At 39.9% G+C, this 55,716-nt stretch carries 71 protein-coding genes and 2 other annotated features (2 of these 73 only partly in view); of the genes, 69 read left to right on the forward strand and 2 right to left on the reverse strand.

Features of this window, described 5'->3' with window-relative positions; translation table 11 throughout:
• The 68 genes from NST66_RS26260 to NST66_RS26595 all read left to right on the forward strand — a co-directional run.
• Positions 1-1,012: the 3' portion of a protein arginine kinase gene (locus tag NST66_RS26260; protein WP_340843747.1), read on the forward strand. Its footprint begins 62 nt before the window's first position; 1,012 of the gene's 1,074 nt are visible here — the last part of the coding sequence; the start codon falls outside the window, past its left edge; the stop codon is at positions 1,010-1,012.
• A 20-nt stretch (positions 1,013-1,032) separates the two neighbouring features.
• Complete coding sequence (clpC, locus tag NST66_RS26265; RefSeq protein ID WP_014462041.1) at positions 1,033-3,474, forward strand: ATP-dependent protease ATP-binding subunit ClpC; 2,442 nt, start codon at positions 1,033-1,035, stop codon at positions 3,472-3,474.
• Positions 3,475-3,597: 123 nt separating this feature from the next.
• On the forward strand, positions 3,598-4,974 hold the full coding sequence (gene radA, locus NST66_RS26270) for a DNA repair protein RadA (RefSeq protein ID WP_013054899.1): 1,377 nt from the start codon (positions 3,598-3,600) through the stop codon (positions 4,972-4,974).
• Positions 4,975-4,977: 3 nt separating this feature from the next.
• The gene (disA, locus tag NST66_RS26275) at positions 4,978-6,057 is read left to right on the forward strand and encodes a DNA integrity scanning diadenylate cyclase DisA (RefSeq protein WP_013054900.1); all 1,080 of its coding nucleotides are present in this window, start codon (positions 4,978-4,980) and stop codon (positions 6,055-6,057) included.
• A 147-nt stretch (positions 6,058-6,204) separates the two neighbouring features.
• Positions 6,205-7,302, forward strand: coding sequence for a PIN/TRAM domain-containing protein (locus NST66_RS26280; RefSeq protein WP_014462040.1), 1,098 nt, complete (start codon positions 6,205-6,207; stop codon positions 7,300-7,302).
• 25 nt (positions 7,303-7,327) lie between these two features.
• Positions 7,328-8,029, forward strand: a complete 702-nt coding sequence (gene ispD, locus NST66_RS26285; RefSeq protein WP_028412657.1) for a 2-C-methyl-D-erythritol 4-phosphate cytidylyltransferase — start codon at positions 7,328-7,330, stop codon at positions 8,027-8,029.
• Positions 8,026-8,505 carry a 2-C-methyl-D-erythritol 2,4-cyclodiphosphate synthase gene (gene ispF, locus NST66_RS26290; protein WP_013054903.1) on the forward strand — a complete coding sequence of 160 codons (480 nt, stop codon included), beginning with the start codon at positions 8,026-8,028 and terminating at the stop codon, positions 8,503-8,505. The genes ispD and ispF overlap by 4 nt, the downstream gene beginning before the upstream one ends.
• A gap of 105 nt (positions 8,506-8,610) precedes the next feature.
• Positions 8,611-10,068 carry a glutamate--tRNA ligase gene (gene gltX / locus NST66_RS26295; protein WP_028412658.1) on the forward strand — a complete coding sequence of 486 codons (1,458 nt, stop codon included), beginning with the start codon at positions 8,611-8,613 and terminating at the stop codon, positions 10,066-10,068.
• A 39-nt stretch (positions 10,069-10,107) separates the two neighbouring features.
• Positions 10,108-10,331 (forward strand) — a binding site (T-box leader).
• A 72-nt stretch (positions 10,332-10,403) separates the two neighbouring features.
• Entirely contained in the window at positions 10,404-11,060 is a 657-nt protein-coding gene (gene cysE / locus NST66_RS26300; RefSeq protein WP_025753192.1) for a serine O-acetyltransferase, read from the forward strand.
• A complete protein-coding gene (cysS, locus tag NST66_RS26305; RefSeq protein ID WP_033580789.1) occupies positions 11,050-12,447 on the forward strand; it encodes a cysteine--tRNA ligase in 1,398 nt (465 codons plus the stop codon). The genes cysE and cysS overlap by 11 nt, the downstream gene beginning before the upstream one ends.
• 7 nt (positions 12,448-12,454) lie before the next feature.
• Positions 12,455-12,880, forward strand: a complete 426-nt coding sequence (locus NST66_RS26310) for a Mini-ribonuclease 3 (protein ID WP_013054907.1) — start codon at positions 12,455-12,457, stop codon at positions 12,878-12,880.
• Positions 12,870-13,613, forward strand: coding sequence for a 23S rRNA (guanosine(2251)-2'-O)-methyltransferase RlmB (gene rlmB, locus NST66_RS26315; RefSeq protein WP_014462034.1), 744 nt, complete (start codon positions 12,870-12,872; stop codon positions 13,611-13,613). Before NST66_RS26310 ends, rlmB begins: the two co-directional genes overlap by 11 nt.
• 2 nt (positions 13,614-13,615) lie before the next feature.
• A complete protein-coding gene (locus tag NST66_RS26320) occupies positions 13,616-14,125 on the forward strand; it encodes an NYN domain-containing protein (RefSeq protein ID WP_013081364.1) in 510 nt (169 codons plus the stop codon).
• Between the two features lie 68 nt (positions 14,126-14,193).
• Entirely contained in the window at positions 14,194-14,844 is a 651-nt protein-coding gene (gene sigH, locus NST66_RS26325) for an RNA polymerase sporulation sigma factor SigH (protein WP_028412660.1), read from the forward strand.
• An 81-nt stretch (positions 14,845-14,925) separates the two neighbouring features.
• Entirely contained in the window at positions 14,926-15,075 is a 150-nt protein-coding gene (gene rpmG / locus NST66_RS26330) for a 50S ribosomal protein L33 (protein ID WP_013081365.1), read from the forward strand.
• Positions 15,076-15,128: 53 nt separating this feature from the next.
• Positions 15,129-15,308 (forward strand): preprotein translocase subunit SecE, encoded by a 180-nt coding sequence (gene secE, locus NST66_RS26335; RefSeq protein ID WP_013054912.1) that lies wholly within the window; start codon positions 15,129-15,131, stop codon positions 15,306-15,308.
• A 195-nt stretch (positions 15,309-15,503) separates the two neighbouring features.
• Entirely contained in the window at positions 15,504-16,037 is a 534-nt protein-coding gene (nusG, locus tag NST66_RS26340; protein WP_014462032.1) for a transcription termination/antitermination protein NusG, read from the forward strand.
• Positions 16,038-16,202: 165 nt separating this feature from the next.
• Positions 16,203-16,628, forward strand: a complete 426-nt coding sequence (rplK, locus tag NST66_RS26345; RefSeq protein ID WP_013054914.1) for a 50S ribosomal protein L11 — start codon at positions 16,203-16,205, stop codon at positions 16,626-16,628.
• Positions 16,629-16,738: 110 nt separating this feature from the next.
• Complete coding sequence (rplA, locus tag NST66_RS26350) at positions 16,739-17,434, forward strand: 50S ribosomal protein L1 (protein ID WP_013054915.1); 696 nt, start codon at positions 16,739-16,741, stop codon at positions 17,432-17,434.
• Positions 17,435-17,499: 65 nt separating this feature from the next.
• Positions 17,500-17,643: a sequence feature (ribosomal protein L10 leader region), on the forward strand.
• A 40-nt stretch (positions 17,644-17,683) separates the two neighbouring features.
• Complete coding sequence (gene rplJ, locus NST66_RS26355) at positions 17,684-18,184, forward strand: 50S ribosomal protein L10 (protein WP_013054916.1); 501 nt, start codon at positions 17,684-17,686, stop codon at positions 18,182-18,184.
• 44 nt (positions 18,185-18,228) lie between these two features.
• Complete coding sequence (gene rplL, locus NST66_RS26360) at positions 18,229-18,591, forward strand: 50S ribosomal protein L7/L12 (RefSeq protein WP_013054917.1); 363 nt, start codon at positions 18,229-18,231, stop codon at positions 18,589-18,591.
• Positions 18,592-18,703: 112 nt separating this feature from the next.
• Complete coding sequence (locus tag NST66_RS26365; protein ID WP_034263652.1) at positions 18,704-19,306, forward strand: class I SAM-dependent methyltransferase; 603 nt, start codon at positions 18,704-18,706, stop codon at positions 19,304-19,306.
• Between the two features lie 245 nt (positions 19,307-19,551).
• Positions 19,552-23,115, forward strand: coding sequence for a DNA-directed RNA polymerase subunit beta (gene rpoB, locus NST66_RS26370; RefSeq protein WP_028412662.1), 3,564 nt, complete (start codon positions 19,552-19,554; stop codon positions 23,113-23,115).
• Between the two features lie 62 nt (positions 23,116-23,177).
• On the forward strand, positions 23,178-26,771 hold the full coding sequence (gene rpoC / locus NST66_RS26375) for a DNA-directed RNA polymerase subunit beta' (protein ID WP_013081369.1): 3,594 nt from the start codon (positions 23,178-23,180) through the stop codon (positions 26,769-26,771).
• A 131-nt stretch (positions 26,772-26,902) separates the two neighbouring features.
• Positions 26,903-27,151, forward strand: a complete 249-nt coding sequence (locus NST66_RS26380) for a 50S ribosomal protein L7ae-like protein (RefSeq protein WP_013054921.1) — start codon at positions 26,903-26,905, stop codon at positions 27,149-27,151.
• 99 nt (positions 27,152-27,250) lie between these two features.
• Positions 27,251-27,673: a 30S ribosomal protein S12 gene (rpsL, locus tag NST66_RS26385; protein ID WP_013054922.1), complete on the forward strand. Its 423-nt coding sequence runs from the start codon at positions 27,251-27,253 to the stop codon at positions 27,671-27,673.
• 50 nt (positions 27,674-27,723) lie between these two features.
• Positions 27,724-28,194 carry a 30S ribosomal protein S7 gene (rpsG, locus tag NST66_RS26390; RefSeq protein ID WP_013054923.1) on the forward strand — a complete coding sequence of 157 codons (471 nt, stop codon included), beginning with the start codon at positions 27,724-27,726 and terminating at the stop codon, positions 28,192-28,194.
• Between the two features lie 57 nt (positions 28,195-28,251).
• Complete coding sequence (gene fusA, locus NST66_RS26395; RefSeq protein ID WP_028412663.1) at positions 28,252-30,330, forward strand: elongation factor G; 2,079 nt, start codon at positions 28,252-28,254, stop codon at positions 30,328-30,330.
• A gap of 116 nt (positions 30,331-30,446) precedes the next feature.
• Positions 30,447-31,637, forward strand: coding sequence for an elongation factor Tu (gene tuf, locus NST66_RS26400; protein WP_013081371.1), 1,191 nt, complete (start codon positions 30,447-30,449; stop codon positions 31,635-31,637).
• A gap of 315 nt (positions 31,638-31,952) precedes the next feature.
• Positions 31,953-32,261 (forward strand): 30S ribosomal protein S10, encoded by a 309-nt coding sequence (gene rpsJ, locus NST66_RS26405; protein WP_013054926.1) that lies wholly within the window; start codon positions 31,953-31,955, stop codon positions 32,259-32,261.
• 41 nt (positions 32,262-32,302) lie between these two features.
• Positions 32,303-32,932 (forward strand): 50S ribosomal protein L3, encoded by a 630-nt coding sequence (gene rplC / locus NST66_RS26410; protein ID WP_013054927.1) that lies wholly within the window; start codon positions 32,303-32,305, stop codon positions 32,930-32,932.
• Positions 32,933-32,960: 28 nt separating this feature from the next.
• On the forward strand, positions 32,961-33,584 hold the full coding sequence (rplD, locus tag NST66_RS26415) for a 50S ribosomal protein L4 (RefSeq protein ID WP_013081372.1): 624 nt from the start codon (positions 32,961-32,963) through the stop codon (positions 33,582-33,584).
• A complete protein-coding gene (gene rplW / locus NST66_RS26420; RefSeq protein WP_028412664.1) occupies positions 33,584-33,871 on the forward strand; it encodes a 50S ribosomal protein L23 in 288 nt (95 codons plus the stop codon). The genes rplD and rplW overlap by 1 nt, the downstream gene beginning before the upstream one ends.
• 27 nt (positions 33,872-33,898) lie before the next feature.
• On the forward strand, positions 33,899-34,729 hold the full coding sequence (gene rplB, locus NST66_RS26425; protein ID WP_013081374.1) for a 50S ribosomal protein L2: 831 nt from the start codon (positions 33,899-33,901) through the stop codon (positions 34,727-34,729).
• A gap of 57 nt (positions 34,730-34,786) precedes the next feature.
• Positions 34,787-35,065: a 30S ribosomal protein S19 gene (gene rpsS, locus NST66_RS26430; protein WP_013054931.1), complete on the forward strand. Its 279-nt coding sequence runs from the start codon at positions 34,787-34,789 to the stop codon at positions 35,063-35,065.
• A 19-nt stretch (positions 35,066-35,084) separates the two neighbouring features.
• Positions 35,085-35,426, forward strand: coding sequence for a 50S ribosomal protein L22 (gene rplV, locus NST66_RS26435; protein ID WP_013054932.1), 342 nt, complete (start codon positions 35,085-35,087; stop codon positions 35,424-35,426).
• Between the two features lie 3 nt (positions 35,427-35,429).
• Entirely contained in the window at positions 35,430-36,086 is a 657-nt protein-coding gene (gene rpsC, locus NST66_RS26440) for a 30S ribosomal protein S3 (RefSeq protein ID WP_013054933.1), read from the forward strand.
• Positions 36,087-36,088: 2 nt separating this feature from the next.
• Positions 36,089-36,523 (forward strand): 50S ribosomal protein L16, encoded by a 435-nt coding sequence (gene rplP / locus NST66_RS26445; RefSeq protein WP_013054934.1) that lies wholly within the window; start codon positions 36,089-36,091, stop codon positions 36,521-36,523.
• Positions 36,513-36,713 (forward strand): 50S ribosomal protein L29, encoded by a 201-nt coding sequence (gene rpmC, locus NST66_RS26450; RefSeq protein WP_013054935.1) that lies wholly within the window; start codon positions 36,513-36,515, stop codon positions 36,711-36,713. The genes rplP and rpmC overlap by 11 nt, the downstream gene beginning before the upstream one ends.
• A 25-nt stretch (positions 36,714-36,738) precedes the next feature.
• The gene (gene rpsQ / locus NST66_RS26455; RefSeq protein WP_013054936.1) at positions 36,739-37,002 is read left to right on the forward strand and encodes a 30S ribosomal protein S17; all 264 of its coding nucleotides are present in this window, start codon (positions 36,739-36,741) and stop codon (positions 37,000-37,002) included.
• A gap of 51 nt (positions 37,003-37,053) precedes the next feature.
• Positions 37,054-37,422 (forward strand): 50S ribosomal protein L14, encoded by a 369-nt coding sequence (gene rplN / locus NST66_RS26460; RefSeq protein WP_013054937.1) that lies wholly within the window; start codon positions 37,054-37,056, stop codon positions 37,420-37,422.
• A gap of 49 nt (positions 37,423-37,471) precedes the next feature.
• Complete coding sequence (rplX, locus tag NST66_RS26465) at positions 37,472-37,783, forward strand: 50S ribosomal protein L24 (protein WP_013054938.1); 312 nt, start codon at positions 37,472-37,474, stop codon at positions 37,781-37,783.
• A 31-nt stretch (positions 37,784-37,814) separates the two neighbouring features.
• Entirely contained in the window at positions 37,815-38,354 is a 540-nt protein-coding gene (gene rplE, locus NST66_RS26470) for a 50S ribosomal protein L5 (protein WP_013054939.1), read from the forward strand.
• Positions 38,355-38,387: 33 nt separating this feature from the next.
• Complete coding sequence (locus NST66_RS26475; protein ID WP_013054940.1) at positions 38,388-38,573, forward strand: type Z 30S ribosomal protein S14; 186 nt, start codon at positions 38,388-38,390, stop codon at positions 38,571-38,573.
• A 30-nt stretch (positions 38,574-38,603) separates the two neighbouring features.
• Positions 38,604-39,002 carry a 30S ribosomal protein S8 gene (gene rpsH, locus NST66_RS26480; RefSeq protein WP_013054941.1) on the forward strand — a complete coding sequence of 133 codons (399 nt, stop codon included), beginning with the start codon at positions 38,604-38,606 and terminating at the stop codon, positions 39,000-39,002.
• A gap of 30 nt (positions 39,003-39,032) precedes the next feature.
• Positions 39,033-39,572 (forward strand): 50S ribosomal protein L6, encoded by a 540-nt coding sequence (rplF, locus tag NST66_RS26485; RefSeq protein ID WP_013054942.1) that lies wholly within the window; start codon positions 39,033-39,035, stop codon positions 39,570-39,572.
• A gap of 32 nt (positions 39,573-39,604) precedes the next feature.
• Positions 39,605-39,967, forward strand: a complete 363-nt coding sequence (gene rplR / locus NST66_RS26490; RefSeq protein WP_013054943.1) for a 50S ribosomal protein L18 — start codon at positions 39,605-39,607, stop codon at positions 39,965-39,967.
• Positions 39,968-39,987: 20 nt separating this feature from the next.
• The gene (gene rpsE, locus NST66_RS26495) at positions 39,988-40,488 is read left to right on the forward strand and encodes a 30S ribosomal protein S5 (RefSeq protein ID WP_013054944.1); all 501 of its coding nucleotides are present in this window, start codon (positions 39,988-39,990) and stop codon (positions 40,486-40,488) included.
• Positions 40,489-40,502: 14 nt separating this feature from the next.
• Positions 40,503-40,685, forward strand: coding sequence for a 50S ribosomal protein L30 (gene rpmD, locus NST66_RS26500; protein WP_013054945.1), 183 nt, complete (start codon positions 40,503-40,505; stop codon positions 40,683-40,685).
• 33 nt (positions 40,686-40,718) lie between these two features.
• Entirely contained in the window at positions 40,719-41,159 is a 441-nt protein-coding gene (rplO, locus tag NST66_RS26505; RefSeq protein ID WP_013054946.1) for a 50S ribosomal protein L15, read from the forward strand.
• Positions 41,159-42,451: a preprotein translocase subunit SecY gene (gene secY, locus NST66_RS26510; protein ID WP_013054947.1), complete on the forward strand. Its 1,293-nt coding sequence runs from the start codon at positions 41,159-41,161 to the stop codon at positions 42,449-42,451. Before rplO ends, secY begins: the two co-directional genes overlap by 1 nt.
• Before the next feature lie 66 nt (positions 42,452-42,517).
• On the forward strand, positions 42,518-43,171 hold the full coding sequence (locus tag NST66_RS26515) for an adenylate kinase (RefSeq protein ID WP_013054948.1): 654 nt from the start codon (positions 42,518-42,520) through the stop codon (positions 43,169-43,171).
• Positions 43,168-43,914 carry a type I methionyl aminopeptidase gene (gene map, locus NST66_RS26520; RefSeq protein ID WP_028412665.1) on the forward strand — a complete coding sequence of 249 codons (747 nt, stop codon included), beginning with the start codon at positions 43,168-43,170 and terminating at the stop codon, positions 43,912-43,914. Before NST66_RS26515 ends, map begins: the two co-directional genes overlap by 4 nt.
• A 235-nt stretch (positions 43,915-44,149) precedes the next feature.
• A complete protein-coding gene (gene infA, locus NST66_RS26525) occupies positions 44,150-44,368 on the forward strand; it encodes a translation initiation factor IF-1 (protein WP_010285101.1) in 219 nt (72 codons plus the stop codon).
• Positions 44,369-44,405: 37 nt separating this feature from the next.
• Positions 44,406-44,519, forward strand: coding sequence for a 50S ribosomal protein L36 (rpmJ, locus tag NST66_RS26530; RefSeq protein ID WP_003156543.1), 114 nt, complete (start codon positions 44,406-44,408; stop codon positions 44,517-44,519).
• A gap of 24 nt (positions 44,520-44,543) precedes the next feature.
• On the forward strand, positions 44,544-44,909 hold the full coding sequence (rpsM, locus tag NST66_RS26535; RefSeq protein WP_013054950.1) for a 30S ribosomal protein S13: 366 nt from the start codon (positions 44,544-44,546) through the stop codon (positions 44,907-44,909).
• Between the two features lie 23 nt (positions 44,910-44,932).
• On the forward strand, positions 44,933-45,322 hold the full coding sequence (gene rpsK, locus NST66_RS26540; protein ID WP_028412666.1) for a 30S ribosomal protein S11: 390 nt from the start codon (positions 44,933-44,935) through the stop codon (positions 45,320-45,322).
• Positions 45,323-45,502: 180 nt separating this feature from the next.
• Positions 45,503-46,447, forward strand: a complete 945-nt coding sequence (locus tag NST66_RS26545; RefSeq protein WP_013054952.1) for a DNA-directed RNA polymerase subunit alpha — start codon at positions 45,503-45,505, stop codon at positions 46,445-46,447.
• 44 nt (positions 46,448-46,491) lie between these two features.
• The gene (gene rplQ / locus NST66_RS26550; RefSeq protein ID WP_013054953.1) at positions 46,492-46,854 is read left to right on the forward strand and encodes a 50S ribosomal protein L17; all 363 of its coding nucleotides are present in this window, start codon (positions 46,492-46,494) and stop codon (positions 46,852-46,854) included.
• Positions 46,855-46,992: 138 nt separating this feature from the next.
• Positions 46,993-47,832 carry an energy-coupling factor ABC transporter ATP-binding protein gene (locus NST66_RS26555; RefSeq protein ID WP_340843748.1) on the forward strand — a complete coding sequence of 280 codons (840 nt, stop codon included), beginning with the start codon at positions 46,993-46,995 and terminating at the stop codon, positions 47,830-47,832.
• On the forward strand, positions 47,808-48,677 hold the full coding sequence (locus tag NST66_RS26560) for an energy-coupling factor ABC transporter ATP-binding protein (protein ID WP_033580787.1): 870 nt from the start codon (positions 47,808-47,810) through the stop codon (positions 48,675-48,677). Before NST66_RS26555 ends, NST66_RS26560 begins: the two co-directional genes overlap by 25 nt.
• The gene (locus tag NST66_RS26565) at positions 48,674-49,471 is read left to right on the forward strand and encodes an energy-coupling factor transporter transmembrane component T family protein (RefSeq protein ID WP_028412724.1); all 798 of its coding nucleotides are present in this window, start codon (positions 48,674-48,676) and stop codon (positions 49,469-49,471) included. Before NST66_RS26560 ends, NST66_RS26565 begins: the two co-directional genes overlap by 4 nt.
• 18 nt (positions 49,472-49,489) lie before the next feature.
• Complete coding sequence (gene truA, locus NST66_RS26570; RefSeq protein WP_013054957.1) at positions 49,490-50,230, forward strand: tRNA pseudouridine(38-40) synthase TruA; 741 nt, start codon at positions 49,490-49,492, stop codon at positions 50,228-50,230.
• Between the two features lie 156 nt (positions 50,231-50,386).
• The gene (gene rplM, locus NST66_RS26575) at positions 50,387-50,824 is read left to right on the forward strand and encodes a 50S ribosomal protein L13 (protein WP_013054958.1); all 438 of its coding nucleotides are present in this window, start codon (positions 50,387-50,389) and stop codon (positions 50,822-50,824) included.
• A gap of 22 nt (positions 50,825-50,846) precedes the next feature.
• Positions 50,847-51,239, forward strand: coding sequence for a 30S ribosomal protein S9 (gene rpsI, locus NST66_RS26580; RefSeq protein ID WP_013054959.1), 393 nt, complete (start codon positions 50,847-50,849; stop codon positions 51,237-51,239).
• Between the two features lie 111 nt (positions 51,240-51,350).
• The gene (locus NST66_RS26585; protein ID WP_028412723.1) at positions 51,351-51,773 is read left to right on the forward strand and encodes a DUF2521 family protein; all 423 of its coding nucleotides are present in this window, start codon (positions 51,351-51,353) and stop codon (positions 51,771-51,773) included.
• A gap of 70 nt (positions 51,774-51,843) precedes the next feature.
• The gene (gene cwlD / locus NST66_RS26590; protein WP_014462005.1) at positions 51,844-52,551 is read left to right on the forward strand and encodes an N-acetylmuramoyl-L-alanine amidase CwlD; all 708 of its coding nucleotides are present in this window, start codon (positions 51,844-51,846) and stop codon (positions 52,549-52,551) included.
• A gap of 90 nt (positions 52,552-52,641) precedes the next feature.
• A complete protein-coding gene (locus NST66_RS26595) occupies positions 52,642-53,715 on the forward strand; it encodes an Mrp/NBP35 family ATP-binding protein (RefSeq protein WP_014462004.1) in 1,074 nt (357 codons plus the stop codon).
• A 38-nt stretch (positions 53,716-53,753) separates the two neighbouring features.
• Here NST66_RS26595 and NST66_RS26600 read toward each other — a convergent pair whose 3' ends face one another.
• Both NST66_RS26600 and gerD read right to left on the reverse strand, forming a co-directional pair.
• Positions 53,754-54,662 (reverse strand): LysR family transcriptional regulator, encoded by a 909-nt coding sequence (locus NST66_RS26600; RefSeq protein WP_014462003.1) that lies wholly within the window; start codon positions 54,660-54,662, stop codon positions 53,754-53,756.
• A 187-nt stretch (positions 54,663-54,849) separates the two neighbouring features.
• Entirely contained in the window at positions 54,850-55,479 is a 630-nt protein-coding gene (gerD, locus tag NST66_RS26605) for a spore germination lipoprotein GerD (protein WP_033580786.1), read from the reverse strand.
• A 145-nt stretch (positions 55,480-55,624) separates the two neighbouring features.
• Here gerD and NST66_RS26610 point away from each other — a divergent pair, with 145 nt between their 5' ends.
• Positions 55,625-55,716 carry the 5' portion of a KinB-signaling pathway activation protein gene (locus NST66_RS26610; RefSeq protein ID WP_028412721.1) on the forward strand. The gene runs 529 nt beyond the window's last position, so 92 of the gene's 621 nt are visible here — the first part of the coding sequence; its start codon is at positions 55,625-55,627; its stop codon lies beyond the right edge, outside the window.

A 55,716-nucleotide genomic window follows, 5' to 3' on the forward strand; every position in this document is an offset into this window, starting at 1 on the left:
TTCAGATATTGTGCTAAGCAGTCGAATCAGGCTGGCTCGAAATTTAACTCATTATCTTTTTCCAACTCTCTTTTCTAAAGAACAAGCAGTTGAAGTGGTTCGAGTATTTGAGCAAGTTTCTCAAAAAAGCGAGAACACCAATCAGTGGAATTTGCATTTACTAAAGATGAACGAATTACAGCCTCTTCAAAAGCAAGTGTTGGTTGAAAAACATCTTATCAGTCCTAACTTGGCTGAAGGAGACAACAACGGAGCTTGTTTTTTATCAGAAAAAGAAGATTTGAGTATTATGGTTAATGAAGAAGATCATTTACGCATACAATGTTTATTTCCAGGCCTTCAATTATCTGAAGCTTTAAGCACAGCGAATAAAGTAGATAATTGGATTGAGAAATACGTAGATTATGCGTTTGATGAAAATAGAGGGTATTTAACCAGCTGTCCCACAAATGTGGGTACTGGGCTACGTGCATCTGTGATGATGCATCTGCCGGCTTTAGTGATGACCCGTCAAATTCATCGTATTATTCCCGCTATTAACCAGCTTGGCTTAGTGGTGAGAGGAATTTATGGAGAAGGTAGCGAAGCTTTAGGGAATATCTTTCAAATTTCTAATCAGATAACCTTAGGGAAATCTGAAGAAGATATTGTGGCAGATTTAAATAGTGTCGTACAGCAGTTAATTACACAAGAGCACTCTGCAAGAGACGCACTGTTTAAAACATCTCATGTAGAGTTAGAAGATCGAGTGTATCGTTCATATGGAGTATTGGCCAATAGCCGTATTATTGAGTCCAAAGAAGCTTCACAATGTTTATCAGATGTTCGATTAGGAATCGATTTAGGGTATATAAAAGGACTGAGTCAAAATATATTGAATGAACTTATCATTATGACGCAGCCAGGCTTTTTACAAAAGTATTCGGGAGGGCCCCTAAAGCCTCAGGAACGTGACATTAAAAGAGCCACCTTAATTCGAGAACGTCTCACTATAAATAAAAACACAAATTAAACGTGGAGGGTGACGATTATATGATGTTTGGTAGATTTACAGAGCGCGCACAAAAAGTATTAGCTTTAGCACAGGAAGAAGCACTACGCCTAGGTCACAACAACATTGGAACGGAGCACATTTTATTAGGTATCGTTCGTGAAGGTGAAGGAATTGCAGCAAAAGCTCTTTCTGCTCTAGGCCTAAGCACTGAAAAAATTCAAAAAGAAGTGGAAGCATTAATTGGCAGAGGCCAAGAATTAACGCAGACCATTCATTATACACCTCGAGCGAAAAAAGTCATTGAACTTTCAATGGATGAAGCCCGAAAGCTTGGTCATTCTTACGTAGGAACAGAACATATCTTACTAGGCTTAATTCGTGAAGGTGAAGGCGTTGCAGCACGCGTTTTAAATAATCTAGGTGTCAGCCTAAATAAAGCTCGTCAGCAAGTACTTCATTTATTAGGTAGCAATGAAGCTGCTTCAAGCCATCAAGGCGGAGGTTCTTCAAATGCTAATACACCTACGCTAGACAGCTTAGCACGCGATTTAACAGTTGTAGCGCGCGAAGGAAGCTTAGACCCTGTTATCGGACGTGGGAAAGAAATTCAGCGTGTTATTGAAGTGTTAAGCCGACGTACAAAAAACAATCCTGTATTAATTGGGGAGCCAGGTGTCGGTAAAACGGCAATCGCTGAAGGTTTGGCTCAGCAAATCGTCAACAATGAAGTTCCAGAAATTTTACGTGACAAACGCGTTATGACCTTGGATATGGGAACGGTCGTGGCTGGTACAAAATATCGCGGAGAATTTGAAGATCGCCTGAAGAAAGTAATGGATGAAATTCGTCAAGCAGGTAATATCATTCTCTTTATCGATGAGTTACACACATTAATTGGCGCTGGTGGTGCAGAAGGTGCTATCGATGCTTCTAATATTTTAAAACCGTCTCTTGCTCGTGGAGAACTTCAGTGTATCGGTGCTACGACTTTAGATGAATACAGAAAATATATTGAAAAAGATGCAGCGTTAGAGCGTCGCTTCCAGCCAATTCAAGTGGATGAACCAACGTTGGAAGAGTCTATTCAAATCTTAAAAGGGCTTCGTGACCGTTATGAAGCGCATCACCGAGTATCTATTTCTGATGAGGCAATCGAGCAAGCGGTGAAACTATCAGATCGCTACATTTCAGATCGTTTCTTACCGGATAAAGCAATCGATTTAATTGATGAAGCTGGTTCAAAAGTGCGTTTACGTTCATTTACAACGCCGCCAAATTTAAAGGAATTAGAGCAAAAATTAGAATCAGTACGCAATGAAAAAGATGCGTCTGTTCAAAGTCAAGAATTTGAAAAAGCAGCATCTTTACGCGACACAGAACAACGCCTACGCGAAGAATTAGAAGACACAAAGAAAATTTGGAAAGAGCAGCAAGGTAAAGAAAACTCAGCTGTAACCGTAGAAGATATTGCGATGGTGGTATCTAGCTGGACGGGTGTACCGGTCTCTAAACTGGCACAGGAAGAGACAGAAAGACTGCTAAACATGGAAGAGATTCTTCACTCTCGTGTAATTGGGCAAGAAGAAGCGGTAAAAGCAGTTGCAAAAGCTGTGCGCCGTGCTAGAGCAGGCTTGAAAGATCCAAAACGCCCAATTGGTTCATTCATTTTCTTAGGACCAACAGGGGTTGGTAAAACAGAGCTTGCACGCGCATTAGCGGAGTCAATCTTTGGCGACGAAGACGCAATGATTCGTATCGATATGTCTGAGTACATGGAGAAACATTCTACTTCACGCTTAGTAGGTTCACCTCCAGGATATGTTGGATACGAAGAAGGCGGCCAGTTAACGGAAAAAGTAAGAAGAAAACCTTACTCAGTTGTTCTTTTAGACGAAATTGAAAAAGCACATCCGGATGTATTTAACATTTTATTACAAGTGTTAGAAGATGGACGCTTAACAGATTCAAAAGGCCGTACAGTTGATTTCCGTAATACGATTTTAATTATGACATCAAACGTAGGTGCGGACACATTAAAACGAAGCAAGCACTTAGGGTTCACAGTAGAAGCAGAAGGCCAAGACTACAAAGATATGAAAGGAAAAGTAATGGCGGAAATGAAGCGCGCATTCCGTCCGGAGTTCCTAAACCGTATCGATGAAATTATCGTCTTCCATTCATTGGAGAAACCTCACTTAGCTGAAATCGTTAAATTAATGGCGGACCAGTTAACAAAACGCTTAAAAGAGCAAGAAATTGATCTTGAATTAACAAAAGAAGCAATTGATAAGATTGCAGAGGAAGGTTTTGACCCAGAATACGGCGCTCGTCCACTTCGTAGAGCAATTCAAAAACATATTGAAGACCGTTTATCTGAAGAGCTGCTAAAAGGGGTTGTTCAAAAAGGTCAGAAAGTGACGCTAGATGTAGACAAAGGAGAATTTGTTGTTAAATCCTCCGCTCCAAGCAGCATCAGCTAAATTTACTCAAACCAAGACGAGGCATACGAAAAAACACGTATGCCTCCCTTTTTATTTTAGCTTAGGAAATAGTGTACAATAGAGATAGAAATCGATTGAATGAACGGAGAGATTGATAACATAATGGCGAAACGAAAAACAAAATTTGCATGTCAGCATTGCGGATATGAATCCGCAAAATGGATGGGGAAATGTCCTGGATGCGGAAGCTGGAATTCGATGGTGGAAGAAATGGAAGAAACGAAATCATCACGCCGAGGAGCTTTTTCCGGAGCTACTGCTTCTAAAGTTCAAAAACCTCAGTCAATTACAGCGATTGAATCTACAACAGAACCACGGATTTTTACACCTTCTGCAGAGTTAAACCGTGTATTAGGAGGCGGTATTGTCAGAGGGTCACTCGTTTTAATAGGGGGAGATCCGGGTATCGGAAAGTCTACTTTACTTTTGCAAACCTCCGCGCAGTTAGCAATGAAACAAAATAAAGTACTATATATTTCGGGAGAGGAATCAACCAAACAAACGAAGTTAAGAGCGGACAGGCTAGGTGTAAAAGCTGAAGAGCTTTATGTTCACGCAGAAACAAACTTAGAATTAATACTAGAGGCCATCTCAAGCATGCAGCCTGATTTTGTGGTGATTGATTCAATTCAAACCATTTACCATGCTGATGTGACATCAGCGCCAGGAAGCGTCTCACAGGTGCGAGAGTGTACGGCTGAACTAATGCGTGTTGCTAAAACGAATGGCATTGCCATCTTTATTGTGGGTCATGTAACGAAAGAAGGGGCCATTGCGGGTCCAAGACTTCTTGAACATATGGTAGATACGGTTCTTTATTTTGAAGGAGAGCGCCATCATACGTATCGTATATTAAGAGCGGTTAAGAACCGATTTGGATCTACAAATGAAATGGGCATTTTTGAAATGAAAGAAAGTGGGCTAGAAGAAGTATTGAATCCATCTGAAATCTTTCTAGAAGAACGGTCTCAGGGAGCAGCAGGTTCGGTTGTTGTCGCTTCAATGGAAGGGACAAGACCCGTATTAGTAGAGCTGCAGGCGCTAATCAGTCCAACGAGCTTTGGAAACCCTAGAAGAATGGCGACAGGAGTAGATCATAATCGCGTTTCGCTTATCATGGCTGTCTTAGAAAAGCGTGTAGGAATGCTGCTGCAGAATCAAGATGCTTATTTAAAAGTAGCAGGTGGAGTGAAATTAGATGAACCAGCAATCGATTTAGCTGTAGCCGTTAGCATTGCTTCAAGCTTCAGAGATGCTGCTTCTAGCGCTACAGATGTTATTGTAGGAGAGGTAGGATTAACAGGCGAAGTACGCCGAGTGTCTAGAATTGAACAGCGCGTTCAAGAAGCGGTAAAATTAGGGTTCCAACGAATTATTATTCCGGAGAAAAATTTAGGAGGATGGAAAGTCCCAGATGGTATTGATGTGATTGGGGTATCAACAGTAGCGGAGGCTCTGCAATATACATTAGGAGGATAAGCAGTGGAAGGAGAAAAAACAACAGTTAGTCAAAAACAAATATCAGAAATTCTGCAGTTTGTAGCACCAGGAACCCCTATTCGTGACGGTATCGATAACGTCTTGCGGGCAAAGACGGGCGGCTTAATTGTTATGGGCTACAATGAACAAGTCAAAAAGATGGTAGATGGAGGATTTTCGATTAATTGTGCATTTACACCTGCGCATTTATACGAGTTAGCCAAAATGGATGGAGCGCTTATTTTAAACGACAGCGGAAGCAAGATATTGTTTGCTAATGCTCAGCTCATGCCAGATCCCTCTACCCCTTCTTCACAGACAGGAATGCGTCACCGTACAGCGGAGCGCGTAGCTAAGCAGTCAGGTGTATTGGTGATAGCCATTTCACAAAGACGGAATGTGATTACGCTTTACAAAGGGTCTCTGCAGTATGTATTGAAAGACATTAGCGTTATTTTAGCAAAAGCGAATCAAGCGCTTGGAACCCTTGAAAAGTACAAGGCGGTATTAGATGAATCGATTACAAGTCTCAGTGCATTGGAGTTTGAAGAGCAAGTAACTCATACAGATGTGCTGCAGTCGCTTCATCGTACAGAAATGGTTTTGCGTATTAAAAATGAAATTTTGAGCTATATTAGCGAGTTAGGAACAGAAGGAAGGCTAATTCGTCTCCAAATGAATGAACTGCTTTCTCACTTAGAGGAAGAAGCAACTTTATTAATCAAAGATTATATGTATGACCTCAGCTTTGACCCTTACCGAGTGATTGAACGCATGCAGCAGCCGTCAAATAATGTTCTTCTCGATGACCAAACGCTCCTTCGCTTAATGGGATATCCTATGTATACAAGCTTTGAAGACAGCGTTATTCCTAGAGGGTATCGAATGCTTCATAAAATTCCAAGACTTCCATCGATTATTATTGAAAATCTCATTGATGAATTAGGGGATTTAAAAACGATAGCAGATGCGTCGGTAGAAGAATTGGATGAGGTAGAAGGCATCGGTGAAATTCGAGCACGGAAAATTAGAGAAGGCCTAAAAAGACTAAAAGAGCAGCATCTTACAAACCGTCAGCTATAGGATATTAATTGACATTAAATGTTTGATTCATTAAGATATTGTGAAAATACAAAAAAAGTGACAGTTTGTTTACAAATTCTGTTTTTTGGTTAAATAACAGGTTTCAATCATTGTAAACTGTTTATAATGATAAAGGGAGGTGAAGGCGTGTTAAAACGTTTTGTACAGTTATTTTTTATTATTACAGGTGGTACATTGGGCGTCTTTTTTATACCTGAACTTATTCAATTATTAAATCTGCAAGATGTAGCATTTCTAGAAAAACCTTACGTCGATGCAATACTGGGAGCTATTTTGTTTTTCCTTGTCACGTTTTGGATTGTTGATTATATAGTTGAATTAATTCGCCGAGTGGAAGAGGCGTTGCTGAAGGCGCCTGTAACGGATGTACTTTTTGGTAGCTTAGGATTGATTTTAGGGCTTATTGTAGCCTACTTGGTCGGAGCTTTTTTAGGCAGAATTCAACTTCAAGTAGTAAGTACCATTTTACCAATCTTTCTAAGTATTCTTTTAGGTTACTTAGGGTTTCAAGTCGGGTTTAAAAAACGTGATGAGCTTGTGAACGTGTTTTCCATGCCATCTCGAATTGGGAAGAAAAAAGGGCAAGAAGAAGAAGCAGATAATGAAGAATCACTAAAGTCTCTTAAAATTTTAGATACAAGCGTTATTATTGACGGTCGTATCGCAGATATTTGTCAAACAGGATTTTTAGACGGAACGATTGTTATTCCGCGCTTTGTGCTTGAGGAACTTCAGCATATTGCTGATTCGTCGGATGTTTTAAAACGAAACAGAGGTAGACGAGGTCTAGATATTCTAAACCGTATTCAAAAGGAACTGGCAATGAAGGTAGAAATTTATGAAGGCGATTTCGAAGACATTCAAGAAGTGGACAGTAAGCTGGTCAAATTGGCAAAGCTGACTTCTGGGTTGGTCGTTACAAACGACTTTAATTTAAATAAAGTATGTGAACTTCAAAATGTCGGCGTCTTAAATATTAATGACTTAGCAAATGCCGTTAAGCCAATTGTGCTTCCGGGAGAAGAAATGAATGTGTTGGTTATAAAAGATGGTAAAGAGCATAATCAAGGTATTGCCTATCTTGATGACGGTACAATGATCGTGGTAGAAGAAGGAAGAAATTACATTGGAAAGCAAATTGATGTACTGGTGACGAGCGTACTCCAAACCTCAGCAGGCCGTATGATTTTTGCGAAACCCAAGTTATTAGAAAAAGCACTGTGACGTAACAGGTAAAGGGAGTATACCTATGAAGTATGAAATTATCGTTTTAGCTGCAGGGCAGGGGAAGCGAATGAAAGCGGGGCGGAACAAACAATTTTTAACTATTCAAAACGTTCCGCTTATCATTCATACGCTGCAAAAATTCGAACAAGATCCTTGGTGCAGTGGAATTGTACTAGTTGTAAACGAAAAAGAAGTGGCGATTTTTGAAGAGTTATTAACTGAATATCCAATTCAAAAGGTTCAATCATTGACAGTTGGAGGCGATGAACGTCAACATAGCGTTTATAACGGCCTTAAAAGTCTAAAGCAGGCTCAAATGGTATTAATTCATGATGGCGCTCGACCATTTGTTCAACAAAACACAATCCATGAGTTAGTAGAAAAAGCTGCTAGTGATAAGGCTGCTGTACTGGCTGTTCCAGTAAAAGACACAATTAAGCGTGTGGAACAGGGGACTGTCATTGAAACAGTTGAGCGCTCTAGCTTGTGGGCTATTCAAACGCCGCAGGCTTTTCTTTTTGATGTAGTAATGGATGCACACGAAAAAGCAAAAACAAATGAATACTTAGGCACCGATGATGCAAGCTTAGTAGAAAAAGCGGGACAAAAAGTATCGATTGTAGAGGGAAATTACGATAATATAAAACTAACAACACCAGAAGATTTGTTATATGCAGAAGCTATATTAACAAAGCTAAACAGGACTGAAGGAGTGGAAAAATGAACATTCGAGTAGGACAAGGTTTCGACGTACATGAATTTGCAGAAGGAAGACCTTTAATCATCGGCGGTTTAGAAATTCCGTATGAAAAAGGATTATTAGGCCACTCAGATGCAGATGTGCTGTTACATACAATCGCAGATGCCTTATTAGGAGCGGCGGCTAAAGGAGATATCGGAAAGCATTTTCCGGATACAGACCCTGAATTTAAAGATGCTGATTCAGCAAAGCTTCTTCAACACGTATGGAAACTACTAAAAGATGAAGGTTATGAATTAAGCAATGTAGATTGCACGATTATCGCGCAAAAACCTAAAATGGCTCCTTACATTGAACCAATGAGAGAGCGTATTGCGCAGCTGTTAGAAGCAAGCATTTCTCAAATTAACGTCAAGGCAACAACAACAGAAAAGTTAGGTTTTACGGGACGTGAAGAAGGAATCGCTGCCCAAGCAGCCGTTTTAGTTTATCAAAAATAAAAACAGTTGACTTTGACAGATACCTATTTGGTGATAAAATTAGAACATGTCTAAAACATATAAATACATACTATAAGTAATATTAAATTGGAGGTCATCTTAGTTATGTCAAGCGAAGTAAGAGTTCGTTATGCCCCGAGTCCAACTGGACATCTTCATATAGGGAATGCAAGAACAGCACTATTTAATTATTTATTTGCACGAAATCAAAACGGTAAATTTATTATCCGTATTGAAGATACAGATCAAAAGCGTAATATCGAAGGCGGCGAAGAAAGTCAGCTGCGCTATTTAAAATGGTTAGGTATTGAATGGGATGAAAGTATCGACGTAGGCGGGGAGTACGGTCCTTACCGCCAGTCTGAACGTACGGAAATCTATCAAAAATATACGGAAGAACTTCTTGAAAAAGGATTAGCTTATCACTGTTACTGTACGTCAGAAGAGCTTGAAAAAGAGCGTGAAGAACAGCAGGCGAACAGTCAAATGCCGCGCTATTCAGGTAAGTGCCGTAACTTAACAGCTGAACAGCGTGCTGAACTAGAAGCAGAAGGCCGTGAGCCGAGCATTCGCTTCCGTGTTCCTAGTAACACAGAAATTAAGTGGAATGATATTGTCAAAGATGAAGTATCGTTTGAGTCTGAAGGCATTGGTGATTTCGTTATTGTGAAAAAAGACGGTACACCAACATATAACTACGCTGTAGCCATTGATGATTATCTAATGAAGATGACACATGTTCTACGCGGAGATGACCATATTTCCAATACACCGAAGCAAATTCTTGTGTATGAAGCTTTAGGCTGGACGCCTCCTGTATTTGGTCATATGACGTTAATCGTAAATGAAAATCGTCGCAAGCTAAGTAAACGTGATGAGTCAATCATTCAGTTTATCGAGCAATATAAAGAATTAGGCTACTTGCCAGAAGCACTATTTAATTTTATTACAATGCTTGGCTGGTCACCTGTGGGGGAAGAAGAAATTTTCTCTAAAGAACAGTTTATTGAAATTTTTGACCCAGCTCGTTTATCAAAATCTCCAGCACTATTTGATACAAGCAAATTACGTTGGATGAACAACCAATACATGAAACAATTGGATTTAGATGAGGTAGTAGCTTTATCAGTTCCTCACTTAGTGAAAGCTGGAAAAGTTGAAGAAACGCGCGATGCAGAAACAGAACAATGGGTACGTGACTTAGTCGCTCTATACCAAGAACAAATGAGCTTTGGCGCTGAGATTGTTGAACTTACTGAAATGTTCTTTAAGAAAGAAATTGATTACAGTGAAGAAGCAAAAGCAGTACTTGCTGAAGAACAAGTACCGGAAGTGTTAAAAGCATTTGCTGAAGAGATTTCTTCCTTAGAAGAATTCAGCGCTGATGAAATTAAGGCAGCAACAAAGGCTGTACAAAAAGCAACAGGTCAAAAAGGTAAAAAACTATTTATGCCAATTCGTGTAGCAACAACAGGCGAAACACACGGTCCCGAGCTTCCAAAAGCTATTTCTCTTTTAGGGAAAGAAACAGTTTTAGCTCGTCTAGAAAGCATTTATAGTTAACAAATTTCTATTTTGCCCATATGATAAAATAATCAAATATGGATATCGTTGAGAAGGAAGAGTAGGCAAGTTCATTGCATATCAGAGAGGGTTATCACCGGCTGAAAGTAACCTATGACAAAACTTGTCGAAGTGCGCCTTTGAGTCTTTTGTTGAATGCTACTAAGTAAGTAGGCAAAAGCGGTTACTCTCACGTTATGAGAGAAGAGTTGGGATTGTTTGTTGATCCAAACAGAGTGGAACCGCGTATATACGTCTCTGTGTCATTTGACATAGGGGCGTTTTTTTATACAATCAATGAGTAGATAGAGGAATAGCGGAATTGGGGTGAGATGATGCTAAAGTTGTTAAAGGAAGACATTGAGGCCATATTTGAACAAGATCCTGCAGCAAGAAGTTATATTGAAGTGATATTAACCTATTCAGGGTTGCATGCTATTTGGGCACATAGATTCGCTCACGGGCTTTTTAAAAGAAAGTGGTTTTTTCTGGCACGTGTAATCTCACAAATTAGCCGATTCTTCACAGGGATTGAAATTCATCCGGGTGCGAAAATTGGCCGCCGCTTTTTTATTGACCACGGAATGGGAATTGTTATTGGGGAAACGTGCGAAATTGGAGATAATGTAACAGTATATCAAGGAGTAACACTCGGAGGAACAGGGAAAGAAAAAGGAAAGCGTCACCCGACGATTGAAGACAATGTCTTAATTGCAACAGGTGCTAAAGTGCTAGGATCGATTACGATTCATGCGCACTCCAAAATTGGAGCAGGCTCAGTTGTGTTAAATGACGTCCCAGAAAACTCAACGGTTGTTGGTATCCCTGGCCGAGTCGTCATTCAAAATGGCGTCCGGATTCCAAAAGATTTGAATCATCAAGATTTGCCAGATCCAGATGCAGAGCGTTTCAAACAGCTAGAGAAAGAAATTTTACACCTGCAAAATCAATTAAAGGAATTAAAAGAAGGGAAGATTCACCATGGCAATTAAGCTATATAACACGTTAACACGTCAAAAAGAGACGTTTGTACCGCTAGAAGAAAACAAAGTCAAAATGTACGTGTGCGGACCGACCGTGTATAACTATATTCATATTGGAAATGCACGTCCTGCGATCGTATTTGATACGGTGCGCCGCTATTTAGAATTTAGAGGCTACGACGTGGAGTATGTCTCAAACTTCACAGATGTGGATGATAAATTAATTAAGGCAGCAAAAGAGTTAGGAGAAGATGTTCCAACGATCGCAAACCGCTTTATCGATGCCTACTTTGAAGATACGTCAGCTCTTGGATGCAAGCATGCCGATGTGCATCCACGCGTAACTGAAAATATGGATATCATTATTGAATTCATTGATGAACTGGTGAAAAAAGGCTATGCGTATGAGTCAGAGGGCGACGTATACTATCGTACGCGTAAATTTGAAGGATACGGAAAATTATCACATCAGTCCATTGATGAATTGCAATCCGGTGCTCGCATCGAAGTTGGAGAAAAGAAAGAAGATCCATTAGACTTTACTCTTTGGAAAGCAACCAAAGATGGAGAGATTGCATGGGATAGCCCTTGGGGTCAAGGAAGACCAGGCTGGCATATTGAATGCTCGGCGATGGCACGCAAGTATTTAGGTGATACAATTGATATCCACGCAGGCGGCCAGGATTTAGCTTTCCCTCATCACGAAAATGAAATTGCTCAATCAGAAGCGCTCACTGGGAAATCGTTTGCGAAATACTGGCTTCATAACGGATATATCAATATTGATAATGAAAAGATGTCTAAATCACTAGGGAATTTCGTGTTAGTTCATGACATTATTAAAAAGCATGATCCTTCTCTACTTCGATTCTTTATTTTATCTGTTCACTATCGTCACCCAATTAACTATAACGAAGAAATTTTAGAGAATACGCGCAAAGGGTTTGAGCGTCTGCAAACAGCTTATGGCAACTTAACTCACCGTCTAGAGGCAGCAACAAATCTTCAAGAAGATGCTTCAGAATGGTTCGAAAAGCTAAAAGAGCTCCGCGAAACCTTTGTTGAAGAGATGGATGATGATTTTAATACGGCAAATGCCATTTCTGTTCTGTTCGAGCTAGCAAAGCAAGCTAACTTGTATTTATTAGAACAAACAACGTCTACAGATGTAATTGAAGCCTTTATTAAAGAGTTTAAAGAACTAGGTGCTGCAATAGGCATTGCGTTTGGAGAAGCTGAACTTCTAGACGAAGAAATTGATCAATTGATCCAAGATCGTATTCAAGCTCGTAAAGATCGTAATTTCCAATTAGCAGATCAAATTCGAGATGAATTAAAGGCTAAAAATATTATTTTAGAAGATACGGCGCAAGGAACAAGATGGAAAAGAGGATAATAGTGTTATGAGCAGCAGTAAATTAGATGTAAAACAGCTAAATAGCTTAGCTCTTGCTTATATGGGTGATGCGGTGTTTGATTTACATGTTCGCCGCCACCTGCTGGTGTTAGGGACAGTGCGCCCTAACCAGCTTCATAATAAAGCTAAAAAATATGTATCAGCAAAAGCACAAGCACAAATCGTATATTATTTTAAAAATGAAAACTTTTTTACTGAAGAAGAAGAAGGTGTACTGCGCCGAGGACGCAATGCAAAGTCTGGTACAGTCCCTAAAAACACAGATGTGCAAACGTATCGCTACAGTACAGCATTTGAAGCGGTCGTAGGCTATTTGTATCTTTTAGGTGAAGAAGAAAGAATGATGGAACTTATTACTAAAGCTATCTCTTTCGTCGATGAAGGAGAGGGAGGAATGAATCATGGAACATGAATTTATCATTGGACGTAATCCGGTCCTAGAAGCCCTAAAGTCTGGGCGTGACATTAACAAGCTATGGATTGCCGAAGGATCGCAAGGCGGTTCTATGGGGCAAATCACGCAGTTAGCAAAACGTAATGGTGTATTGGTGCAGTTTGTACCGAAAAAGAAAATTGAGCAAATGGTAGACGGTATTCATCAAGGAGTAGCTGCACAAGTTGCTGCTTATCAGTATGCAGAGTTAGATGATTTATTTAACTTAGCGGAAAAACGTAATGAAAGTCCGTTTTTCCTTCTGTTAGATGAGCTCGAAGATCCCCATAATTTAGGTTCTATTATGCGAACAGCCGATGCCGTTGGCGCACACGGTATCATTATTCCAAAGCGCCGTTCAGTTGGATTAACGGCCACTGTAGCAAAGGCGTCTACAGGAGCGATTGAACATATTCCTGTAGCAAGGGTAACAAACCTATCAAGGACGATTGATGAATTAAAAGATCGAGGCGTATGGATTGTTGGAACGGATGCGAAAGAAAGTGACGATTACCGCAACTTAGATGGAGGTATGCCGCTTACGTTAGTGATTGGAAGTGAAGGAAAAGGCATGAGTCGTTTGATTCGTGAAAAATGCGACTTTCTTGTACAGCTTCCAATGGTTGGGCATGTTACATCGTTAAATGCATCTGTAGCAGCTAGTCTTCTCATGTATGAGGTTTACCGAAAACGCCATCCTCTAGGTGAATAAAAATGGATATTCTACTGGTGGATGGTTATAACATGATAGGTGCGTGGCCCGACCTAAGAAAGCTTAGAGATAATGATTTAGCGGGTGCTCGAGACCTGTTAATTGAAAAGATGGCAGAGTATCAAGCATATATGGGGTATCGTGTCATTATTGTCTTCGATGCTCATATGGTCGAAGGAATTGAAAAGAAGGCAAAAAATCATAAGGTTGACGTTGTATTTACACGAGAAAATGAAACAGCGGATGAGTACATTGAAAAGCTGGCTCAAGAGCTAAACAATGTAAAGACACAGATTCATGTTGCTACATCTGATTTTACGGAGCAGTGGGCAATCTTTGGACAAGGTGCGCTTAGAATTTCTGCTCGAGAATTGTACAACGAAATTGAGCAAATTGAGAAACATATTAATCTTGATGTGAAGTCTATTCAAAATCAAAAGCCAGCGGCACGCATTCAACTTTCCAATCAAGTAGCCGAAATTTTCGAAAAATGGCGCCGGGGACAGCGGTGAGGTTATTGACGGTACGGAATTAGCTACTGTATAATATTTCTATCTACTGTGCGGTCGGGGGGATCGATATGGGCGATACTTATGGGAGAAAACTGCATGCTCATTTCGAACAACAAGAGGATGAAACAGTTGTCGATCTTGTGCATAAAGGCGATATTGACGCATTAGAGTATTTGATTCATAAATACAAAAACTTTGTGCGAGCAAAGGCGCGGTCGTATTTTTTAATTGGGGCAGACCGTGAAGATATTGTACAAGAAGGTATGATAGGGTTATACAAGGCAATTAGAGATTTTAGAGAAGATAAGCTAACTTCGTTTAAAGCTTTTGCTGAACTTTGCATTACCAGGCAAATTATTACCGCTATTAAAACCGCAACAAGGCAAAAACATATTCCATTAAACTCTTATGTATCATTGGACAAGCCAATATATGATGAAGAGTCCGACCGAACCTTAATGGATGTTATTTCGGGGACAAAAGTAGCAAATCCAGAAGAGCTGCTCATTAATCGAGAGAAGTTTGATGATATTGAATTAAAGATGGCTGAACTGTTAAGTGATCTTGAGCGAAAAGTTCTCGTTCTTTATTTAGATGGTCAATCTTATCAAGAGATTTCAGAAGAGTTAAACCGCCACGTCAAATCCATCGATAATGCACTTCAGCGTGTGAAGAGGAAATTAGAGCGCTACCTCGAGATTCGTGAAATCACAATGTAGCCTTCTATCCTCATATTGACATGCTAAGAAAGTCTGTGATACTTTTTTATAGACATTATCACTCTATAGGTGGTTGACATTATGCGTAAAAAAGTTGTACTTGCGTGTGTGCAATGCGCTAGTCGTAACTATACGACTATGAAAAACACACAGCAAAACGAAGAGCGTTTAGAAATGAAGAAGTTTTGCAAAACGTGTAACGCACATACGATTCATCGTGAAACAAAGTAGATCAATAATCTGCACAGACTAATACCCCTTTTAATTTATTGGAGGTTACAAACATGAACCGTGTAGGAAATTTCTTGCGTGATGTTGGGCGTGAGATGAAGAAGGTAAGTTGGCCTAAAAAAAATGAGCTAACTCGTTATACAATTACTGTTATTTCTACAGTTGTATTTATGACACTCTTTTTTGTAGTAGTTGATTACGGAATTTCGTCACTTATTCGTTTAATCCCTTGAATAAATTGACTTGAATCATGGTATAATAAAGCTAAATTATGTTTTTTTCAGAAAAGCCCGGAGACGGGTTTTTTAATTTGCTTTAAGAATGATTGTGCTAGGAGTCAACTATTTTCCTAGTGCGTTGTCTGTGCAATAGATTAGGACATCTTATTTTATAGTGAGCTGGGAGGGAAGGACGTATAGTCCTCAGAAATGGAGAAAAATTGGTATGTAGTCCATACTTATTCTGGATATGAAAATAAAGTAAAAACAAATTTAGAAAAGCGCGTAGAAACAATGGGTATGCAAGATAAAATTTTCCGCGTTGTTGTTCCTGAAGAAGAAGAAAGAGAAATTAAGAACAACAAAGAAAAGATTACAAAGAAAAAAGTATTCCCAGGGTACGTGTTAGTTGAAATCATCATGACAGATGATTCATGGTATGTAGTTCGTAATACACCTGGCGTTACGGGCTTTGTAGGTTCAGCAGGTTCTGGATCAAAGCCAACTGCTCTTCTACCAGAAGAAGTAGAAATGATCTTAAAACAAATGGGCATGGACGAGCAGCATGCTGACTTTGACTTTGAACTAAAAGAAACAGTATTGGTTCAAGAAGGTCCGTTTGCAAACTTCGAAGGTACCATTGAAGAAATCGATACAGATAAACGTAAAGTTAAGGTTCATGTCGATATGTTCGGAAGACAAACGCCAGTAGAGCTAGACTTTACACAAATTGAAAAAATATAATCTGTAAGACCTTGCAATTCATGAAGTTTAATGTTAATATTTCATAAGTCAGTATGTCTCAAAACTAGAGACTAAAACAACTATTTCTTTATTTTATATATAAAGAACATTGAGTGGGAGGGCATCGCCCTATTACCACATCACGGACTTAAGGAGGTGTGTCTCGTGGCTAAAAAAGTAATTAAACTTGTTAAGTTACAAATTCCTGCAGGTAAAGCAAATCCAGCGCCACCAGTTGGTCCTGCATTAGGTCAAGCCGGTGTTAACATCATGGGTTTCTGTAAGGAGTTTAACGCTCGCACAGCTGATCAAGCTGGTCTTATCATTCCTGTTGAAATCACGGTATTTGAAGACCGTTCATTTACATTTATTACGAAAACTCCACCTGCTGCTGTACTACTTAAGAAAGCGGCTGGTATTGAGTCTGGTTCTGGTGAACCAAACCGTAATAAAGTTGCAACAGTCAAGCGTGACAAAGTGCGTGAGATTGCTGAAACTAAAATGCCTGACTTAAACGCTGCTAGCGTTGAATCTGCAATGCGCATGGTAGAAGGTACAGCGCGCAGTATGGGAATCGTAGTTGAAGACTAATTCCATTTGATTGGGTGTTAGAAGGTTGCGAGAAATGGAAGTTTTCCTATGCTCGCAACCTTTATTAGTGGGAGGTTATTCCGTTAAAACCACATAAGGAGGAAACAAAAATGGCTAAAAAAGGTAAAAAGTACGTTGAAGCTGCTAAGCTTGTAGATCGTACACAAACTTATTCAGTACAAGAAGCGATTGAATTAGTAAAGAAAACAAACACAACTAAATTTGATGCAACTGTAGAAGTAGCATTCCGTTTAGGAGTTGACCCTAAGAAAGCTGACCAACAAATTCGTGGTGCAGTAGTACTACCAAACGGTACAGGTAAAACTCAACGTGTATTAGTATTCGCTAAAGGCGAAAAAGCTAAAGAAGCTGAAGCTGCAGGCGCTGACTACGTTGGCGATGCTGACTACATCAACAAAATCCAACAAGGTTGGTTCGAGTTCGATGTAATCGTAGCTACTCCAGACATGATGGGTGAAGTTGGTAAACTTGGTCGTGTATTAGGACCTAAAGGTTTAATGCCAAACCCTAAAACTGGTACAGTAACATTTGATGTTCAAAAAGCAGTTAACGAAATCAAAGCTGGTAAAGTAGAATACCGTGTTGATAAAGCTGGTAACATCCACGTACCAATCGGTAAAGTATCTTTCGAAGAGAGCAAGTTAGTTGAAAACTTCACTACAATCTTCGAAACTATGGTAAAAGCTAAGCCGGCAGCAGCAAAAGGCACATACATGAAGAACGTAGCTGTTACTTCAACAATGGGCCCTGGTATCAAAGTTGATACTGCTTCATTCTCTGCTTAATAAATTTGGAAATAAATCGGTGTTGACTTTTTGAAAGTCCCTGATTATAATAGATAATGTTGTTAAAAAGAATAACATTTGTACCGTAGACAGTAGGTGCTGCAAAGCTTAATTTCCTACCGAGGTGTGTGAGATAAATTAGTGAAACGTTATGGTTCGCTTACTACACCTCCATGTCTTTATTGTCATGGAGGTTTTTTATTGCACCTTGTCTGAGTGTACGGAAGGAAATCTACAGGAGGTGTAAAGATGAGCAACGTAATTGAACAAAAGAAACAAGTCGTAGACGAAATTGCTGAAAAACTTCAAGCGAGTAACTCAATAGTTGTCGTTGACTACCGTGGTTTGAATGTTGCTGAAGTTACTGAACTTCGTAAGCAATTACGTGAAGCAGGCATTGAGTTCAAAGTTTACAAAAACACTTTAACTCGCCGTGCTGTAGAAAAACTTGAACTAACAGATCTTAATGATGCGTTAGTAGGTCCAAATGCAATCGCATTTGGTGGAGAAGATGTTGTTGCTCCAGCTAAAATTTTAAACAACTTCGCTAAAGAACACGAAGCGTTAGAAATCAAAGCTGGTGTAATTGAAGGTAATGTTGCATCTGTTGAAGAAATTAAAGCACTTGCAGAACTACCATCTCGCGAAGGCTTACTTTCTATGTTGCTTAGCGTGCTTCAAGCTCCAATTCGCAACCTTGCTCTTGCTACAAAAGCTGTGGCAGATCAAAAAGAAGAACAAGGTGCATAATCTAGTCTGTTATATATAACACAATCACAAGGAGGAAATTAACAATGACTCAAGAACAAATCATTGAAGCAGTTAAAAATATGACTGTTTTAGAACTTAACGATTTAGTAAAAGCAATCGAAGAAGAATTTGGCGTAACTGCTGCTGCTCCTGTAGCTGTAGCTGGCGGTGCTGCTGGTGAAGCTGCTGCTGAGAAAACTGAATTTGACCTAGTACTTGAAAGTGCTGGCGGACAAAAAATCAAAGTTATCAAAGTAGTACGTGAAATCACTGGTCTTGGCTTAAAAGAAGCTAAAGAAATCGTTGATAACGCTCCAAAAGCTCTTAAAGAAGGTATTTCTAAAGAAGAAGCTGAAGAAGCAAAAGCTAAACTTGAAGAAGTTGGCGCTTCTGTAGAAGTTAAGTAATTATTGCTTAACAACTGATATAAAAAAGCTCGCTTGTACAAGCGAGCTTTTTTGCTTCTGTCATCCTTTTCATTTATAGTAAAGAAGAACATATTGATTAGGAGGTTCTATTTTGACAGAACATTATTTTTCTAATACACCATCGTCTGCAAGTAATGAAGAGCGCTTTTCATTTGAATTGAGAGGAACCTCTTTTTCATTTACGAGTGACAGCGGTGTTTTTTCAAAAAAAGAGATCGATTTTGGATCGCGCCTGTTAATTGAAACGTTTCAAATGCCTGAGAGTCCCGGCCCGCTTCTGGATGTTGGGTGCGGATATGGCCCGATTGGGTTGGCTCTTGCAAAAGAGGATAGCCAAAGAAACGTTCATATGGTCGATGTTAATGAACGTGCATTAGCACTAGCTCAAAAAAATGCTGAAGTTAATTCAGTATCAAATGTTTCAATCTATCAAAGCTCTTGCTATGAAAATGTGAAGGAAACGAATTTTGCAGCTATTCTTAGTAATCCGCCGATCCGTGCGGGTAAAAAAGTTGTTCATGAAATTCTAGAAAAGTCATTAGATCACCTTGCTGACCAAGGAGAACTTTGGATTGTGATTCAGAAAAAGCAAGGAGCGCCATCTGCTCTTGCGAAATTAGAATCTCTATTTAATGAAGTAGAAGTAGTAGAAAAGAAAAAAGGGTATTATATCATATGTGCTAAAAAATGTTGACTAATATTTTTTAGTATGTTAGCATTATAAAATGCCAATATATAAATATTCCATATAAGCTCGGGTTATACATAAAATAAAAGGTATAATTTTGAATTATATGGGAAAAACTAATAAAATCAATAGTACGTTTTTATGAAATTGTGGTTTTCTATTTAAAGAGACCATTTTTCTTTTGTTCAATAATAAACATATGGTTTATTATATATTTTGAATAATAACGCTTGATTTGAGGGGTGAATCAGTTGACAGGTCAACTAGTTCAGTATGGACGCCACCGCCAACGCAGAAGTTATGCTCGTATTAGTGAAGTTTTAGAGTTACCGAACTTAATCGAGATTCAAACGGCTTCATACCAATGGTTTTTAGATGAAGGTTTACGAGAAATGTTCCAAGATATTTCTCCAATTGATGATTTTACAGGTAACTTATCACTAGAATTTATTGATTACAGCTTAGGTGAGCCAAAGTATTCAGTAGGAGAGTCTAAAGAACGTGATGTAACTTATGCAGCACCTCTTCGTGTTAAGGTGCGGTTAATTAATAAAGAAACAGGTGAAGTAAAAGACCAAGATGTGTTCATGGGAGATTTCCCATTGATGACCGAAACAGGTACCTTTGTAATTAATGGTGCTGAGCGTGTTATCGTATCACAGTTGGTTCGTTCACCAAGTGTTTACTATAGTGGAAAGCTTGATAAAAACGGTAAAAAAGGATATACAGCAACTGTTATCCCTAACCGTGGTGCATGGCTAGAATATGAAACTGATGCAAAAGATGTAGTATACGTGCGTATTGATCGTACTCGTAAACTGCCAGTAACAGTGCTGTTACGCGCGCTAGGTTTCGGTTCTGACCAAGAGATTATCGATTTAATCGGTGATAATGAATACATCCGTAATACGCTTGAAAAAGATAATACGGAAACAACGGAAAAAGCGCTATTAGAAATCTATGAGCGTTTACGTCCGGGTGAACCACCGACAGTTGAGAATGCGAAGTCTCTATTAGTATCTCGCTTCTTTGATCCAAAACGATATGACTTAGCGAACGTAGGTCGCTATAAAATTAATAAAAAGCTTCATATCAAACATCGCTTATTTAATCAAAAGCTAGCTGAAACATTAGTTGATCCTGAAACAGGTGAAATTATTGCAGAAAAAGGCGCAATGATTGATCGCCGTCTGCTAGATCGCTTGATTCCGATGCTTGAAGGTGGAGTAAACTTCAAAACTTATAGTCCGGTTGGTGGAGTAGTAGAAGACGATGTTACATTACAATCTATTAAGATTTATGCGCCAAATGATCCAGAAGGTGAAAAAGTCATCACTGTATCAGGCAACGCTTATGTAACAGAAGAAGTTAAAAATATCACACCTGCTGATATTTTAGCATCAATCAGTTACTTCTTTAACTTGCTTCATCAAGTAGGAGACACAGATGATATCGACCACTTAGGTAACCGTCGTCTGCGTTCTGTAGGTGAATTGTTACAAAACCAATTCCGTATCGGTTTATCTCGTATGGAACGTGTTGTTCGTGAAAGAATGTCAATTCAAGACACGAATACAATCACACCTCAACAATTAATTAATATTCGTCCAGTTATTGCGGCGATTAAAGAGTTCTTTGGAAGTTCTCAATTATCACAGTTCATGGATCAAACGAATCCATTAGGCGAATTGACGCACAAACGTCGTCTTTCAGCTCTAGGACCTGGTGGTTTAACGCGTGAACGCGCTGGTTTCGAAGTGCGTGACGTTCACTACTCCCACTATGGCCGTATGTGTCCGATTGAAACGCCAGAGGGTCCGAATATCGGGTTAATCAACTCACTTTCTTCTTATGCAAAAGTAAACAAATTCGGTTTCATCGAAACACCTTACCGTCGTATCGATCCTGAAACAGGTAAAGTGACAGAGCGAATTGACTACTTAACAGCTGATGAAGAAGATAACTATGTTGTAGCCCAAGCGAACGCTCGTCTAGGTGATGATGGTTCATTCTTAGATGAAAATGTCGTTGCACGTTTCCGTGGAGAAAACACGGTTATCCGTCGCGATCGTTTAGACTATATGGATGTATCACCAAAACAAGTTGTATCTGCCGCTACAGCATGTATCCCATTCTTAGAGAACGATGACTCTAACCGTGCATTAATGGGTGCGAACATGCAACGTCAAGCAGTACCTTTATTAAATCCTGAAGCACCAATCGTAGGTACAGGTATGGAATATGTATCTGGTAAAGACTCTGGTGCAGCCGTGATTTGTAAATACCCTGGCGTTGTAGAGCGCGTAGAAGCAAAACAAATTTTTGTTCGCCGCTATGAAGAAGTAGACGGACAAAAAGTTAAAGGTAACTTAGATCAATACAAATTATTAAAATTCGTTCGTTCTAACCAAGGTACTTGTTACAACCAGCGTCCAATTGTTTCAGTTGGCGACGAAGTAGTAAAAGGTGAGATCTTAGCCGACGGTCCTTCAATGGAAAAAGGTGAGCTTGCTTTAGGACGAAACGTAATGGTTGGTTTCATGACATGGGATGGTTACAACTATGAGGATGCCATCATCATGAGTGAACGCCTTGTGAAAGACGATGTATATACGTCTGTTCATATTGAAGAATATGAATCTGAGTCTCGTGATACGAAACTTGGACCTGAAGAAATTACGCGTGACATTCCAAACGTAGGTGAAGATGCGCTTCGCAACTTAGATGAGCGTGGAATCATCCGCATTGGTGCAGAAGTAAAAGATGGAGATCTTTTAGTTGGTAAAGTAACGCCAAAAGGTGTAACAGAACTAACAGCTGAAGAACGTCTTCTACACGCTATTTTCGGTGAAAAAGCGCGTGAAGTTCGTGATACTTCTCTTCGTGTACCGCACGGCGGCGGTGGAATTATCCTTGATGTTAAAGTCTTCAACCGTGAAGATGGCGACGAATTACCACCAGGTGTAAACCAATTAGTCCGTGTATACATTGTTCAGAAGCGTAAAATTTCTGAAGGTGACAAAATGGCCGGTCGTCACGGTAACAAAGGTGTAATTTCACGTATTTTACCGGAAGAAGATATGCCTTACCTACCAGACGGTACGCCAATTGACATCATGTTAAACCCATTAGGGGTACCATCTCGTATGAACATCGGTCAGGTGCTAGAGCTTCATTTAGGTATGGCTGCTCGTAAGCTTGGCATTCACGTTGCGTCTCCAGTATTTGATGGTGCGCGTGAGGAAGATGTTTGGGCAACAATCGAAGAAGCTGGCATGTCTCGTGATGCTAAAACAGTTCTATATGATGGTCGAACAGGTGAACCATTCGATAACCGTGTATCAGTAGGAATCATGTACATGATCAAACTTGCTCACATGGTAGACGATAAACTTCACGCTCGTTCTACTGGACCATACTCACTTGTTACACAACAACCACTTGGTGGTAAAGCGCAGTTCGGTGGACAGCGTTTTGGTGAGATGGAAGTATGGGCACTTGAAGCATACGGTGCTGCTTATACATTACAAGAGATCTTAACAGTGAAATCAGACGACGTAGTAGGTCGTGTGAAAACATACGAAGCAATTGTTAAAGGTGAAAACATTCCAGAACCTGGCATACCTGAATCGTTCAAAGTATTAATCAAAGAACTACAAAGTTTAGGTATGGATGTGAAGATGCTTTCTGCTGACGAGCAAGAAATTGATATCATGGACTCAGAAGAGGACCATGAGCAACCAACAGAATCAATTATTGCAGATAACGAAGAAAGCCTTTCTGAAGGACAAAAAGATCCTGTCACAAAAGAGTAAGGAATTACTTTCATATAAACGTTAAGGGAAAAAACCTGTAGATTAAAAGGGAGGTAGGCTCCTTGCTAGATGTAAATAACTTTGAGTATATGAAAATCGGTCTAGCTTCGCCAGATAAAATTCGTTCTTGGTCGTACGGTGAGGTAAAAAAACCTGAAACGATCAACTATCGTACGTTAAAACCTGAAAAAGACGGCTTATTCTGTGAGCGTATTTTTGGTCCACAAAAGGACTGGGAATGTCACTGCGGAAAATATAAGCGCGTTCGTTATAAAGGTGTTGTATGTGATCGTTGTGGCGTAGAAGTTACGCGCGCAAAAGTTCGTCGTGAACGCATGGGTCACATCGAACTAGCTGCACCTGTTTCACATATTTGGTACTTTAAAGGTATTCCTAGCCGCATGGGACTTGTCTTAGACATGTCCCCTCGTGCGCTAGAGGAAATCATTTATTTTGCTTCTTATGTAGTAACAGATGCTGGTGATACACCACTTGAAAAGAAACAGCTTTTATCAGAGAAAGAATACCGTGCGTATCGTGAGAAGTACGGACAAACTTTCCATGCAGCAATGGGTGCTGAAGCTGTTAAAAAATTATTGCATGATATCGATCTTGATAAAGAAGTAGATGCTTTGAAAGAAGAATTGAAAACTGCTCAAGGTCAACGTCGTACACGTGCTATTAAACGTTTAGAGGTACTAGAGGCTTTCCGTCATTCTGGTAACGAACCTTCTTGGATGATTTTAGACGTTCTACCGGTTATTCCGCCAGAACTTCGTCCAATGGTTCAATTAGATGGTGGACGCTTTGCTACGTCTGATCTAAATGATTTATATCGCCGTGTAATTAACCGTAACAACCGCTTAAAGCGTTTATTAGACCTTGGAGCTCCTAGCATTATCGTTCAAAACGAAAAGCGTATGCTTCAAGAAGCTGTAGATGCATTAATCGATAATGGTCGTCGTGGCCGTCCGGTAACAGGACCAGGTAACCGTCCATTAAAATCTCTTTCTCACATGTTAAAAGGTAAGCAAGGTCGCTTCCGTCAAAACTTATTAGGTAAACGTGTTGACTACTCTGGCCGTTCGGTAATCGTTGTAGGTCCGAACTTAAAGATGTATCAATGTGGTCTTCCAAAAGAAATGGCGTTAGAGCTTTTCAAACCTTTCGTAATGAAAGAGCTTGTTGAACGCGGTTTAGCTCATAACATCAAGAGTGCAAAACGTAAAATTGAACGTGTGCAACCTGAAGTATGGGACGTATTAGAATCGGTTATTAAAGAGCATCCAGTTCTTTTAAACCGTGCACCAACGCTACACAGACTAGGTATTCAAGCATTTGAACCTACGCTTGTAGAAGGTCGCGCTATTCGTCTTCATCCGCTTGTATGTACAGCATATAACGCTGACTTTGACGGTGACCAAATGGCGGTTCACGTTCCATTATCTGCGGAAGCACAAGCAGAAGCACGTATCTTAATGCTTGCTGCTCAAAATATCTTGAACCCTAAAGATGGTAAACCAGTTGTTACACCTTCACAGGATATGGTATTAGGTAACTACTACTTAACGCTTGAGCGTGAAGAGGCAGTTGGAGAAGGCATGGTGTTCAAGGATACAAATGAAGCACTATTAGCGTACCAAAACGGTTATGTGCATCTTCATACACGTGTAGGTGTGTATGCAGGTTCTTTAAACAACGAAACGTTTACAGAAGCACAAAATCAACAGTTGCTTGTTACAACGGTTGGTAAATTAGTTTTCAACGAAATTTTACCAAAATCGTTCCCATACATTAACGAACCAACAAGAGAAAACTTAGAAGTGAAAACTCCTGAGAAGTACTTTGTTGAAAAAGGTGCAGATGTGAAGGAATTCATCAAGAATCAACCGGCTATCGCACCGTTTAAGAAAAAAATCTTAGGTAATATTATCGCTGAAGTATTTAAACGTTTCAAAATTACTGAGACTTCTAAAATGCTTGACCGTATGAAAGACCTAGGTTTCAAATATTCTACTAAAGCTGGTATTACAGTTGGTGTAGCTGATATCGTGGTTTTAGGAGAAAAAGAAGTTATCTTAACAGAAGCGCAAGCTAAAGTAGATAACGTACTAAAACAATTCCGTCGCGGTTTAATTACTGAAGATGAGCGTTATGAGCGTGTTATCTCTGTATGGAGTAGCGCGAAAGACGTTATCCAAGGTAAATTAATGGCGTCATTAGACAAACGCAACCCAATCTTCATGATGAGTGACTCTGGTGCCCGTGGTAACGCATCTAACTTCACTCAGCTTGCAGGTATGCGTGGACTAATGGCCAACCCGTCCGGTCGTATCATTGAGTTACCAATCAAATCTAGTTTCCGTGAAGGTTTAACAGTATTAGAGTACTTTATCTCTACCCATGGTGCACGTAAAGGTCTTGCCGATACGGCTCTTAAAACAGCTGACTCAGGTTACCTTACTCGTCGTCTGGTTGACGTGGCACAAGACGTTATCGTACGTGATGACGACTGTGGTACAGACCGCGGTATTCTGGCTGTTGCAATCAAAGAAGGAACAGAAGAAATTGAGAAACTTGATGAGCGTCTAATTGGACGTTATGCAAGAAAAACACTACTTCACCCAGGAACAAACGAAGTGTTAGTGAAAGAAAACGAACTAATTACAGAAGACCTAGCTGAAACAATTGTGGATGCTGGTGTTGAAGAAGTATGGATTCGTTCTGCATTCACATGTAACACTCGCCACGGTGTATGTAAAAAATGTTACGGTCGTAACCTTGCAACTGGTTCAGAAGTTGAAGTGGGTGAGGCAGTTGGTATCATCGCTGCTCAATCTATCGGTGAGCCAGGTACACAGTTAACGATGCGTACATTCCATACAGGTGGGGTTGCTGGAGACGATATCACTCAAGGTTTACCGCGTATCCAAGAGATTTTCGAAGCGCGTAACCCTAAAGGTCAAGCCGTTATTTCTGAAATTGAAGGTACAATTGCCGGCATTTCTGAAGGACGCGATCGTCAGCACGAAATTACTGTTCAAGGAGAGATTGAAACTCGTTCTTACACAGCTCCGTACAGTGCACGCCTGAAAGTTATTGAAGGACAGCGCATTGCACGTGGTCAAGAATTAACGGAAGGTTCAATTGATCCTAAAGAATTACTAAAAGTAAAAGACATCACGGCTGTACAAGAGTACTTGCTTCGTGAGGTGCAAAAAGTATACCGTATGCAAGGGGTAGAAATTGGAGATAAACACGTAGAGGTAATGGTTCGCCAAATGCTTCGTAAAGTGCGTGTAATGGATTCAGGAGATACAGATGTATTACCAGGTTCATTACTTGATATTCACCAATTCACTGATGCAAATGAAAAAGTATTACTTGAAGGCAATCGTCCAGCGACAGGCCGTCCTGTATTACTTGGTATTACAAAAGCATCTCTTGAAACTGATTCCTTCTTATCTGCTGCGTCATTCCAAGAAACAACGCGTGTTCTTACGGATGCTGCAATCAAAGGAAAACGTGATGAGTTGCTTGGACTTAAAGAGAATGTTATCATTGGTAAGCTAGTTCCGGCTGGTACAGGTATGACGAGATATCGTAATGCTGAACCAATCAAAAACCAAGCTGAAGAAACGGTAACAATCGACTAATTATAAAATCATTACTCTAGAATGGATGTTTTTTAAAAAAACTACGAAACGTTAGTTGACATCCATTCTAGGGAATGATACTATATCAAAGGTGCTCCTATAAACTACCTGTTACTTTGGAGGATATGATAATGTCTTATGAAAAAGTATTACAGGCTGATCATATTATTGTAGGAACAAAGCAGACGGTGAAAGCATTAAAAAAAGGTACAGTAAAGGAAGTCATCATTGCTGAAGACGCTGATTTTTATGTCACATCCATTGTGGCAAAAACGGCACAGCAAGAAAACGTTCCGTATACGTATGTCCCTTCTATGCGAAAGCTTGGTCAAGCTTGTAGGATAGAAGTTAACGCTGCAACTGTTGCAATTATTAGTTAACACGTTTTTGAACTTTTAGTTTCAAAGACTTTGTTTTTTGCTAAAAAATGAACCACCTGGATGTGTGGTCTTACAAAAGGCGAAAGGAGGAAAAATTAAATGCCTACTATTAACCAATTAATCCGTAATGGTCGTGTGAGTAAAGGTAAAAAATCTGACTCACCTGCTTTAAACAGAGGTTACAACAGCTTCAAGAAAGCTCAAACTAACCAATCTTCTCCACAAAAACGTGGTGTATGTACACGTGTGGGTACTATGACACCGAAGAAACCGAACTCGGCTCTTCGTAAATATGCTCGTGTACGTTTAACAAACGGTATCGAGGTAACAGCTTATATCCCAGGTATTGGTCACAACTTACAAGAACACAGCGTGGTACTTATCCGCGGTGGACGTGTAAAAGATTTACCAGGGGTACGTTACCATATCGTACGTGGTGCACTTGATACTGCTGGTGTGGATGGCCGTATGCAAGGTCGTTCTAAATATGGTACTAAGCGACCAAAAGCAGCTAAAAAATAATAGCTTAACAATTAATAGATAAACTTTTAAAAGTGAAAGGAGGAAGTAGAATGCCACGTAAGGGACCTGTTGCAAAAAGAGACGTATTACCAGATCCGATTTACAATTCTAAGCTTGTATCTCGCTTAATCAACAAAATGATGCTTGATGGAAAGCGCGGTAAGTCACAAGCTATTCTTTATAGAGCATTCGATTTAGTACAAGAGCGCAGTGGTAAAGAAGCTATGGAAGTATTCGACCAAGCTCTTAAAAACATCATGCCTGTACTAGAAGTTAGAGCACGCCGTGTAGGGGGTTCTAACTACCAAGTTCCTGTAGAAGTACGCCCAGAGCGTCGTACTACTTTAGGTCTTCGTTGGTTAGTAAACTATGCTCGTCTTCGTGGAGAAAAAACGATGGAAGAGCGTTTAGCTAACGAAATCCTTGACGCAGCTAACAACACTGGTGCTGCAGTTAAGAAACGTGAAGATACTCACAAAATGGCAGAAGCTAATAAAGCATTTGCTCATTACCGTTGGTAATCTTTTAACGAAACTTTTAAAAAAACAAATTATAATATGGAAGGAGAAATACCTAAGATGGCAAGAGAGTTCTCCTTAGAAAACACTCGTAATATTGGGATCATGGCTCACATTGATGCTGGTAAAACAACAACAACTGAGCGTGTTCTTTATTATACTGGCCGTATCCATAAAATTGGTGAAACTCATGAAGGAGCTTCACAAATGGACTGGATGGAGCAAGAGCAAGAACGTGGTATCACTATCACGTCTGCTGCGACAACTGCTTCTTGGAAAGGTCACCGCGTTAACATCATCGATACTCCTGGACACGTAGACTTCACTGTTGAAGTTGAGCGTTCATTACGTGTACTTGATGGCGCTGTGGCAGTTCTTGATGCTCAATCTGGTGTTGAGCCTCAAACAGAAACAGTATGGCGTCAAGCGACTACGTACGGTGTTCCCCGTGTCGTATTCGTTAACAAAATGGACAAAATTGGTGCTGACTTCTTGTACTCTGTAAAAACGATCCACGATCGTTTAGGTGCAAATGCTCACCCAATTCAGTTGCCAATCGGTGCTGAAGATGACTTCGAAGCAATCATTGACCTTGTGGAAATGAAAGCATACTTCTACGAAGATGACTTAGGTACTCGTTCAGAATCTCGTGAAATTCCTGAGGAATACAAAGAGCAAGCTGAAGAATACCGTGCAAGCCTAGTAGAAGCTGTTGCAGAACTTGACGAAGAATTAATGATGAAGTACTTAGACGAAGGCGAGCTTACAGTTGAAGAACTAAAAGCTGGTATCCGTAAAGGTACTTGTGACGTTGAATTCTACCCAGTTATCTGTGGTTCAGCATTCAAAAACAAAGGTGTACAATTAATGCTAGATGCGGTAATTGATTACCTACCATCTCCAGTTGATGTACCAGCAATCCAAGGTATCGTACCTGACACAGAAGAAGAAGTTACGCGTGAGTCTAGCGACAACGCTCCTTTCTCAGCATTAGCGTTCAAAGTTATGACGGACCCTTATGTTGGTAAATTAACGTTCTTCCGTGTGTACTCTGGTGTACTAAGCTCTGGTTCATACATCAAAAACTCTACAAAAGGTAAGCGTGAGCGTGTAGGTCGTATCCTACAAATGCATGCTAACTCTCGTGAAGAGATTTCTGAAGTATACGCTGGAGATATCGCAGCAGCTGTAGGATTAAAAGATACTTCTACTGGTGATACTCTATGTGACGAAAAGAGTCTTGTAATTCTTGAGTCTATGGAATTCCCAGAGCCAGTTATCTCTTTATCTGTTGAGCCAAAATCAAAAGCTGACCAAGATAAAATGACGACAGCTCTTCAAAAGTTACAAGAAGAAGATCCAACTTTCCGTGCGGAAACTAATACAGAGACTGGTCAAATCATCATCTCTGGTATGGGTGAGCTTCACCTTGATATCATCGTTGACCGTATGCGTCGCGAATTCAAAGTAGAAGCAAACGTTGGTGCTCCTCAAGTAGCTTACCGTGAAACTTTCCGCGCTGGTGCGAAAGTTGAAGGTAAATTCGCTCGTCAATCTGGTGGTCGTGGACAATTCGGTCACGTTTGGATTGAGTTCGAACCTAACGAAGAAGGAAAAGGCTTTGAATTTGAGAACAAAATCGTTGGTGGTGTAGTTCCACGTGAATACATCCCTGCAGTTCAAGCTGGTCTTGAAGATGCATTACAAAACGGTGTTCTTGCTGGTTATCCATTAATCGATATCAAAGCTGCTTTAGTTGATGGATCTTACCATGACGTTGACTCAAGTGAGATGGCGTTTAAAATTGCCGCTTCTATGGCTCTTAAAAACGCAGTATCAAAATGTAACCCAGCTATCCTTGAACCAATGATGAAGGTTGAAGTTGTTATCCCTGACGAATACTTAGGAGATATCATGGGTGACGTTACGTCTCGTCGTGGACGTGTAGAAGGTATGGAAGCACGCGGTAACGCTCAAGTTGTACGTGCATTCGTTCCACTTTCTGAAATGTTTGGTTATGCAACTGCATTACGTTCAAACACTCAAGGTCGCGGAACATATTCTATGCACTTCGATCACTACGAAGAAGTTCCTAAATCAATTTCAGAAGAAATTATTAAAAAAAATAAAGGTGAATAATTGATTTTCACTCTTTATTGAAGTATAACTACTTATGTACGCTGTGAAAGTGGAGCTCATTCCCTTTCACGGCCTCATAAAACATAAACTACATGAATTTTAAGGAGGATTTTCGAATGGCTAAGGAAAAATTCGACCGTTCAAAAACACATGCCAATATCGGTACAATTGGTCACGTTGACCATGGTAAAACAACTTTAACAGCTGCTATCACTACTGTTCTTGCTAAGAAAAGTGGTAAAGGTGCAGCAATGGCTTACGACATGATCGACGCTGCTCCAGAAGAGCGCGAGCGTGGAATCACAATCTCAACTGCACACGTTGAGTATGAAACTGACACTCGTCACTATGCACACGTTGACTGCCCAGGACATGCTGACTATGTTAAAAACATGATCACTGGTGCTGCTCAAATGGATGGCGGTATCTTAGTAGTATCTGCTGCTGATGGTCCAATGCCACAAACTCGTGAGCACATCCTTCTTTCTCGTCAAGTAGGTGTACCTTACCTAGTTGTATTCTTAAACAAATGTGACATGGTAGACGACGAAGAGCTACTTGAATTAGTAGAAATGGAAGTACGTGACCTTCTTTCTGAATACGACTTCCCTGGTGACGATGTACCAGTAATCAAAGGTTCTGCTCTTAAAGCTCTTGAAGGCGAAGCTGATTGGGAAGCTAAAATCATCGAGCTTATGGACGCTGTTGATGAGTACATCCCAACTCCAGAACGTGACACTGAAAAACCATTCATGATGCCAGTTGAGGACGTATTCTCAATCACTGGTCGTGGTACAGTTGCTACAGGTCGTGTAGAGCGTGGACAAGTTAAAGTTGGTGACGTTATCGACATCATCGGTTTAACTGAAGAGCCAAAATCTACTACTGTAACAGGTGTAGAAATGTTCCGTAAGCTTCTTGACTATGCTGAAGCTGGCGACAACATCGGTGCTTTACTTCGTGGTGTAGCACGTGAAGAAATCCAACGTGGACAAGTATTAGCTAAACCAGGCTCAATCACTCCACACACTAAATTTACTGCTGAAGTATACGTTCTTTCTAAAGACGAAGGTGGACGTCACACTCCATTCTTCACAAACTACCGTCCACAGTTCTACTTCCGTACAACTGATGTAACTGGTATTTGTAACTTACCTGAAGGCGTAGAAATGGTAATGCCTGGCGACAACATCGAAATGACTGTTGAACTTATCGCTCCAATCGCGATTGAAGAAGGTACTAAATTCTCAATCCGTGAAGGTGGACGTACAGTAGGCGCTGGCGTTGTAGCTAAAATCAGCGAGTAATTTCTCGTTTCAGTAAAGGGAGTAGGGTAACCTACTCCTTTTTTATTTGGTGATAAAAGGTAAAGATAGTTTTTACTATTACACTTGCAAAATGATCTCCTTTTATATATAATGAAAAAAGTGTGCGACACATAAAAAAGTTTTTTAACTTTATTGTTGCAATATGAACCCATTTTTAGTATAATAAAAATGTTGGTCTTTGACTGCGATGATGCGGAAGGTTGCCGACACACCCGGCCGCTTTGCCATGGCGAGTGTGGGGAAATTTCCGCGGAGAATGTCTATTGTAAAATAGGCGAAAAAGGAGGGAAAATAATGGCAAAAGAAAAAATTCGCATTCGTTTAAAAGCATATGATCACAGAATTCTTGATCAATCTGCTGAGAAAATCGTAGAAACTGCAAAACGTTCTGGTGCGGCTGTATCTGGTCCGATTCCATTACCGACTGAAAAATCAATTTATACAATTCTACGTGCAGTACACAAATATAAAGATTCTCGTGAGCAGTTCGAAATGCGCACGCATAAACGCTTAATTGATATCGTGAATCCAACACCACAAACTGTTGATTCATTAATGCGTTTAGACTTACCATCTGGTGTAGATATCGAAATTAAACTTTAATTTAAAATAAAGAATGAAAAGATACTTAGGAGGTGTGACTAATGGCCAAAGGAATCTTAGGAAGAAAGATCGGTATGACTCAAGTATTTGCTGAAAATGGTGACTTGATCCCAGTAACAGTAATTGAAGCTTCTGCTAACGTAGTTCTTCAAGTTAAAAACGCTGAGACAGACGGTTACGAAGCAATCCAATTAGGTTTCGAAGATATCCGTGAAAAACTATCTAACAAACCTGCAAAAGGACATGCTACTAAAGCTAATACTGCTCCTAAGCGCTTCATCCGTGAGTTACGCGGTGTGGACGCTTCAGCATATGAAGTTGGTCAAGAAGTCAAGGTTGATATTTTCGCAGAAGGCGATGTAATTGATGTAACAGGAATCTCAAAAGGTAAAGGTTTCCAAGGTGCTATTAAACGCCACGGACAATCTCGCGGACCTATGTCTCATGGTTCTCGCTACCACCGTCGCCCAGGTTCAATGGGTCCTGTAGCTCCAAACCGCGTATTTAAAGGTAAATTATTACCAGGACGCATGGGTGGAGAGCGCATCACTGTGCAAAACTTATCAATCGTTAAAGTTGACGCAGAACGCAATCTTTTATTAGTAAAAGGTAACGTGCCAGGAGCTAGAAAATCTCTAGTTACTGTTAAATCTGCAGTTAAATCTAAATAATAATTCTTCGAGAAAGGAGGAATAACCAATGCCAAAAGTAGCATTGTTTAACCAAAACGGTGAAAACGTTGGAGAGATCGAACTTCAAGATGCCGTTTTCGGTATCGAACCAAACAACAAAGTACTTTTCGACGCGATCGTAATGCAACGCGCATCTCAACGTCAAGGTACTTCTAAAGTTAAAAATCGTTCTGAAGTAAGAGGCGGTGGCCGTAAGCCATGGCGTCAAAAAGGTACTGGTCGTGCTCGTCAAGGATCTATCCGTTCTCCACAATGGCGTGGTGGTGGCGTAGTATTTGGTCCAGTTCCAAGAAGCTATAGCTACAAATTACCTAAAAAAGTTCGTCGTTTAGCAATTAAGTCTGCATTATCAACTAAAGCTCAAGATAACAGCATCGTTGTTCTTGAAGCTCTTTCTTTTGACGCTCCAAAAACAAAAGAAATGGTAGCAGTTCTTAAAAACCTAACAGTAGAACGCAAAGCATTAGTAGTAACTGCTGATCTTAACGAAAATGTTGCACTTTCAGCACGTAATATTCCTGGTGTAACAGTTGTTGCAGCTAATGGTTTAAGCGTATTAGACGTTATGAACCATGATAAGCTTGTAATCACTAAAGACGCAGTTGAAAAAGTAGAGGAGGTGCTTGCATAATGAAAGATCCTCGTGATATTATTAAGCGCCCCGTAATTACAGAACGTTCAACAGACTTAATGGCTGAGAAAAAATATACGTTTGATGTTGATGTAAAAGCTAATAAAACTGAGGTTAAAGATGCTATCGAAAAAATCTTTGACGTAAAAGTTGAAAAAGTAAACATCATGAACTACAAAGGTAAATTCAAGCGTGTAGGTCGCTACAGTGGTCTTACTAACCGTCGTCGTAAAGCGGTAGTAACACTAACTCAAGAGAGCAACGAAATCGAATTCTTCGAAGCTTAAGATTACTAGAGAAGGAGGGAAATTGAGATGGCGATTAAAAAGTATAAACCAACCTCAAATGGTCGTCGTGGTATGTCAGTTTCTGATTTCGCTGAAATTACTACTGACAAACCAGAAAAATCGTTACTTGCACCTGTCAAGAGAAAAGGTGGTCGTAACAACCAAGGTAAATTGACTGTTCGTCACCAAGGTGGTGGGCACAAGCGTCAATACCGTATCATCGATTTTAAACGCGATAAAGATGGAATACCTGGACGCGTTGCTACAATCGAATATGATCCAAACCGTTCAGCTAACATCGCATTAATTCATTATGCTGATGGTGAAAAACGTTACATCCTTGCTCCTAAAAACCTAAAAGTAGGTTTAGAAGTTATGTCAGGTCCTGAAGCTGACATTAAAGTAGGTAACGCGCTTCCTTTAGCTAACATCCCTGTTGGTACAGTAGTACACAACATCGAATTGAAACCTGGTAAAGGTGGACAATTAGTTCGTTCTGCAGGTACATCTGCTCAAGTACTTGGTAAAGAAGGTAAATACGTATTAGTACGTTTAACTTCTGGTGAAGTACGCATGATCCTTGCAACTTGTCGTGCAACTGTAGGTCAAGTTGGTAACGAACAACACGAGTTAATCAACATCGGTAAAGCCGGTCGTTCTCGTTGGTTAGGTATTCGTCCAACTGTACGTGGTTCTGTAATGAACCCTAACGATCACCCACACGGTGGTGGTGAAGGACGTTCTCCAATCGGACGTAAGTCTCCAATGAGTCCATGGGGTAAACCAACACTTGGTTACAAAACTCGTAAGAAGAAAAACAAATCCGATAAATTTATCGTTCGTCGTCGTAAAAAATAACGGGATTGAGCTACGGTTCAAACGAACCGTAGGACAATCACGAAGGGAGGTTCATTTATGGGTCGCAGCTTAAAGAAAGGACCTTTTGTAGATGACCATTTAATCAACAAAATTGAGAAGTTAAACGAAACTGACAGCAAGCAAGTAGTAAAAACTTGGTCTCGTCGTTCAACTATCTTCCCTCAGTTCATTGGTCATACAATTGCTGTATATGACGGTCGTAAACATGTACCAGTTTATGTTACTGAAGACATGGTAGGTCACAAACTTGGTGAATTCGCACCATCTCGTACTTACAAAGGTCACGCAAGTGATGATAAGAAAACAAGACGCTAATATGAGAGGAGGCTTTTAAATGCAAGCTAAAGCTGTCGCGAGAACAGTACGTATTGCTCCTCGTAAAGTTCGTTTAGTTGTAGATTTAATTCGAGGTAAGCAAGTGGGTGAAGCGCTAGCAGTGCTACTTCACACGCCAAAGGCTGCTTCTCCAGTCGTTGAGAAAGTATTAAAATCTGCTATTGCCAATGCAGAACACAATTATGAAATGGACGCTAACAATTTAGTTATTACTGACGCTTTTGTTAACGAAGGTCCAACTTTAAAACGTTTCCGTCCACGCGCTATGGGACGTGCAAGCCAAATTAACAAGCGCACAAGCCACATCACAATCGTGGTATCAGAAAAGAAGGAGGGATAATTCATGGGTCAAAAGGTAAATCCGGTCGGTCTTCGCGTCGGTGTCATCCGTGATTGGGAATCAAGATGGTTCGCTGGCAAAGACTACGCTGACTTATTACATGAAGACTTAAAAGTACGTGAATATATCGCTAAACGTTTAAACGATGCAGCTGTTTCTAAAGTTGAAATCGAACGCGCTGCTAACCGCTTAAACGTAACGATCCACACTGCAAAACCTGGTATGGTAATTGGTAAAGGTGGTACTGAAGTAGAATCACTTCGTAAAGCTCTTAACCAATTAACAGGCAAGCGTGTACACATTAACATCCTTGAAATTAAACGAGCAGATTTAGATGCTAAACTAGTAGCTGAAAACATCGCTCGCCAACTTGAGAACCGTGTATCATTCCGTCGTGCTCAAAAGCAAGCTATCCAACGTAGTATGCGTGCTGGAGCACAAGGTATCAAAACAATGGTATCTGGTCGTTTAGGCGGAGCTGATATTGCTCGTTCTGAATATTACAGTGAAGGTACAGTTCCACTTCATACACTTCGCGCTGATATTGACTATGCTCACGCTGAAGCAGATACTACTTATGGTAAACTTGGTGTGAAAGTATGGATCTATCGTGGAGAGGTTCTTCCTACTAAAAAGAAAACTGAGGAAGGAGGAAAATAATTATGTTATTACCAAAACGCGTTAAATATCGTCGCGAACATCGCGGAAAAATGCGTGGACGCGCTAAAGGTGGTACGGAAGTACATTTCGGTGAATTCGGTTTACAAGCTACTGAAGCTTCTTGGATTACAAACCGTCAAATCGAAGCTGCTCGTATCGCAATGACTCGTTACATGAAACGTGGCGGTAAAGTATGGATTAAAATTTTCCCTTCTAAACCTTATACTGCTAAGCCTCTAGAAGTCCGAATGGGTTCTGGTAAAGGTGCTCCTGAAGGTTGGGTAGCAGTTGTTAAACCTGGAAAAGTAATGTTTGAAATTTCAGGTGTATCTGAAGAGGTTGCACGTGAAGCTTTACGTTTAGCTGCACACAAGCTACCTGTAAAATGTAAGTTTGTAAAACGTGAAGAAATTGGTGGTGATTCTAATGAAAGCTAATGAAATTCGTGACCTTACCACTGCTGAAATTGAACAAAAAGTTAAGGCTTTAAAAGAAGAGTTGTTTAACCTTCGTTTCCAATTAGCGACTGGACAATTAGAGAATACTACTCGTATTCGCGAAGTGCGCAAATCGATCGCTCGTATGAAAACTGTAGTTCGTGAAAGAGAGATTGCTGCTAATAAATAATTAAGTCTGAGAGGAGGCTTTCAGAATGAGTGAACGCAACCAACGTAAAGTTTACACTGGCCGCGTAGTTTCTGACAAAATGGATAAGACTGTTACTGTTCTTGTTGAAACTTACAAAAAGCATTCGCTTTATGGCAAGCGTGTAAAATACTCAAAGAAATTCAAAGCTCACGATGAAAACAATACAGCTCAACTAGGCGATATCGTGAAGATCATGGAAACTCGTCCGTTATCAGCTACTAAACGTTTCCGTCTAGTAGAAGTTGTAGAAAAAGCTGTTATCATCTAATAGTTAAGATAGATCGGATAAGAATGATTCATCCGAAGGGAGGTTTCGTACATGATTCAACAAGAATCTCGTTTAAAAGTTGCAGACAACTCTGGTGCACGTGAGGTACTTACTATTAAAGTACTTGGTGGTTCAGGTCGTAAGACAGCAAACATTGGTGATGTTATCGTTTGTACGGTGAAACAAGCAACACCAGGAGGCGTTGTTAAAAAAGGTGACGTTGTTAAAGCTGTTGTTGTACGTACAAAAAGTGGTGTTCGCCGTACTGACGGTTCTTACATCCGTTTCGACGAAAATGCTTGCGTAATCATCCGTGACGACAAAGGACCACGTGGTACTCGTATCTTCGGACCAGTTGCTCGTGAATTACGTGATAACAACTTCATGAAGATCGTATCATTGGCTCCAGAAGTTATCTAATTGATATATAGAACAAATACAAAATGCCTTTTAAGGAGGTGCGAATAGGATGCATGTTAAAAAGGGCGACAAAGTAGTGGTTATCTCTGGTAAAGACAAAGGTAAGCAAGGTGAAGTACTTGCAGCTTTCCCAAAGAAAGACCGTGTACTTGTTGAAGGCGTGAACGTTGTGAAAAAACACTCTAAACCTTCTCAAGTAAATCCACAAGGTGGAATCGTTAGCCAAGAGGCACCTATCCACGTATCAAACGTAATGCCGTTGGATCCTAAATCTGGTGAGCCAACTCGTGTTGGGTACCAAGTTATCGATGGCAAAAAGGTACGTGTAGCAAAAAAATCTGGTGAAACTTTAGATAAATAATTAATGAAATGTGAAGGGAGGTTTAGTTCACATGAACCGTCTTAAAGAGAAATTTACAAAAGAGATTACTCCTGCTCTAGTTAGCAAGTTTAATTATGAATCTGTAATGCAAGTGCCAAAAATCGACAAGATCGTAATCAACATGGGTATCGGTGATGCTGTTTCTAACTCAAAAGCTTTAGATAACGCTGTTGAAGAACTAGCTGAAATCACTGGTCAAAAACCTGTTGTAACTCGTGCGAAAAAATCTATCGCTGGTTTCCGTCTTCGTGAAGGTATGCCAATCGGTGCGAAAGTTACTTTACGCGGCGAGCGTATGTACGAATTCTTCGATAAATTAGTATCAGTATCACTTCCACGTGTGCGCGATTTCCGTGGTGTATCTAAAAAAGCATTTGATGGTCGTGGAAACTACACGTTAGGTGTTAAAGAACAATTGATCTTCCCAGAGATCGATTATGATAAAGTAACTAAAGTTCGTGGTATGGATATCGTTATTGTTACAACAGCAAACACTGATGAAGAAGCTCGTGAGCTTTTAACTCAGTTCGGTATGCCATTCCAGAAGTAATAACTGCCAACGTTAAGCAGAGGAGGCGAAAATGTGGCTAAAAAATCAATGATTGCGAAGCAAAAACGCCAGCAAAAATTCCAAGTACAAGAGTATACACGTTGCGAACGTTGTGGACGTCCACACTCAGTACTACGTAAATTCAAGCTTTGCCGTATTTGTTTCCGTGAGCTTGCTTATAAAGGTCAAATTCCTGGTGTTAAAAAAGCTAGTTGGTAAAACCCAAGTTTGGGAAGGAGGTAAATTAATATGGTAATGACTGATCCTATTGCAGATTTACTAACTCGTATCCGCAATGCGAACATGGTTCGTCATGAGAAAATTGAAGTTCCTGCTTCTAACATTAAGAAGCAAATTGCAGAAATCCTTAAGCGTGAGGGTTTCGTACGTGATGTAGAATACATCGAAGACAACAAACAAGGTATTATCCGTATCTTCTTAAAATACGGTTCAAATAACGAACGTGTAATTACAGGCTTAAAACGTATCAGTAAACCTGGTCTACGTGTTTATGCAAAAACTAACGAAGTACCACGTGTACTTAACGGTTTAGGTATCGCAATCGTTTCTACTTCTCAAGGTGTTTTAACTGACAAAGAAGCTCGTCAAAAGCAAACTGGTGGAGAAGTATTAGCGTACGTTTGGTAATAAGTTTTAAATGTGAATGGAGGTGTAACTATGTCACGTGTTGGTAAAAAGCCTTTAGAACTTCCAGCAGGTGTTACAGTTACGAACGAGAGCAACACTGTAACTGTAAAAGGACCAAAGGGTGAATTAACTCGTACATTCCACCCTGAAATCGAAATTAAAGTTGAAGACAACGTATTAGTTGTTAATCGTCCTAGTGACAATAAAGAGCACCGCGCTCTTCATGGAACTACTCGTAGCCTTTTAGGTAACATGGTTGAAGGTGTTACTAAAGGATTCGAACGTGGTTTAGAATTAGTCGGTGTAGGTTACCGTGCACAAAAATCTGGTAGCAAATTAGTATTGAGCGTTGGATACTCTCACCCAGTTGAGATTACTCCTGAAACAGGAATCGAAATCGAAGTTCCTTCTCAAACTAAGATCGTTATTAAAGGTATTGATAAAGAACGCGTAGGTGCATTAGCTGCAAATATTCGTGACGTTCGTCCACCAGAGCCTTACAAAGGTAAAGGTATTCGTTACGAAGGCGAATATGTACGTCGTAAAGAAGGTAAAACTGCTAAGAAGTAATGCCGGTTAGGTAAAAGAAAGGAGTGCCCGAAATGATCACGAAGCTTGATAAAAACAAAGTTCGTAAAAAAAGACATGCTCGTGTTCGTGCGAAGTTATCTGGAACTGCAACTCGTCCGCGTTTAAACGTGTTCCGTTCTAATCAACATATTTACGCACAAGTTATCGACGATTTAAATTCAGTAACAATCGCAAGTGCTTCAACGTTAGATAAAGACCTGACTTTAGAAAGCACTGGTAACACTGAAGCTGCTATCAAAGTTGGCGAATTAGTCGCTAAACGCGCAGTAGAAAAAGGTGTAAACGAAGTAGTATTCGACCGTGGCGGTTATTTATATCATGGCCGTGTTAAAGCATTAGCTGACGCTGCTCGTGAAGCTGGATTACAATTCTAATTGTAAAAGGAGGGAAAATCATGCGTCGTATTGATCCAAATAAATTAGAGCTTGAAGAACGTGTTGTTACCGTTAACCGCGTAGCTAAAGTTGTGAAAGGTGGACGTCGTTTCCGCTTCGCTGCATTAGTTGTAGTTGGTGACAAAAACGGTCACGTTGGATTCGGTACTGGTAAAGCACAAGAGGTACCAGATGCAATCCGTAAAGCAATTGAAGATGCGAAGAAAAACTTAATTACTGTACCTATGGTTGGTACAACTATTCCACACGAAATCCTTGGACAATTTGGTGCAGGTCAAATTTTCTTAAAACCTGCTTCTGAAGGTACAGGAGTTATCGCTGGTGGCCCAGTTCGTGCGGTACTAGAATTGGGTGGAGTAAGTGATATTCTATCTAAATCTTTAGGTTCAAACACTCCAATCAACATGGTACGTGCAACTCTTAACGGTTTAGCTAACCTAAAACGTGCTGAAGATGTTGCAAAACTACGTGGCAAGACTGTAGAAGAACTGTTAGGATAAGGGAGGGATATGGAATGGCAAACAAACTAGCAATTACCCTTACTCGTAGCGTAATTGGTCGTCCAGAAGATCAACGTGTAACTGTTCGTACACTTGGCCTACGTAAGTTAAATCAAACTGTCGTTCAAGACGATAATCCTGCAATTCGCGGAATGATTAACAAAGTAGCTCACCTTGTTACAGTAAAAGAGCAATAAGTATAAATTGTCACTCTAAGGAGGTGCTCCGGAATGAAACTTCATGAATTGAAACCAGCTGAAGGTTCACGTAAAGTACGTAACCGTGTAGGTCGTGGTACTGGTTCAGGTAACGGAAAGACTTCAGGTAAAGGTCACAAAGGGCAAAACGCTCGCTCTGGCGGTGGCGTAAGACCTGGCTTCGAAGGTGGTCAAACTCCTTTATTCCGTCGTCTTCCAAAACGTGGGTTCACTAATATCAATCGCAAAGAATACGCGATCGTTAATTTAGAAGCTCTTAACCGTTTTGAAGATGGAACTGAAGTAACACCAGAATTATTAATCGAAACTGGTTTAGTAAGCAAAGCAAAAGCTGGCGTTAAAGTACTAGGAAACGGTACATTAAACTCTAAGCTAACTGTTAAAGCTGCTAAATTCTCTTCAACTGCTAAAGAAGCTATCGAAGCTGCTGGCGGTACAGTTGAGGTGATCTAATGTTTCAAACAATCTCCAATTTAATGCGCGTGCGTGAAATAAGACAAAAAATCTTTTTCACTTTGTTAATGTTAATTGTCTTCCGAATTGGTACATTTATTCCTGTACCAAGTGTTAATACGGATGTACTAAAATTGCAAGATGGGTTAAATGTATTCGGAGTTCTGAATACATTTGGCGGCGGCGCGTTAAAAAACTTTTCCATTCTTGCTATGGGCATTATGCCTTATATTACAGCATCCATCATCGTCCAATTATTGCAGATGGATGTTGTACCTAAGTTTACAGAATGGTCAAAGCAGGGAGATGTTGGGCGCCGTAAATTAGCTCAAGTAACTCGTTATGGAACAATTGTGCTTGGATTTATCCAGGCTTTAGGTATGTCTATAGGATTCAACAATATTTCGGGCGGACAATTGATCGCTAATCCAGGAATTTCTACGTATCTTCTAATTGCTACAGTGTTAACGGCAGGTACTGCCTTCTTAATGTGGTTAGGAGAACAGATTACTGCAAAAGGCGTAGGTAATGGTATTTCTATCATTATCTTTGCTGGGATTGCAGCTGGTATTCCGACAACATTAAATCAAATTTATGCACAGCAATTTGAAGACGTTGGGGATCAATTATTCATTCGTATCGTAACGGTAGTTTTAATTGCGATTGCAGTTTTAGCTATTATTGTTGGGGTTATTTACTTCCAACAAGCGCTACGAAAAATTCCTATTCAATATGCAAAGGGTTCAGCTGGTCGTAATCCTGTTGGAGGTCAATCCACTCATTTACCGTTAAAAGTAAATGCTGCTGGGGTTATTCCTGTTATCTTTGCAGTTTCATTTATTATCACACCACCAACAATTGCATCATTTTTCGGTCCAAATGATGTAACGACGTGGATTCAGAATACATTTGACTATACTAAGCCAATTGGTATGATAGTGTATGTAGCGTTAATCATTGCTTTTTGTTACTTCTATACATTTGTTCAAGTTAACCCTGAACAAGTAGCAGAGAACTTGAAAAAGCAAGGTGGCTACATCCCAGGCATTCGTCCTGGTAAAAGCACACAAGCTTATTTAACGAAAGTGTTATATCGTCTGACATTAATCGGTTCGATATTCCTTGCGTTAATTGCTGTGTTGCCGGTTCTGTTCATCAAAATTGCAAACCTACCCTCATCTGCTCAGATCGGCGGTACTAGTTTGTTAATTGTTGTCGGTGTAGCTCTTGAGACAATGAAACAACTTGAGAGTCAATTAGTGAAACGCCATTATAAGGGATTTATTAAGTAAAGCTGTTTAGTGGGAGGCAGGCTGCTTTCCCATTAAACGGATAAGATACTGAGGGGGAAGCAAGAAATGAATTTAGTGTTAATGGGCCTTCCTGGTGCTGGGAAAGGTACTCAAGCAGAAAAAATCGTTGAGCATTACGATATCCCTCATATCTCAACAGGAGATATGTTCCGAGCTGCAATTAAAGAAGGAACGCAACTAGGTTTAAAAGCTAAATCATTTATGGACCAAGGTAACCTTGTTCCTGATGAAGTAACAATTGGAATTGTGCGCGAGCGTTTAAACAAACAAGATTGTGAAAACGGCTTTTTACTTGATGGCTTCCCGAGAACAGTAGCCCAAGCAGAAGCTCTTGAAACAATTACAAAAGAACTAAACAAGCAAATTGATTATGTGATTAATATTGATGTAGATCAAAGCATTTTAATGGAGCGTCTTACTGGACGCCGCATTTGTAAAGATTGCGGAGCTACTTACCACTTAGTATTCAATCCTCCTGCGAAAGAAGGAGTTTGTGACAAATGTGGCGGAGAGCTTTATCAACGTGCAGATGACAATGCTGAGACGGTTTCAACTAGACTTTCAGTTAATGTTAAACAATCTCAACCTCTACTTGATTTCTATCAAGAAAAAGGTTATCTACGCAATATTAATGGTAATCAAGATATTAACATTGTGTTTGAGGATGTTCGTCAATTACTTGCTGGGGTTAAGCAATGATCATTTGCAAGACACCAGAGGAAATTGAGGTCATGCGTGAAGCTGGACGAATCGTGGCTTTAACTCATCAAGAGTTGAAAAAACATATCGTTCCAGGTATTACGACTATAGAATTGGATGCAATTGCTGAAAATTTTATTCGTCAACATGATGCAATTCCGTCTTTTAAAGGGTATAATGGTTTTCGCGGCAGTGTATGTGCTTCTGTGAATGAAGAATTAGTTCATGGTATTCCGGGAGAACGCAAGCTTAATGAAGGGGATATCATCAGTTTAGACATCGGAGCTAAATTCGGTGGCTATCACGGTGACTCAGCTTGGACATATGGAGTAGGAAAGATTTCATTAGAAAATCAAGAGCTGCTTGATGTGACTGAGCAATCTCTCTACAAAGGATTAGCAGAAGCGAAGCCGGGTGAGCGTTTGTCGAATATTTCACATGCTATTCAACAGTACGCAGAATCACGTAACTTTTCGATTGTAAGAGAATATGTTGGCCATGGTGTCGGCAAAGACTTACATGAAGATCCGCAAGTACCTCATTATGGTCCACCGAATAAAGGACCGCGTCTACGTCCAGGCATGGTATTGGCAGTTGAGCCAATGGTGAATGCTGGTATGCGATATGTAAAAACATTACCTGATAACTGGACAGTTGTGACAGTGGATGGTAAAATGTGTGCGCACTTCGAACATACTATTGCAATTACTGAGACGGGATATGAAATTCTGACAGCATTGTAATGTTAAAGGATGTTATCTCTATCCATTCCTCGCTAGATGCACTGGACAGTAAACAGTAATTATCTAAATTCACGATGATCGTTTTTCGTCTGAATTGCTGTTAAAATGGTAAAGATGTATATTAGCGTCAATCATCTTGAATTTAATGATTACGATCTCCGGATGTTCAGAACAGGTTCTTTTTAAGTCGTTTAATGATAGCTTGTTACTGTTTCAAAGAAAGGAGAGCACTTTAATGGCAAAAGACGATGTAATTGAAGTTGAAGGTACAGTTGCTGAGACTTTACCTAACGCTATGTTCAAGGTAGAATTAGAAAATGGTCATACAGTACTTGCTCACGTATCAGGAAAAATTCGCATGCATTTCATTCGAATCTTACCTGGTGATAAAGTAACTGTAGAATTGTCACCATACGATTTAACTCGCGGTAGAATTACGTACCGTTTCAAATAAAACCTATGCACTCCGTACTATCAAGGAGGTATGAAACATGAAAGTCAGACCATCAGTTAAACCAATCTGCGAAAAATGTAAAGTTATCCGTAGAAAAGGTAAAGTAATGGTAATTTGTGAAAACCCTAAGCATAAACAAAAACAAGGTTAATCAATAAGGAGGTGCACTATTCATATGGCACGTATTGCTGGTGTTGATATTCCTCGTGACAAGCGTGTAGTAATTTCATTAACATACATTTTCGGTATTGGTCGTCCAACTGCTGAAAAAGTTCTAGCTGAAGCTGGAGTTTCTGAAGATACTCGCGTTCGTGACTTAACAGAAGAAGAATTAGGTAAAATTCGTGATATTTTAGATAGCTATAAAGTAGAAGGCGATCTTCGTCGTGAAGTTTCTTTAAACATCAAACGTTTAATTGAGATTGGTTCATACCGTGGTATCCGCCACCGTCGTAGTTTACCAGTTCGTGGTCAAAACAGTAAAAACAATGCTCGTACACGTAAAGGCCCACGCCGTACTGTAGCGAACAAGAAGAAATAATTAGTAAGGGAGGTCATTAACAGATGGCACGTAAAACTAATACACGTAAACGTCGCGTGAAAAAGAATATTGAAGCTGGTGTAGCTCATATTCGCTCAACGTTTAACAACACTATTGTAACAATTACAGATGTTCACGGTAATGCGATTGCTTGGTCTAGTGCAGGCGCACTTGGCTTCAGAGGTTCTCGTAAATCCACTCCATTTGCTGCGCAAATGGCTGCTGAAGCTGCTGCAAAAGTTTCTATGGATAACGGAATGAAAACTCTTGAAGTTACAGTTAAAGGCCCTGGTGCTGGTCGTGAAGCAGCTATCCGTGCTCTTCAAGCTGCAGGTTTAGAAGTAACAGCTATTAGAGATGTTACTCCTGTACCTCACAACGGATGCCGCCCACCAAAACGTCGTCGTGTATAATTAATATGTATAGATTCTATTTCGTTGTCTATAATGATGATGGTGTAGAATTTATTCATGCAACGAAATGTTTTCCATTTGTTGTGCACATTCGGGAACTGTCTAATAGGGAATTTCGGTTAGGCATTTGAGAAATCAGCCGTCTAGCCGAGGTTTCGACGTTTTGAAGGAGGGTTTATATTGATAGAGATTGAAAAGCCAAAAATCGAAACGGTAGAAATCAGCGATGATAGAAAGTACGGTAAATTCGTCGTCGAACCACTTGAGCGTGGATATGGTACTACTTTGGGTAACTCCTTACGTCGTATCCTATTATCCTCACTCCCTGGTGCAGCTGTAACATCTATTCAAATTGAAGGTGTATTACATGAATTTTCAACAGTTCCTGGAGTTGTTGAAGATGTAACAAACATCATTTTAAACGTTAAAAAGTTAGCGTTAAAGATTTACTCTGATGAAGAGAAAACACTTGAGATCGATGTTAAAGGTCCTGGTACAGTAACGGCTGCTGACATTCAAGCAGACAGTGATATCGAAGTTCTAAATCCGGATCTTCATATTGCAACACTTGAGTCAGATGCTCATTTCCGTATGAGACTTACTGCTCGCACAGGTCGAGGTTATAATCCTGCCGATGCTAACAAGCGTGAAGACCAACCAATTGGTGTACTTCCAATTGACTCAATCTATACGCCTGTTACTCGCGTATCGTATTATGTAGAAAATACTCGTGTTGGTCAAATGACAAATTACGATAAGTTAACGTTGGATGTTTGGACTGACGGTAGCATCGAGCCAGAAAAAGCTGTTGCTTTAGGTGCAAAGATTCTAACGGAACACTTAAATATCTTCGTTAACTTAACAGATGAAGCTCAAAAAGCAGAGATCATGGTAGAAAAAGAAGAAGACCAGAAAGAAAAAGTTCTAGAGATGACGATCGAGGAACTGGATTTATCTGTTCGTTCTTACAACTGCTTAAAACGAGCAGGCATCAATACTGTACAAGAGCTTGCTAATAAAACAGAAGAAGATATGATGAAAGTTCGTAACTTAGGCCGTAAATCTTTAGAAGAAGTTAAAGCTAAACTTGAAGAATTAGGTTTGGGTCTACGTAAGGACGACTGATTATATCTACCTGTTTAACTACTTAACAAAGGAGGGGACCTCACATGTCTTACCGTAAATTAGGTCGTACAAGCGCACAACGCAAGGCGCTTCTTCGTGATTTAACAACTGATTTAATCATCAGTGAACGCATTGAGACAACTGAAGCTCGTGCAAAAGAATTACGTTCAACTGTTGAAAAAATGATTACTTTAGGTAAACGTGGAGATCTACACGCTCGTCGTCAAGCTGCATCTTACATCCGTAATGAAGTAGCTAACGAGGAAGCTGGTCAAAGCGCTTTACAAAAACTATTCAGCGATATCGCTACTCGCTACGAAGATCGCCAAGGCGGTTACACTCGTATCTTAAAAGTTGGACCTCGCCGTGGTGACGGTGCTCCAATGGTTATCATTGAATTAGTTTAATATTTTTAATACAGATAGAAAAGGGCGAGACAGTGTGTAACTAGTCGTTGCCCTTTTTTTATACCTTAAACCGGGTAAATAGCGTAAAAAACCAATGTAGGCAATGCTGCAATAGAAAAAGCTGAGAGGAAGATAGCGTTGAAAGAAATGTCTTTAGAGGTAAAAGATTTATGCTTTCGATACGATCCTGAAGCAGACCTAACATTAGATCACCTTTCTCTCTCTGCTTATAAAGGTGAATGGTTAGCGATAGCTGGACATAATGGATCTGGTAAATCGACGCTGGCACGAATTCTAAACGGCCTTTTGCTACCTGAAAAAGGAACGGTTCGAGTGGGCGATACTCTTTTATCTGAAGAAACAATATGGGATGTGCGCAAGCAGATTGGAATGGTGTTTCAAAACCCAGATAATCAATTTGTTGGCTCAACCGTTCAAGATGATATTGCGTTTGGGCTTGAAAACAACGGGATTCCATTTGAGATTATGGAAAAACGTATACCTGAAGCAATCGAAATGGTCAATATGAGTGCTTTTCTGGATCAAGAGCCTCATCAGCTATCAGGTGGACAAAAACAGCGTGTGGCCATTGCGGGTATAATTGCCGTACAGCCATCTGTCATCATTCTAGATGAAGCAACATCTATGTTAGATCCTATTGGACGAACTGAAGTACTTGAAACTGTTAGAAAATTAAAAGAAGAAAAACAACTGACGGTTATTTCAATTACCCACGATTTAGATGAAGTAGCAATGGCTGACAGAGTCGTTGTGATGAACAAAGGGAAGATCTATGCAACAGGTACTCCACGCGAAGTATTTGCATTAGGTTCCAAGTTAACGGATATTGGACTAGACTTGCCGTTTTCCGTTAAACTAAGCCATCGTTTTGCTTCCTTAGGAATTCCTTTATCAAAAATTCATTTAACAGATGAGGACTTGGTGGACGAACTATGGACATTATATTCAAAGAAGTAGAGCATCGTTATCAAGTTAATACACCATTTGAACGAATTGCTCTACATGACTTAAATTTAAGCATTCAATCAGGTACATTTTTGGCTGTTATTGGCCATACTGGTTCTGGGAAATCAACAATCATACAGCATCTGAATGCCTTATTGAAGCCAACTGCTGGTGAAATTCAAATCGGTGAGCGCACCATTAAAGCCAATCGAAAAGAAAAGAATTTAAAAGCTATTCGTCAGCAAGTAGGTGTGGTGTTTCAATTTCCAGAACATCAGCTTTTTGAAGAAACGGTGGAAAAAGATATAGCTTTTGGACCAATGAATTATGGCGTTTCGGAAGAAGAAGCAAAGCAAAAAGCACGAGAGCTTATCAAGTTGGTGGGGTTGCCAGAAGACATTCTCACCAGATCTCCTTTTGATTTGAGTGGTGGACAAATGCGTCGTGTAGCGATAGCAGGTATTCTAGCGATGAATCCTAATGTGCTAATTTTAGATGAGCCAACTGCTGGATTGGACCCTAGAGGCCGTCAAGAAATTATGAATATGATTTATCGTCTTCATAAAGAAAAAGGCTTGACGACGATTCTCGTGACTCACAGCATGGAAGATGCAGCTATGTACGCTGATGAGCTAATTGTAATGAATAAAGGAACGATTGCGATGAAAGGGTCACCTAGAGAAGTTTTCGGTCAGCATACGCAGCTAAAAGAATATGGATTGGATGTTCCAGAATCGCTTCGCTTTATGCTGAAGCTGCAAGAGAAATTTCAGATTGAAGCATCGGATACGGTTATTACCTTTTCTGAAGTGGTAGAGAAAGTGCAGCACCTTATGCAGCAAGGTGAACGAATATGATGAACTCAATCATTATTGGTAAGTATGTCCCGGGTCATTCTGTTGTCCATCGAATGGATCCTCGGGCCAAGCTGCTTCTCGTATTTGCGTATGTATTAATTGTGTTTTTAGCAAATAACCCTATCGGCTATGCTTTTTTAGGTGTGTATACCCTTGTGATAGTGGCCATGAGTAAAGTGCCCGTTTCCTTTATTTTAAGAGGGTTAAAGCCCGTTCTATTTATTATTATCATCACGTTTCTTTTGCACATTTTTATGACGAAGGAAGGTCCTCTTTTGTTTGAATGGGGATGGTTTTCTGTCTATAAAGGCGGCCTTATTCAAGGTGTTTTAATTTCCTTACGCTTCTTGTTCTTAATTTTAATTACGACGATGCTAACGTTAACGACTACGCCCATTGAAGTAACAGATGGAATGGAAAGCTTGTTGAATCCATTTAAAAAGCTCAAGCTTCCTGTTCATGAATTAGCTTTAATGATGTCCATTTCTCTTCGCTTTATTCCTACATTGATGGAAGAGACAGATAAAATTATTAAAGCGCAGACAGCACGAGGAGTGGACTTTAGCAGCGGTCCCGTTACGGATCGGTTGAAAGCTGTCGTTCCTTTGCTTGTTCCTTTATTTATAGGTTCATTTAAGCGTGCTGAAGAGCTAGCTATTGCCATGGAGGCAAGAGGATATAAAGGCGGAGAAGGGCGTACAAAGTATCGTCAATTAAAATGGGGAAGCATAGATACAATTATGCTTTTACTTCTGCTGGCAGTAGCAGTTGTTTTAGTGCTGATTAGAACGTAAAGATTGTTTGGTGAAAAGATGAAACGTTTAAAATGTATAGTTGCATACGACGGCACACACTTTTCAGGTTATCAAGTTCAGCCCAATAAGCGAACAGTTCAACTGGAGATTGAAGCCGTTTTAGAGAAAATGCATAACAAAAAAGTTCCGATTTACGCCTCTGGACGAACGGACACAAATGTTCATGCACAGGGGCAAGTCATTCATTTTGACACAAACCTAAATATTCCATGTGATAAGTGGAAAAAAGCATTGAATTCAATGCTACCAGATGATATTGTAATGAAGAATGTATGTGAAGTTGATGCACATTTTCACGCCCGGTATGACGTTACTTCAAAAGAGTATCGCTATCATATTTTGCGCGGCGAAGATCGAAATCCTTTCACTCGTTCTTATGCATACCATTACCCTTATCCATTAGACTACTCAAAAATGAAAAAAGCCATCACATATTTACTCGGTACACACGACTTTACAAGCTTTTGTTCAGCGAGGACAGAAGTGGAAGATAAGATTCGTACGATTTACAAGATTGATATGTATGAAGAGAATAGTCAGCTTGTGTTTAGATTCGTTGGAAGTGGCTTTCTGTATAATATGGTTCGTATTCTTGTTGGAACGCTTTTAGAAGTAGGACAAGGCCGTATTGAACCAGATGCTATAAAAGATATTCTAGAAAGCAAATCACGTCCTCGTGCAGGGAAAACTGCGCCTTCGCAAGGACTATATTTATGGCGCGTTTTCTATGACAACTAAACCTGGTGTAACATTTTCTTGACATTAGTAGCTTAAAGATATAATATATCATATGGTATGTATTTTAACCCCACGGTTAGCCCCGGAAATTAATCGTGTTGAAATAGAAGGTTGAAATAATTTTATAATTGATGATGAAAATTAGGAGGGAAACTCATGCGTACAACTTTCATGGCGAAAGCAAACGAAGTAGAGCGTAAATGGTATGTTGTCGATGCTGAAGGTAAAACTTTAGGTCGTTTAGCAAGTGAAGTAGCATCAATCTTACGCGGTAAACATAAACCAACTTTTACACCACATGTTGATACTGGTGATCACGTGATCCTTATCAATGCGTCAAAAATCGAATTAACAGGTAAAAAATTAACTGATAAAATTTATTACCGTCACAGCATGCACCCAGGTGGTTTGAAACAACGTACAGCATTAGAAATGCGTACTAACTACTCTGAGAAAATGCTTGAATTAGGAATCAAAGGCATGCTTCCAAAAGGTAGCCTAGGCCGTCAAATGTTCAAAAAATTACATGTGTATGCTGGTGAAACACATCCACATGAAGCACAAAAACCAGAAGTTTACGAACTTCGCGGATAATTAATAAGAGGAGGTTATTATCTTGGCACAGGTACAATATTACGGAACTGGTCGTCGTAAAAGCTCTGTTGCTCGTGTACGTTTAGTACCAGGTAACGGTCGCGTAACAATCAACGGTCGTGAAATCGAAGAATACATTCCATTTGCTGCACTACGTGAAGTAGTAAAACAACCACTTGCTTTAACTGAAACTGTAGGTAACTATGACGTATTTGTAAACGTTAATGGTGGAGGTTATGCAGGTCAAGCTGGCGCTATTCGTCACGGAATCTCTCGTGCTTTATTAGAAGCAGACCCTGAATACCGTGGAACATTAAAACGTGCTGGTCTATTAACTCGTGACGCTCGTGCGAAAGAACGTAAAAAATACGGTCTTAAAGGCGCTCGTCGTGCACCACAATTCTCAAAACGTTAATTTTATATTACGTTTCAAGCCTTGGTCTTTGGACCAAGGCTTTTTTTATTTGTTGTTTGCGTATGAGACGAAGGCTTGTGCAGACAATATGTAAAAAAGGGAGGCGTTATCGTGAACGAGGTTACATATTTAAAAGAAAAACGTTATGAAAAAGAAATGAAATATGAACGCAAAGTCCTAAGGGAACTATCGTTTGATTTGCTTCAAGAGAGGCTGCGCCGTTATTTTCATCCAATGTTTCAGTGGAATATGCTAGGAGACGAACATGTGGAGGAGTACTGTCTTGACATTGCTATCGAATCATTTTTATTAGGTGCCCGGGTGAGTAAACGTGGTAAAGGCTACGAAGATGTTCAGAAGCACAGTAAGCAAGAAGAGTCTCTTTTAATTGATACATTGTACGGAGCCGTCAGCATGTCTGTAACAGATCTTTATCAAGATGGCCTGTATTATTTGTGTCAAGGATATGTGCAAGACTGGTGGAAAGAAGGTTATCGAACCGCAGAAAAAAGACGCCGTTTACGTTTGCATTAAAAAGTACTCATAATTCCCGTTCTTGTCCCATATAGAAATAAATAGGTGAGGCAAGAAGGGAAGGGATAAAATGTCTAAAGTAAAAATAATGAGCACAATTATAGCGCTTCTTGTTCTTTTTGTCATTGTACAATATCAAATAGATCATAGAACATCATCCGGTTCGCTTTCACTTCCTCTTAGCGGGAAAGTTATTGTACTAGATCCTGGACATGGCGGTGTTGATGGAGGAGCGGTAGGAGAGGATGAGGTGCTTGAAAAAGAAATAACTCTTAAAATTTCGTTAATGCTTCGAGACTATCTGCAAGAGCAAGGGGCACTTGTTATTATGACGAGAGAAAAAGACGAAGACCTAGCGGCCAAAGATACAAGAGGATACAGTCGCAGAAAAGTAGAAGACTTAAAAAATCGCTTAACGATGATTAATAAATCCAACGCTGATTTGTACTTAAGTATTCACTTGAATGCTATTCCATCCTCTGCGTGGAGAGGGGCTCAAACTTTCTATTACGGATCCCTAAAAGAAAACGAGCAAGTGGCCAAACTCATTCAACAAGAGCTAAGAAATAATCTGGACAATACGACCCGTGAAGCAAAAGCTATTCAAACTCTTTACCTTCTTAAGCATTCTAAGCCACCCGGTGCTTTGGTTGAAGTAGGATTCTTGTCAAATCCTACAGAACGTAAAATGCTTCAATCGAAACGCTATCAAAAAAAGTTAGCTGAATCCATTTATGAAGGAGTCAGCCGGTATTTTACTGGAGAAAAGCCTAAATAAAAAGCATAGCACCCTTCTATTCAGAAAAATCTAATATGTATGATATACTTGATAGTATAAATAAATAGATTTTAACATGGTGGTGGGAGTATGCTAACGGAAAAGCAAGTAAAAGAAGTAGTAGGGGAAATTACAGATCCATTTTTAAATAAAAAACTATCAGAAACAGATGCGATTAAAGAAATAACAATTAAAGCTGAAAAACAGCATATAAGCCTGAAGATTGCTGTTGCAAAAACAGGTACGAGTGAACAGTTGAGCCTGCAAGGCACAATTGTAGAAGAATTAAAAAAAGCAGGTGTACAGTCGGTTGGACTGCGATTTGTTGAGTTTACGCCTGAGGAACTTCAGCAGTACCGCGCTGAGCAGCCGAATACTGGCAACTTACTAACTAGTCCGAATGCACCAGAATTTATTGCTATTGCCAGCGGTAAAGGAGGCGTTGGTAAATCAACAGTCTCTGTTAACTTAGCCGTTTCTCTAGCTCGTTTAGGAAAAAAAGTTGGTTTAATTGATGCTGACATTTATGGATTCAGCGTCCCAGACATGATGGGAATCACACAACGTCCTGTAGTAGAAGGTGAAAAGATTATTCCAGTTGATCGTTTCGGAGTAAAAGTTATTTCCATGGGCTTCTTTGTAGAAGATAATTCACCTGTTATCTGGCGAGGACCTATGCTCGGAAAAATGTTGACGAGCTTCTTTACAGAAGTTGAATGGGGAGAATTAGATTATCTTTTACTAGACTTACCTCCAGGAACAGGTGATGTCGCATTAGACGTTCACTCCATGCTTCCTGCTTGTAAAGAAGTGATTATTACAACACCACATCCTACAGCGGCATTTGTTGCAGCTAGAGCGGGTGCTATGGCTTTGAAAACCGATCATGAGGTCATTGGAGTTGTAGAAAATATGGCTTACTTTGAAAGCCAGCTAACAGGGGAAAAAGAGTATGTATTTGGTAAAGGCGGGGGTCCAAAACTGGCTGAGGAACTTCAGACAGAGCTGTTAGGACAGCTTCCGTTAAGTCAGCCTGATTGGAATGAAGAAGATTTTGCACCTTCCATTTACGACGAATCACATCGTTTAGGTCAAATATATGGAGAGATTGCAAGCAAGATTGCATTTATTTGCGAAAATGAAAAAGCAGCAACAGGAAAATAATAAAAAGCACGCGCTGTTCGAGCGCGTGCTTTTTATTATTATACAGAGAGTTCAATCTGCGTCTTTTTTAAATCAAATGCGAGGTTTTGTTTTAAGAGAGCTAAAAATGTTTTTCCAGCTGTACTTACGGTGTGAGACTGGTGCTTTAAAATGCCGATTGCAGGCCCCTCATGTAAGTCATGAATCGTTTTAACCACCACTTGATCCGGCGGAAGAGTTGCGCTTATTTGTGGAACAACGGCTATTCCTAAGTTTTCTTTTACAAAATGCTGAAGTGTGCTAATAGTGCCTAACTGGACTTTAGCAGGCAGCTGTCCTGTTCGTTCAAAGATTAGCTGCTCAATTTTCTTTTGAACGGAAGATTGCCCAGCTGTAATCAGCGTTTCGTGTATTAAATCTTTTGCAAAGATTGTTTTTCTTTTTGTTAGCGCATGATTGAATGGTAGTAGCAGCACAAGTTTTTCTGTTAGCAATGCCTCAAACTCTATATCTCTGAACGATTCTGATACAGTGCCAATCGCGAAATCAATTTCTTGATTGCGTATATGTTGATGAAGGTGCTTTTCGTCTGCAACGAGTAAGCTAATTTCTGTGTTGGGATATCTTTTTTTAAATAATGAGAGAATGGAAGGCAGTCGACTGCTTGCTGTAGGCTCTGCAGCACCTATACGGATCGTGCCAGCTTCGCCTGTTGAATAATCCTTTAAGGTATTATTTAGATATTCATATTCCTTTAGTAAAATATTTGCCCGTTCGTAAAAGATTTTACCTGCTTCAGTAAGTTTAATGCTTTTTCCTCGTTCTAAAAGCTTAAATCCTAGTTCGGATTCTAACTTTTGAATGTGCAGTGTAATGGTAGGCTGAGAGTACTTTAAATATTCAGCGGCTAATTGAAAGCTTCCTAAACGAACAATGGTTTGAAACGTTTTAATAACGCGAAATTCCATCGAATTCCCTCCTTTTGCTATAAAACGATTGTGTTAATTTCTAATATTTTACCATAAAGCTAAGAATTAAAGTTTACAATTCCAATAAAAATACTAAGTATTAAAAAATATAAAGAAGTCATTTAGGTTTTTTAATAAAAATAAATGACATAATTAAATACGCATCTCATGTGAGATGCGTATTTAATCACTGCTGTTGCTGTTCTCCCCCTGAGTCAGATCCAGCGGAAGAAGAACCGCCATCGTCGCTGCTTTGTTTTTGTCCACCTTGTGTTTCTTCAGCGGCTTTCAAAAGAATGTCTTGAATTTTAGATTGATAAAGAGGGCTATCAAACGTTTCGGTCATAATCTTTTGTAAATAAGTGCGATATTCTTTACTCTTTAAAACAGTCAGTACTTCTTTTTCCATAGCCGGATCCTTTAAAACATCTTGAAGCATTCCTTGATATTCAGGATCTTTCATTAGTTGTTTGATGACCGTCTTATTTTCTTTTTCCAAACTTTTAGCAAAGCTTTCAGCAAACTTCGGATCATCCATGGCTTTTTTCCAAAATTCCACGCCCTTATCTGATACTAAGGTTTGAGAAATTGTATCTTTTATCGCGTTTTGATCCATTAAAATATCTTGTCTAACAGAAGGGTCTTTCATAATTGCCTCGACTGCTTTTTTTCCTTCATCTGTTTTTAAAATATCAACAACCATTTTCTTTGTTTGATCATAATCCATACCATTGTTCTCTTCATCTTGCGGTGCACAGGCTGTAGCTAAAAGCATACACATTCCTATATAAATGAGGAGCATGAGTCGCTTTTTCATAGTAATGAGCTCCTTTCCTAATATGCTTACGCTTAATATGAGATAATCAAGGTTTTTTATTCATAAAAGAGCTCTAGATTTTTCAAAACGTGATTGGTACAATTTATGAAAAGGTACAATTTTGCAACTTATGGGGGAGATGGAAGTGAATAGTCGAAATTGGGTTCGTCTATTTCTAACCACGTTAGCTGTTGGGGGTATAAGTACAGCTGTTGTTGGGTTTGCGGTGCGCTGGGG

This window comes from Priestia sp. FSL W8-0524 (assembly GCF_038005965.1).
Taxonomy (GTDB): domain Bacteria; phylum Bacillota; class Bacilli; order Bacillales; family Bacillaceae_H; genus Priestia; species Priestia zanthoxyli.

Excerpts from the sequence above, each read along its gene's own strand:
- rplO (WP_013054946.1), top strand. The coding sequence starts at position 40,719 with ATGAAACTTCATGAATTGAAACCAGCTGAAGGTTCACGTAAAGTACGT.
- rplL (WP_013054917.1), top strand. The coding sequence starts at position 18,229 with ATGACTCAAGAACAAATCATTGAAGCAGTTAAAAATATGACTGTTTTA.
- rplR (WP_013054943.1), top strand. The coding sequence starts at position 39,605 with ATGATCACGAAGCTTGATAAAAACAAAGTTCGTAAAAAAAGACATGCT.
- rplX (WP_013054938.1), top strand. The coding sequence starts at position 37,472 with ATGCATGTTAAAAAGGGCGACAAAGTAGTGGTTATCTCTGGTAAAGAC.
- rpsK (WP_028412666.1), top strand. The coding sequence starts at position 44,933 with ATGGCACGTAAAACTAATACACGTAAACGTCGCGTGAAAAAGAATATT.
- rpsL (WP_013054922.1), top strand. The coding sequence starts at position 27,251 with ATGCCTACTATTAACCAATTAATCCGTAATGGTCGTGTGAGTAAAGGT.
- NST66_RS26310 (WP_013054907.1), top strand. The coding sequence starts at position 12,455 with ATGAGCAGCAGTAAATTAGATGTAAAACAGCTAAATAGCTTAGCTCTT.
- rpsH (WP_013054941.1), top strand. The coding sequence starts at position 38,604 with ATGGTAATGACTGATCCTATTGCAGATTTACTAACTCGTATCCGCAAT.
- rplM (WP_013054958.1), top strand. The coding sequence starts at position 50,387 with ATGCGTACAACTTTCATGGCGAAAGCAAACGAAGTAGAGCGTAAATGG.
- gltX (WP_028412658.1), top strand. The coding sequence starts at position 8,611 with ATGTCAAGCGAAGTAAGAGTTCGTTATGCCCCGAGTCCAACTGGACAT.
- infA (WP_010285101.1), top strand. The coding sequence starts at position 44,150 with ATGGCAAAAGACGATGTAATTGAAGTTGAAGGTACAGTTGCTGAGACT.
- rplB (WP_013081374.1), top strand. The coding sequence starts at position 33,899 with ATGGCGATTAAAAAGTATAAACCAACCTCAAATGGTCGTCGTGGTATG.
- NST66_RS26600 (WP_014462003.1), bottom strand. The coding sequence starts at position 54,662 with ATGGAATTTCGCGTTATTAAAACGTTTCAAACCATTGTTCGTTTAGGA.
- rplD (WP_013081372.1), top strand. The coding sequence starts at position 32,961 with ATGCCAAAAGTAGCATTGTTTAACCAAAACGGTGAAAACGTTGGAGAG.
- map (WP_028412665.1), top strand. The coding sequence starts at position 43,168 with ATGATCATTTGCAAGACACCAGAGGAAATTGAGGTCATGCGTGAAGCT.
- rplV (WP_013054932.1), top strand. The coding sequence starts at position 35,085 with ATGCAAGCTAAAGCTGTCGCGAGAACAGTACGTATTGCTCCTCGTAAA.
- rpsS (WP_013054931.1), top strand. The coding sequence starts at position 34,787 with ATGGGTCGCAGCTTAAAGAAAGGACCTTTTGTAGATGACCATTTAATC.
- rpsM (WP_013054950.1), top strand. The coding sequence starts at position 44,544 with ATGGCACGTATTGCTGGTGTTGATATTCCTCGTGACAAGCGTGTAGTA.
- rpsE (WP_013054944.1), top strand. The coding sequence starts at position 39,988 with ATGCGTCGTATTGATCCAAATAAATTAGAGCTTGAAGAACGTGTTGTT.
- cysS (WP_033580789.1), top strand. The coding sequence starts at position 11,050 with ATGGCAATTAAGCTATATAACACGTTAACACGTCAAAAAGAGACGTTT.
- rplC (WP_013054927.1), top strand. The coding sequence starts at position 32,303 with ATGGCCAAAGGAATCTTAGGAAGAAAGATCGGTATGACTCAAGTATTT.
- fusA (WP_028412663.1), top strand. The coding sequence starts at position 28,252 with ATGGCAAGAGAGTTCTCCTTAGAAAACACTCGTAATATTGGGATCATG.
- rplN (WP_013054937.1), top strand. The coding sequence starts at position 37,054 with ATGATTCAACAAGAATCTCGTTTAAAAGTTGCAGACAACTCTGGTGCA.
- rplA (WP_013054915.1), top strand. The coding sequence starts at position 16,739 with ATGGCTAAAAAAGGTAAAAAGTACGTTGAAGCTGCTAAGCTTGTAGAT.
- tuf (WP_013081371.1), top strand. The coding sequence starts at position 30,447 with ATGGCTAAGGAAAAATTCGACCGTTCAAAAACACATGCCAATATCGGT.
- rpmC (WP_013054935.1), top strand. The coding sequence starts at position 36,513 with ATGAAAGCTAATGAAATTCGTGACCTTACCACTGCTGAAATTGAACAA.
- rpsQ (WP_013054936.1), top strand. The coding sequence starts at position 36,739 with ATGAGTGAACGCAACCAACGTAAAGTTTACACTGGCCGCGTAGTTTCT.
- gerD (WP_033580786.1), bottom strand. The coding sequence starts at position 55,479 with ATGAAAAAGCGACTCATGCTCCTCATTTATATAGGAATGTGTATGCTT.
- NST66_RS26380 (WP_013054921.1), top strand. The coding sequence starts at position 26,903 with ATGTCTTATGAAAAAGTATTACAGGCTGATCATATTATTGTAGGAACA.
- rlmB (WP_014462034.1), top strand. The coding sequence starts at position 12,870 with ATGGAACATGAATTTATCATTGGACGTAATCCGGTCCTAGAAGCCCTA.
- radA (WP_013054899.1), top strand. The coding sequence starts at position 3,598 with ATGGCGAAACGAAAAACAAAATTTGCATGTCAGCATTGCGGATATGAA.
- truA (WP_013054957.1), top strand. The coding sequence starts at position 49,490 with ATGAAACGTTTAAAATGTATAGTTGCATACGACGGCACACACTTTTCA.
- cwlD (WP_014462005.1), top strand. The coding sequence starts at position 51,844 with ATGTCTAAAGTAAAAATAATGAGCACAATTATAGCGCTTCTTGTTCTT.
- NST66_RS26560 (WP_033580787.1), top strand. The coding sequence starts at position 47,808 with ATGGACATTATATTCAAAGAAGTAGAGCATCGTTATCAAGTTAATACA.
- rplQ (WP_013054953.1), top strand. The coding sequence starts at position 46,492 with ATGTCTTACCGTAAATTAGGTCGTACAAGCGCACAACGCAAGGCGCTT.
- NST66_RS26565 (WP_028412724.1), top strand. The coding sequence starts at position 48,674 with ATGATGAACTCAATCATTATTGGTAAGTATGTCCCGGGTCATTCTGTT.
- cysE (WP_025753192.1), top strand. The coding sequence starts at position 10,404 with ATGCTAAAGTTGTTAAAGGAAGACATTGAGGCCATATTTGAACAAGAT.
- rplJ (WP_013054916.1), top strand. The coding sequence starts at position 17,684 with ATGAGCAACGTAATTGAACAAAAGAAACAAGTCGTAGACGAAATTGCT.
- NST66_RS26320 (WP_013081364.1), top strand. The coding sequence starts at position 13,616 with ATGGATATTCTACTGGTGGATGGTTATAACATGATAGGTGCGTGGCCC.
- NST66_RS26595 (WP_014462004.1), top strand. The coding sequence starts at position 52,642 with ATGCTAACGGAAAAGCAAGTAAAAGAAGTAGTAGGGGAAATTACAGAT.
- rplF (WP_013054942.1), top strand. The coding sequence starts at position 39,033 with ATGTCACGTGTTGGTAAAAAGCCTTTAGAACTTCCAGCAGGTGTTACA.
- clpC (WP_014462041.1), top strand. The coding sequence starts at position 1,033 with ATGATGTTTGGTAGATTTACAGAGCGCGCACAAAAAGTATTAGCTTTA.
- nusG (WP_014462032.1), top strand. The coding sequence starts at position 15,504 with ATGGAGAAAAATTGGTATGTAGTCCATACTTATTCTGGATATGAAAAT.
- rpsG (WP_013054923.1), top strand. The coding sequence starts at position 27,724 with ATGCCACGTAAGGGACCTGTTGCAAAAAGAGACGTATTACCAGATCCG.
- rpmD (WP_013054945.1), top strand. The coding sequence starts at position 40,503 with ATGGCAAACAAACTAGCAATTACCCTTACTCGTAGCGTAATTGGTCGT.
- rplP (WP_013054934.1), top strand. The coding sequence starts at position 36,089 with ATGTTATTACCAAAACGCGTTAAATATCGTCGCGAACATCGCGGAAAA.
- rpmG (WP_013081365.1), top strand. The coding sequence starts at position 14,926 with ATGCGTAAAAAAGTTGTACTTGCGTGTGTGCAATGCGCTAGTCGTAAC.
- NST66_RS26515 (WP_013054948.1), top strand. The coding sequence starts at position 42,518 with ATGAATTTAGTGTTAATGGGCCTTCCTGGTGCTGGGAAAGGTACTCAA.
- secE (WP_013054912.1), top strand. The coding sequence starts at position 15,129 with ATGAACCGTGTAGGAAATTTCTTGCGTGATGTTGGGCGTGAGATGAAG.
- rpsC (WP_013054933.1), top strand. The coding sequence starts at position 35,430 with ATGGGTCAAAAGGTAAATCCGGTCGGTCTTCGCGTCGGTGTCATCCGT.
- rplE (WP_013054939.1), top strand. The coding sequence starts at position 37,815 with ATGAACCGTCTTAAAGAGAAATTTACAAAAGAGATTACTCCTGCTCTA.
- secY (WP_013054947.1), top strand. The coding sequence starts at position 41,159 with ATGTTTCAAACAATCTCCAATTTAATGCGCGTGCGTGAAATAAGACAA.
- rplW (WP_028412664.1), top strand. The coding sequence starts at position 33,584 with ATGAAAGATCCTCGTGATATTATTAAGCGCCCCGTAATTACAGAACGT.
- ispD (WP_028412657.1), top strand. The coding sequence starts at position 7,328 with ATGAAGTATGAAATTATCGTTTTAGCTGCAGGGCAGGGGAAGCGAATG.
- rpmJ (WP_003156543.1), top strand. The coding sequence starts at position 44,406 with ATGAAAGTCAGACCATCAGTTAAACCAATCTGCGAAAAATGTAAAGTT.
- sigH (WP_028412660.1), top strand. The coding sequence starts at position 14,194 with ATGGGCGATACTTATGGGAGAAAACTGCATGCTCATTTCGAACAACAA.
- rpsJ (WP_013054926.1), top strand. The coding sequence starts at position 31,953 with ATGGCAAAAGAAAAAATTCGCATTCGTTTAAAAGCATATGATCACAGA.
- ispF (WP_013054903.1), top strand. The coding sequence starts at position 8,026 with ATGAACATTCGAGTAGGACAAGGTTTCGACGTACATGAATTTGCAGAA.